Genomic DNA, 57314 nt, shown 5'->3' on the forward strand with positions numbered 1-57314 from the left:
ACGGGGTTCTGCGGCTCCGATCGCGGCATCTGGTTCCGCAGCGCGTTCAAGGACATGATCTTCAAGTCGCTCGATCGCGACAGGAAGGCGACGCGCACGATCGGCCACGAGCTGCTCGGCCGCGTCGTCGACCTCGGGACCGACGCGCGCCGGACCTTCGGGCTGGAGATCGGCGACATCGTCTCGACCGAGAGCCACATCGCCTGCGGCGCCTGCTACCAGTGCCGCGTCGGCGACACGCACGTGTGCGCCGACGACAAGATCATCGGGATCAGCGAGGACGGCTGCTTCGCCGAGCTGGTGAAGCTGCCCGCGAAGAACCTGTGGCGCACCGACATCGCCCGGATCCGGCCCGAGGTCGCCGCGGTGCAGGAGCCGTTCGGCAACGCCGTGCACGCGTGCACCAAGGTGAACCTCCGCGGCAAGCGCGTGGCCATCTTCGGCTGCGGCACGATCGGCCTGTTCGCTGTCGCGATCGCGCGCGCGATGGGGGCCATCTACATCATCGGCGTCGAGCCGGCGGAGCGGAACGCCGAGATGGCCCGCCGCCTGGGCGCCGACGTCGTCCTGCGCCCGCACCAGACGAGCCCCGACCGGCCCCACGCGAGCGATCCCGAGCTGATGGAGCGCGTGAGGAAGCTGACCGACGGGGTCGGCGTCGACGTGGTGCTCGAGATGAGCGGCGTGAACAGCAGCGTCAACAACGCGATCCACGCGGCGCGGCGCGGGGGCGACGTCATCCTCTTCGGCCTGAAGAGCGGCGACGCGGTGATCGAGGACTTCGATCGCCTCATCGTGGACGGCATCAGCCTGCACAGCGTGATCGGCCGCCGCATCTTCGAGACGTGGCACATCACGCGCCACCTGCTCGAGTCGCGCGACCCGAACATCCACGACCTCATCTGGGAGGTCATCCTGAACCGGGGCCAGGGGACGGTGTTCGACTTCGAGGACTACGATCCGGCGACCTTCCAGGAGGCGATCTCGAGCCACCCGAAGGTGATCATCCGGTACTGATCCGATCAGCCGACGACGCCGAGCTGCCGGCCGACCTTGCGGAAGGCGTCGATCGCCTGATCGACGTGCGCGGGCTCGTGCGCGGCGGAGAGCTGGACCCGGATGCGGGCCTCGCCCTTCGGCACGACGGGGTACGAGAAGCCGATCACGTAGATGCCCTCGGCGAGCAGCGCCTTCGCCATCTCGCCCGCGAGCCGCGCCTCGCCCAGCATGATCGGCACGATCGGGTGGACGCCCGGCTTGATGGTGAACCCGGCCTGCGTCATCCCCTGCCGGAACCGGCGCGCGTTCTCCATCACCCGCTCGCGCAGCGAGGGCTCCGCGTCGATGAGGTCGAACACGGCGATCGAGGCGCCGGCGATCGCGGGGGCGAGGGTGTTGGAGAACAGGTACGGCCTCGATCGCTGCCGGAGCAGATCGACGATCTCCTGCCGGCCGGTCGTGAAGCCGCCGCTCGCCCCGCCGAGGGCCTTGCCGAGGGTGGAGGTGATCACGTCGACGCGGTGCATGACGCCGCAGAGCTCCGCGGTCCCGCGCCCCGTCGGGCCGATGAACCCGGTCGCGTGCGAGTCGTCGACCATCACCATCGCGCGGTACTTGTCGGCGAGATCGCAGATGGTGTCGAGCTTCGCCAGGTATCCATCCATCGAGAACACGCCGTCGGTGGCGATGAGCCGGAGCCGCTTGCCTGACGTCTTGCGGAGGAGGTTCTCGAGCGCGGCCATGTCCCCGTTCGGGTATCGGTGCCGCTCGGCCTTGCACAGGCGGATGCCGTCGATGATCGAGGCGTGGTTGAGCGCGTCCGAGATGACAGCGTCCTCCTCGCCGAGGAGCGTCTCGAACAGACCGCCGTTCGCGTCGAAGCAGGACGAGTAGAGGATCGCGTCCTCGGTGCCGAAGAAGCGGGCGATCCTGGACTCCAGCCGCCGGTGCAGGTCCTGCGTGCCGCAGATGAACCGGACGCTCGAGAGGCCGAACCCGTGCGAGTCGATCGCCTCCTTCGCGGCGGCGATGACGGCCAGGTTGGACGAGAGGCCGAGGTAGTTGTTCGCGCAGAAGTTGAGGACCTCGGCGCCACCCTCGGTCCGGATCGCGGGCCCCTGCGGCGTCGCGAGGATCCGCTCTTCCTTGTAGAGACCCGCCGCGCGGATGTCCTCCAGCGCCCGTGCGTACAGTGACCGAGCGACATCGAACATGGATGTCTTTATAAAGCGGGGCTGTCGGCGGGTCGACGGGGGAAGGCCTTCCGGCCCCGCCGTGCGGCGCTGGTCCAGGGCCCGAGCGCCGGCGGGCTCCGCCGGACACGGGAGGCAGGGTGCGCGCGGCTTTCTTCGCGTGAGGCGCGGCCGCGACCTACTCGATCCGGGAGGGCCATGGCACAACGGGTCGCGTCCGGCGCAGCGCGCGCGCTCGGCTCAGCCGGCGCGGTCGGCGGGCGAGCCGCGCGGGCCGCGCGAGCCGCGCGAGCCGCGCGAGCGCCGCCGGGGAGGAGCAGGCATGACGGATGCCAGGGGGGACTTCCGGCGAAGCGCCGGTGTGCTGTGCGCTGTCGCGTCGCTCGCGGCCGTCGCGGGCAACCCGGGTTGCAGCCGCGCGAAGGAAGCGCCTGGACAGACAGTGACAGCGACCTCTGCCAGCGGCACGGGCGGCGCCACCGCGGCGAGCGGGACGGGCGGCGGGGGCGGCGCGGGGGGCGACGCTTCCTATGCGATCACGCCCCTCGCCCCGGCGATCGCGCTCGACGCGACGCCGGACGCCGGCGCGGCGTACGTGTACTTCACCGGCGTCGACGCGGGCGGCAGGGCCGGGGTCTTCCGGGTCAGCGCGCGCGGCGGGGCGAGCGCGGCCGAGATCGCTGTCGGCCCGCCGCTTGTCGCGCCGCTCGGGATCGCGGCGAGCGCGGACGGCGGCCGCGTCTTCGTGGCCGATCCGGGCGCGGGCAGCTCGGCGTTCGACGACGCCGGCGCCCTCTTCGCGATCGACCTGCCCGGCGGCGCCCTCGCGCCCGTCCGCGGCGGCGAGGGGCTGCGCGCGCGGGGCCTCGAGGTGGTCCGCGGCGCGGACGGCGAGGAGCAGCTCGTGTTCTCCGGGCGCGATCGCGAGGACGGCCAGCCCGGCGTGTTCGCCATGCCCGCGCGCGGCGGCGAGGCCGCCGCGATCGCGAAGGGGAGCCCGCTCGTCGACCCGAGCGGCGTCGCTGTCGCCGGCGGGGGCGACGTCTTCGTGTGCGACCCGCTCGCGAGCCCCGACGGCGCGGCGACCATCTTCAGGATCGAGGACGGCTTCGTGAGCCCGTTCGCGACCGGGCTCCGCGCCGGCTATCCGTGCGGCCTGGCGCTCACGCGCGACGACGCGGCGCTGCTCGTGCTCACGCGCGACCCGGCCCGCGGCGCGGCGGAGGTCGTGCGGATCGAGGTGGCGACCGGGGCGCGCTCGACGGTGGCGACCGGCGCGGCGGGCGACGGCGAGCCGGGCGGGCTGCACAGGGCGAAGGCCGCCGACGTCTTCGCGTTCGTCGATGCGTTCGTCGATCACGGAGCCGAGGAGCAGGGCTCGGTGTTCCTGCTCAGCCAGTGAGCCGCAGAGGAGCGATGGGAGGACCCGCACGCATGATCCACCGACCGTCGCGCGCCGCCGCCGCCTTCGCGGCGTGCGTCGCGCTCAGCGCATCCGGCCTTGCTGCTGCGTCGAGCCACCGCGAGGCGCCGGCCATCGCGAGGGACCCGACCGCCGACAACACCGACCTGTACGCGTGGGTGCAAGGCGGCAACCTCGTCATCCTCGCGAGCTACAACCCGCTCGAGGAGCCCGCCGGCGGGCCGAACTTCCACGGCTTCTCGGACGACGTGCTCTACGAGGTGCACATAGCGCGCGGGCCGTCGAGCCTCGAGGACGCGCTGACGTACCAGTTCCGGTTCTCGACGACGCCGTACCGGGCGGAGGATCCGGCGGGGCTCACGCCGGCGCCGAGCGGCGGCAACGAGTTCTTCTCGCAGCTCGCGGGCGCGGAGCAGACGTACACGATCACGAAGGTCGAGGGCGGCGCGTCGACCGTCATCCTGACCGACGCGCCTGTCGCGCCGCCGAACATCGGGAGGAGGACGAACCAGCTCGCGTACCAGATCTCCGGCGGCGGCTACCCGGCCTTCGCGACGTCCTCCAAGTTCCTCAAGCAGATGGCCGGCGGCGAGGGGCGCGCCTGGGCCGGGCCGCGCGACGACGGCTTCTACGCGGACCTCGGCCACGGGTTCGATCTCGCGGGGCTGTGCCCGCTGCTGGCCGCGCCGAACCCGTCGTGCGTCGCACGCGACAACCTCGCCGGCTACAACGTCCACACGCTCGCGCTCGAGATCCCGCTCGCCGTCGCCAACGGCGGGTCGGAGCCGACGCCGGGGCCGAACGACCAGCAGACGCTCGGCATCTGGGCCTCGGCGAGCCGCCGCAAGGTGCGGATCCTGCGCGCGAACGGCGAGGAGGACGGCCTCGGTCCCTGGGTCCAGGTGTCGCGGGTCGGCCTGCCGCTCATCAACACATGGATCATCGGCCTGCAGGACAAGGACAAGTACAACCGCGCGCACCCGCGCGACGATCTCGCCAACTTCGGGGCCTACTTCCTGAACCCGATCCTGGTGCGCGACGCCGAGTTCGCGGGCCTCTACCGGGCCGGCCAGCCGCTCGCCGCCTTCGATCCGGAGGCGCTGAAGCAGAACCGGACCGACCTCATCGACACGTTCAACCTGAAGCCATCGCGCCTCGGGGGGCACAACCTGGAGACCGTCGGCGACGTGCTCCGGATCGATCTGGGCATGCCGTCGGGCTTTCCGAACGGGCGCGCGCTCGTCGCCGGCGCGGATCACGAGCAGACCGACGTCACGGATGCCGTGCTGACGCTGATCCTGACCGGCGCGGTCGGCGCGACGGCGGGCGACGGGGTCGCCGCGAACGACGCGCGGTTCCTCCCGGCCTTTCCCTACCTGGCGACGGCCTGGGAGGGCGCGACCCAGGGCCATTTCAAGCCCTGAGGCGCTGGATGGGCGCGGCGCGGCGGGGGCGCGGCGCGCCCTTCGCCGGTCACGGCGCCGCGCACCGCCTCCCGCACACGCCGGCCGCGCCGCCGGAGGCCACCGCGCGCCCCTCGGGGCGGACGCACGCGGCGCGGCACTCGCCGTCGCGCGCGCAGGCCTCGCCCTCGGCCTTCGGGGCCGCGCAGCGCCCGTCCACGCAGCGCGCGCCGGGCGCGCAGAGCCCGCCGAGGCAGGCGGCGCCGGCCGGAGGGGGCGGCGCATCGCTGCACCGCCCGTCGACGCAGCGGCGGCCGCGCCCGCAGGCGGCGTGGGCGTCGCAGCGGCCGCCGAGCGGGACGTCGTCCGCGCACGCGCGCCCGGCGCAGTGGCCGCGGCACTCGGGGTGCGCGTCGGCGTGGCGCGTCTGGCGGGTGACCGCCGCCAGCGCGTCGACGGAGTGGCCGCAGGGGCCCGCGGCGCGCGGCGCGCGGCAGAGGCCCGCGTCGGTGGGGCCGGCGCCGTCGCAGCGCAGCCCGTCGACGCACTCGAGCGACGACCGGCACCGCGCCCCCTCGCCGAGCGCGCCCCGCACGATCCCCTCGCACGCGGGCGGAACCGGGGCGGCGAGCGGAGCGACCCAGTCGCACCCCTCGAGCGATCGCTCCATGGCCTCGACGCAGCGGCCGACGTCGTCGGGCGAGAGCGTCACCGCCTTCGCGCGCGCCGCGGAGCTCAGCGCGCGCGCGCACTCCGCCGCGGCATGGAAGCCCGCGCGACCGCCGCAGCACGCCGCCTTGCGCCGCGCGGGCAGGGCGTGCAGCGCCTCGCACAGCCGCGCCGCGAGCGGCTCCGGGGCGCCGTCGGCCTTCGGGTAGGCGGGGGCGATCGCGTCGCCGGCCGGGCCGTCGCCGCCGGGCGACGAGGAGGACGCCGCGATCGCGCCGGCGTCCGCGTCGGACGTCGCGGTCGCGCCGGCGTCCGGCGAGCTTCGCTGCGCGGGCGCGCACGCCGCGCCGAGGTGCAGCGTCAGCGCCGCGGCGCAGAGCCGCCGCAGGCGGTCGCCATCCGTCGAGACAGGCAATGCGATCCCCTCCGCGCTGCGCGCTGCTGTTCTTCGAGCGATGCGCTGCAGCGGCGAGCTTGCCGGCGCAGACCGACGCGGCAAGCTCTTTCGCGATCGGATCGCGCACGCGACGCCTCGGCGAGGAGCGCGGCGCGCCCCGGGCGGAGATCCAGCGCGCCACGAGGTCATCGCTCCGATGCTGCGACGAGCGGGTCGCCTCTTCGCCTGCGCTGTCCTGAGCGGAGGCCCCGGCTGCACGGAGCGCCCGCGCGCCGAGCCCGGCCAGGCGGCCGAGCAGCTCCTGACGCGGCGCAAGCGCCCTCTCGGCTCGGCTCGCTGACCCGCGTCGCGGGGAGCGGCGCGCGACACGGCCCATTGCTGAGCTCGCGAGTCGGCTCGATACGGGCTAGGTGTCGTATTTCACCGTCGATGGGACCACCAGAGGTGGAGGGACGATCGCCGGTTGCGAGGGCGCGGGAGGGGGCTCGTCGGTGAGGTCCGCGCCCGGCTGGCTCCTGGGCACTTGGAGCTCCCGGAGGCGGGCGGGAGCGGGCTCGACCGCTGTGGGGGCCTCTTCCACGGCCTCTGCGGTCGCGACGGGCGGGACGCTCACCGCGGGCGGGGGTGGGACGAACATCCGTGGTACGCGGATGGAGCGGGCGATCGAGGCGACCTCCGGGAAGCTCGTGGCCATCCGCTCGACAAACGCTGCACGGGCCGCATCATCCGGGGCGCTCGCCGAGGCCTTCGCGACGCGCAGCGCCGACCAGAGCTCGTAGTACCAGGCGGAGAGGGAGGCATGCGCTTCCAGCAGGTCACGAATGGTATCCTCGGAAACGATGATGTTCTTGCCCATGGGCGAGAGGATACATGACCGAGCGGCGCCTCCCACCTGGTTCGAGCGGCCCAACACCCGGGGATTCGACGTCCGGACGCGCCTCCACGAGCGCGGCGCCGGGCGCTCTCCAGAGCGCGGAGCCGCCGGACGGCGGCGCCACGCCGCTCCGGATCATCACCTATAACGTCCGCTACTTCGGACACGGCACGCGGGGCATCGCGTCGACCAGCGCCGCGATCACGCGGATCGCGGAGACGCTGGCGCGGCTGTCGCCGCTGCCCGATCTCGTGTGCCTCCAGGAGGTGGAGACGCAGTCGCTGCGCTCCTCGACGATGAACCGGCGGTGGCACCCCGAGGAGACGCAGCTCGATCGCCTGATGACCGAGCTGCACGCGGCGCTGGTGCAGCGAGAGCGGCGCGAGCGCTACGTCGCCTACTACTTCCCCGCGCACACGTACCGGCTCACATCGCGGACGAACATCTACACGACCGGGCTCGCTGTGATCGCGCGCGACACGTTCCGCATCGGGCACCACAACGCGGAGCACCCGCACGACATCACCCACCGGCGGAGGGTCAAGAGCCTGAAGCAGACGCGCATCTGCGCGCACGTGTCGTTCGAGCACGAGAGCGGGCAGAGCTTCGATGTGTTCAACACGCACCTCAGCCTGCCGAGCGTGTTCTCGCGCGAGTTCTGGACCGGCGAGGCGCGGATGGGGTTCGGGCCGAACCAGATCGAGGAGGCCAGGGTGCTCGCCGACTTCGTCCGCCGCGAGCGGCGGAGCGACAACTTCGTCGTGGTCGGCGATTTCAACTCGCTGCCGGGCTCTCCGGTCGACCGCTTCCTGCGCGAGGAGATCGGCTTCGTGGACGCGTTCGCCAGGGTGCGCTGCCTCTCCGAGAGCGAGGCGCGCGCGTTCCCGACGGCCGGCTTCATGAACCTCCGCATGCACCTCGACCACGTGTACTCGTCCGAGCGGCTCCGGTGGCTCGACTTCACGGGCACGCACCCGTTCGGGCACAAGGGCGATTTCGCCGGGCTGTCCGATCACGTCCCCTTGATCGCGCGCTGCCGCCTGCCAGGCAGCTCGGGCTGAGCGCCGCGATCGGGTCGGCCGCCGCGCTCGGCTGGGCGCCGCGCGCGGGTCGATCGCCGCGCCGCGCGGCGCGGGTCGCTCACCCCGGCAGCCAGAGCAGGTCGTCCATGATGGGCTCGAGGCACGCGGAGATCTGAGGCCCGAGGTCGCCGCCGCACGCGAGCTTGCCGAAGCAGGCGCGGACCTCTTGCCGGCCACGGCTGTTCATCGCGCCGATCGCCCGCTCGAGCTGCGGGCCGAGCCCGTCCTCGAGGCTCTGCCGGCACGTGGCGTAGTCGAGGTCTCCGCAGCCCGCGAGGCGGCCGCAGAGGACGGCCATGTAGGGGGCGAGATCGGAGCGGGGGAGCGAGGTGGCCGTCATCGCCTCGGCGCCGCAGCGGCTCACCTCCTCCGCGTAGGCCGGGGTGAAGGGATCGCCCTCGAACCGCCGCAGCGCTGCCAGCGAGCACTCCGAGGTGGCGCGGAGCATCCTCGGCGAGGCCATCGTCGTCCGCTGGGTGCACTCCTCGAACTTCGGCCAGCCGTTCGCCTGCTCGGAGGCCCGCTCGTAGAGCTCCTCGAGGTACACGCACCACGCGCGCTGCGCCTCGCGCTGCGCGCGTTGCTCGACGGCCGCCGTCCGCGCCCCCTGCCCGTCGCGCGCCGCCGGGGCGGGCCGCGCGGTCGCCTTCGCGGAAGCCGCAGGCGGCGGCGAGCCGCCGCATCCTGAGGCGAGGGCTGCGGCGATCAGCGAGGCCACGCCGAGCCTGAAGGCGGCGGCGCGGAAGCTGGGACCACGGATCGTGCGTTTCACGAGAGCCTCCCTTCGTCGAACAGGCTGCGAAGCAGGTGTTCCGGGCCCGTCGAGGCCATGCGCGTGCAGAGCCGGCCCAGCGACGGTGCACGTGCACAGCCCAGGCCACGCGCGCGTCGGGTGGGGCAGCCTCGAGCGAGCGACGGCGCTCGGCGAGCGCGGCGCCCGGCGCTGCGCTGTCGCTGCTCGGTCATGGGGCGGCCCGGGAGCCGGGCCGCTGGCCGATGAGCAGCTTCAGCTTGAAGAGCGCGCCGATCTGCCCGCGATCCATGGCGACGCGCGGGAAATTCAGGGGGTCGAAGGACGAGAGCACGCAAAGGCCGGAGTTGTTGGTGAAGCCGAGCTCGAAGCCCGCCTCCCTCACGGCGCGGTGGAACGCGCCGCACAGGCTGTATCCGACGGGGTACGCGACCGCGTGCACCGCCTCGCTCAGGACCTCGGAGAGCACGCGACGGGAGCGCGAGAGATCGCGCGTGGCCTCCTCGGGCGACAGCGTCTGGAGGACACGGTGCCTGTGCGAGTGCGACTGCACGTCCATGCCGGCCCGCCGCAGCGCCGCGATCTGCTTCCAGTCCATGATCGTCCTGGCCGCGAGCGCGCGCTCCTCGCAGAGGTCGATCGACACCCCGGTGGCGCGCTCGAGCTCATCCCACAGGCGCTCGATGTCGAGGCCGGAGGTGCGCTTGATGGCCCGGCAGACCCGCGTCGCCGCGGCGATGGGGTCGCGCAGGGGCTCGAGCATGAGCGTCGCGGGGTAAGCGATGTCGACGCGCGGGCGCCGGCACCGGTGCATGAGGAGGGCGACGCGATCCCACCAGTAGAGGCGGCCGCTGTCGGGGTAGTCGGTGGCGATGAAGAAGGTGGCCGTGACGCCTGCGCGTTTCAGGAGGGGCAGCGCGACGTCGTGGTTGTCCCGGTAGCCGTCGTCGAACGCGACCATGACGGGGTTCGGCGGGGGCTTGCGGCCCTTGGCGAGGAGACGCACGTCCCGGAGCGAAACCACGGTGCAGTGCGTCTTGATGACCGCGAGTTGCTCCTCGAACTCGCGGGCGCTCACCTCGGCGACCCCGGGATCGAGCTCGGCGACGTCCGAGGGCTCCGCGATGCGGTGGTAGGTGAACACGGAGAGCACGGGCAGCCGGAGCTTTGCGCGAAGCCATAGGAACCGGTCCAGCAGCCCGAGGGTGTCGAGCACGGCTGCGGCCAACACGCGACGGCCGAGCGGCGATCTCTTGCGAATCCACGTCAGTGGATGTGCGTCGACGTACACGAATGTATTCCAGCACACAGATGGCGTTTGCGCTTGCTTCGGCGTGGATCCGACGGGAACGCTCCGATGGCCCGCCGAGCGGGAGAGCTCGCTTCGGTGAGGGACGATGCCGCTAGACTGACGGCCGATGTTCTCGACGGACGCGGACGCGCCTCCGGACGCGCCTCAACCTGGGTTCGCGGCGCCGCCGCCCCAACCTGGGTCGGTGCCGCCCGAGCCCCAACCTGGGTCGGTGCCGCCCGAGCCCCAACCTGGGTCGGTGCCGCCCGAGCCCCAACCTGGGTCGGTGCCGCCCGAGCCCCAACCTGGGTCGGTGCCGCCCGAGCCCCAACCTGGGTCGGTGCCGCCCGAGCCCCAACCTGGGTCGGTGCCGCCCGAGCCCCAACCTGGGTCGGCGGACGCGCCTCAACCTGGGTCGGCGGACGCGCCTCAACCTGGGTCGGCGCAGGGCTCTCCGTCGAAACCACTCTCGCCGCTGAGCACCATCGGGATTGCGCTCACGACGGCCACCGTCGTGTTTGCGCTGGGGATCCGCACGGTCGAGACAGCCCTGCCCGGACTGGCGTCACCGGGCCGACAGGCTCCGCCGGAGGCTTCAGCGACCGGTGGACCTACGAGCACCGCCGCGGCGATGTCGAGGCAAGAGGCCGTTCCTGTACAGACAGCAACCCCGCTCCCAGCACGTGCAGTCCAGGACGGAACTAAGCCGGCGCAAACCGCCCCCCAGCTGCCAGGCCCTGAGGCTTCTCCCCCTCCCGCTCAGCCCCCCGCCGAGGCTCCCCCTCCACCGCAACCCGCCGCCCAAGCTGCGGCCCCCGCTCCCCCGCCCCCGCGGAGTGGACACGGCCTTCTCAAGCTCAACTTCTCTCGGAATGCGACCGTCTACGTCATGGGCGTGGCGGTAGGCCCCAGCAACCAGCCCATCGAGGTGCGCTGCGGACGTTTTTTCGTGCGCGTCGGCGAGCCGACGCCCAACGGCACGCGGTGGCTCGCCGAAGGCAGGAGCGTGCGCGTCAAGTGCGGCGCGCTGACGGAGGAGAGCTTCTGAGCTCGTCCGCACCGCTCTCGGCCGCAGCCAGCACGAGGTAGGTCACCGAAGCAGCTCCCGCGCCGAGAAGCGCATCACGGCACGCAGCGAGCGTGGCGCCCGTCGTGGCCACGTCGTCGATGAGCGCGATGCTCTGCCGCTGGACGCGCTCCGGCGCGCGGACACGGAACGCCCCCGCCACGTTCTCCAGGCGACGGTCGCGCGGGAGCTGCGCCTGCTGCGCCGTGGATCGGACACGACAGAGCGCCCGCGGAGCAAACGAAGCCTCGAGTCCGTCAGCGACATGCGCGGCCAGCAATGCAGCCTGATTGTAGCCGCGCTCGGCCAGGCGGCGCGGATGAAGAGGGACCGGAACCACGAGGTCCGCGCGCAGCCCTGCATCGCGCGCCGCGCAGAGCAGCAGCCGGCCGAACGGACGCGCGAGATCCGGGCGATCCCCGTACTTGAAACGTCGGATTCCGTCCGCCAGCGCCCCGGCGAACGGGGCGAACGCGAGGAGAGGGCCGTCGGCGGCGCCGGAGCCCGCCGTCCCCTGCGGCGGGCGCTCCGCGTAAGGGACGGCGGTACGCGCGCAGTCGGAGCAAAACACCGCGGCGTCCGCGACAGGGGTGTCGCAGCCGGCGCAGGACGACGGGCTGAGCGCGCGCGCAGCGACAGCGGCCAAGGCGCGGACGGCGGCGACGACGGCGCGGGCGGGGCTCATGGGCTACGAGCGCGATCTTCGTCGGACGCGGGGGCACAGTTGCGTGAGCGGACGAAAGAATGTCTCTTTGCAAACGACGCGCGGTACGATCGCCGCGTCGTGGACCACGTCTTGGAATTCCGGCGCTCCCGCCGTTGGAGGAGGGGCCCCCGTTGAGCGCGTGGAGGTGGACGGATGAGCGCGGCGTCCAGCGGCTCGTGAGCACCGCTGAGCTGCGCAGCGCCCTGGCTGCCGGGGTCATCCCGGGTTCCACGCTGGTGTGGCGCCAAGGCATGGAAGCGTGGGCGCCTGCGTCCAGGCAGCCGGAGCTCGCCGACGCCGCGCAGCTCCGGCGCAAACCCGAGGCGGGCACCGCTGCCCCCGAGAAGCCGGCCGCCCTGAAGGAGACCGCTCGCGAGAGCAGCGTGGAGCTGGATCTCGAGCTCGTCGAGGACCTGGATCCGGCGCCCGCCCGCGGCGCTCAGCGCGTCGGCCCAGCCCCCGCGGACAGGCCCGCCAACGAGCGGAAGCCGCCGACGCAGGCGCCCAGGGCGACGTCGCGACCTCACCCGCCGCCCCCACCGCCGCGCAAGCGCGAGTCCATGAGGACGCTCACGGGGGTCGATGCGCCGGCAGACGCGCCGGCCAGCGGACCGAGCGCGCCGATCGTCGTGCCGTCGGCCGGCGGGACGTTCGACGCGGGGGTCGCCCGGGCGATCACGCAGCTCCCCCGCTACGACAGCACCTCCGCGGGCGACCAGGGAGCCCCCGTGATTCCCCGCGCGCCGAGGCTCCCCTCGGAATCAGAAGAACGCGAGGAGACATCGGCCGTCGATCGTCCGGCCGCGGACGCCGGCGTCGCCGGGGGCGGCGCCACCGCGACGGCAGAAGAGGGGCATGCGCCGATGCGGGCACCTGGCGCAGCCGCGCCCAGCAGGCCGGGCGCGCCGCCGAAGGCCGCGGGCAGCCCGGCGTCGCGCTCCGCGGCGAGACCCCCCCAGCCGCCGCCCCTCCCCCCCGGGCGCGATGCGGCGCCCGCCGGCGTTGCACCGAGCAACCTCGGGCGCGATGGCGCAGCGGGCGGCGCGGAGCAGGGCGCCGGCAAGCCCCTCCCGACGCCGCCGTCCAGCTCCAGCGGGGCCACGAGACGACCCGCGCTCGCGGGGGGGCGCTCGGTGCCGCCGCCTCCAGTGCCGGTCCGGTTCCCCGCGATGGCAGCGAAGAAGGCGGCCCGCGCGCGCGCGCCCGAAACGTCGGCGCAGACAGCGGCCGGCGCAAAGGCCCTCGCCCGCCTCGGGACGCTGCCCGCGCCGCCGCCGCGCCCCCCTGCAGAGGCTCCCCGCGCGACGCCGCAGCCCGTCCCAGCGCCTCCCCTGGCCGCCTCGGCGCCCCCCTCCGATGCAGCACACGCCTCGAGCGCCGCCGCCACGGCGGTCGCGTCCCCTGGACCTCGACCCGCGAGCCCCGTGCCGCCCGCCGACGGTCCCCTGCCCCGCAGCGCCGAAGGCACGACGGCGAACGACGGTCGGGATCCGTCGGCGAGCCGTGCGCTCGGCGCGAGCCCGGCGTCGACCACGGTGCAGCACAGCGAGACCAAGGAGCGCCCCGCGGCGCCCGCGCCCGACGAGACGAAGCGCTCGCCGCTGCCCAGCGCCCCCGTGACCGCCGCGGAGAGCGCCCAGGGGCGCCGCGAGTACGCGACGATCCCGTCGGCCGGCACCGGCGCAGGCGCGCCGCAGCCGCGATCGTGGCCGGGCTTGCTGCCCGGGCTCCAGGGCCCGCAGCGCAGCTCGGCAGGCGCCGACGCGCCCCCGACGCCCGGCCAGCGAGACGATCGCAGCTCCGGCGCGGGATCGAGCCACGGCGCGCCAGCGCTCGACCCCCGCGCGCTCGCGGCGCGGCGCGCTCAGCCCGCGCGCGCCGGCGGTCTGAGCTCGCCCGCGCAGGGCAAAGGCAAGCCGTCTTCCGCGGCGGTGCCCGTGCCGGTCTCCTCGCTCATCGGCCTCGGCGGGGCCGCGGTGCTCATGAGCATCGTCGCCTTCTTCGCGGGCCGCCACTCCGTCGCCTCCCCCCGGACCGCGCCGGTCGGCACCGCGCGCGCCGCGCTCGGCGCCGCGCAGGACGCCGCGCGCGCCGCGATCCCCGCCCCGCCGAAGCCCTGCTGGGTGGCGCGCCAGCCGCAGCAATGGGCGCCGCTCGTGGCGAAGAGCATCCCCTTCGAGGTCACGGCGACGAAGGGCGGCAAGCTCGTGGTGGGCTACGCCAAGAGCTCCATGGAGGCCGTCGGCCTCGAGATCGATCCCGCGACCGGGGAGCGGAACGAGCGCTTCTCGAACCGAGAGGCCGCCGACATCGTGAGCATCTCGCCCGTCGAGGACAGCTTCACCGTGCTCACGGCAGCGCAGCAGGCCATCCGCTCTCCGGTCAATGTCCCGGGGCCACGTCCGTTCGTCGTCGGCCTGGCGGACGGCGCCGTCGTGGCGGCCGACAACCCGGGCGCCGCGCCCCTCACGCTGTGGCCGGTGCAGGGCGACGAGCCGCTCGAGGCGCCGCGCGCGATCGCGGCCGGGTCGCGCGGTCACGCGGTCGCGTTCCGCCGCGAGAAGGCCGTGTGGGCGGGCTGGCTCGACGCCGAGCGCAAGCCCCTCGGTGAGCTCACCCGGGTGGCGGGCTCCGGAGGCTCGGTCGGCAAGCCGTCGCTCGGCTGGAACGAGCGCGATCTCGCCGTCGTGTTCGCGGACCGACCGGCCGATGGGCGCTGGGAGATCCGCGCCGGTCAGGCCCCCGCGGGCACCCTCCCCACGTCGACCCAGGTGATCCCGCTGCCTTCCGGGGGCCCCGGGGGCGACGCGTTCGCGCCGGACATCGCGGGGCTCAGCGACGGGCGCTGGCTCCTCGTGTGGACCGAAGGCCCGCCGGGGAGCCGCGCCATGCGCGCGCAGACGCTCTCCTCCAGCCTCGCCCCGATCGGGGATCCGATCGCGCTCTCGCCCCCGGCAGGGAACTTCGGGCAGGGCGTGCTCGGCGTCGCGCCGCGATCGGGCTACGTGGGCGTGGTGTTCCTCTCGAAGCCCGCCGCGAGCTACGAGCTCTGGGGGGTCATCCTTCAATGTGGATGACGAGGACCCCGGATCGTGCGGGCCGGCTCCGCGCGGCCGCGCTCGCGCTGCTGCTCGTCGCGGCGCACGCGCCCCTGCTCGCCGCGTGCGCCGCGCAACCCTCGCAGATCGAGCAGGGGCGAGCCCTCCGCACGGGCAAGCAGCCCTACGACGAGCTCTTCGAGGCCACGCGGGAGGTCCGCGAGGAATCGATGAAGGCCGAGGAGCTCGCGCGCGCGGCGCACGCCGACCTCGCGCGCGCGGTGGGGCTCGATCCGAGGTCGACCGACGACGCGGTGCTCGAAGCGGCGCGCGCGCGCACCGCCGAGCTCCGCGCGTCGGGCGTGCTGTTCCGGGTCGAGCTCGTGCCAGAAGCGCGGCTCGTGAGCGCCCGCGGCGGACGCTCGCTCGACGCGGACGACAGGAAGCTCGTCGAGGCCATCGAGGCGTCCTTGAAGAGCTCCGTCGCGACGTCGAGGCAGCTCGGCGAGCTGTCGAGGCGCGCCGCGGAGCTCGAGAAGAGGCGGGCATCGCTCGCGACCGGGTCGGCCGAGGCCCTCGCGGGCGACCCGCGGCGCCGCGAGGTGAAGCGCGAGCTCGAGGCGGCCGAGCGCGTGCTCGCCGAGGCGAGCGCCGTCGCAGAGCGGCACGCCGGCAGGGCGTCGAAGCTCGCGCTCGACCTGGTGCTCGCGATCGACGCGGGCGCTGCGCCCGCGCGGCGCGGCGCGACCCGCCGACAGCCGCCGAGGCAGCCCGCCGGCAGCGCGAAGGCGCCGCCGCGACGCGGGAGCAGCGCAGGGGACACACCCAAGCCGCCGAAGCCGCCGCCCCCGCCGGCGCACGGCGGGGACGATTTCGATCCCTGACGCCGGCGCGGCGCAAGGGGTCGCCCTGTCAGGATCAGGCGCCGTCGGACAGGACCAGCGCCGCTTCCCCACTTGTCCGACGAGCGCCCGGACGCCTATCCTCCGCCAGCGCTCCCAGGAGCGCGGCCCGCCTGAACACCGCGCGCCAGACCGCACACCTGCCGTTCGACGACCCGCGCTCCGGCCCTCCCTGCTGATGATCCGATCCCTGCCGTTCGCCTCCATCGCTCTGGGATCGGCGCTCCTCGCGCTCGCGCCCCGGAGCGCGGCGGCGCAGGCGTCGCCGCAGTCGGAGGGCGTGCCCCTCGGCGCGTTCACGCTCCGCCCGTCGGTGGAGCTCCGGATGCGCAGCGAGTTCCGCCGCTACCCGGTGGACACGGGCGGCGACATCTACAGCTCGAACGCGGTGCTCGCCGAGGGCTTCGGGGGCGCGATGCCGCCGCTCCTCGACACCGGCAACGTCGTCAAGACCCAGTGGTTCGTCGCCCAGCGCGCGCGCCTCGGGCTGGCCGTCGATCACGGGCCCATCACGGGCGTCCTCACGCTGCAGGACGCGCGGCTCTGGGGGAGCGACGACGCGATCTTCGTCGGGGCGGGCGAGCCGGCCCTCCCGGAGACGGCGCCCTACGAGGCGTACATCGATCTGCACACGCGCTCCGGCCGCCGCGCCTTCGTGCGGCTGGGCCGGCAGCGGATCGCGTGGGGCGATGGTCGGCTGATCGGGGCGAACGACGAGACGCTCGCCGCGCGCTCGCTCGACGGGGTGCGCGCGGGGGTGCAGCTCGGCAACGTCGACCTCGAGGCGATCGCCGTGCTCCTGGCCGCGCCGGGCGGCGCCTCGCCCGAGGTGGCCGGGACGCGCAAGCCCATCTCCGCCGGGACGGGGACCCAGCTCTACGGCCTGAACGCGATCTGGCACGTCGCTCCGCTGCTCCACCTCGAGGCCACGGCCCTCGCGCGCATCGCGCGGGAGCCGCGCCCGAGCTGGCTCACGCCCGGAGATACCGTCGTCCTCGACGCGCGCGTCTCCGGCGACCACCGGGGCTTTCGCTATGCGGTCGAAGGGGCCTACGAGCTCGGCCGCATCTCCACGTTCTCGGCCGACCGCCCGCTCGGCGGGTTCGCGGCCGCTGCGCGCGCCGAGCTCGAGACGGCCCTCCCCGCCCATCTCACCTTCAGCGCCCGCGGCGCCTACGCCACGGGCGACGATGGCGCGCTCGAGGTGGGCGAGACGCAGCGCCGCTTCGATCCGATCCTGCCCGACGCGCAGGACAACCACGGCCCCATGGGGCTCTACGCGTGGTCGAACGTGATCGAGGCGGGCGGAGGCGTCCGCGCCTCCCCGTTCGAACCGATGACCATCGCCGCCGGGTATGCGTTCGTCGGCCTCGCCTCCCCCAGGGGCAGGTGGGTGACCTCGCGCCTCCTCCCCGTCGGCGCCGCCGAGGACAACGAGAGCCAGACGCTGGGCCACGAGATCGACGTCTCGCTCTCGCTCCAGCCGTGGGAGCCGGTGCGCTTCGCGCTCGGCTACGGCCTGTTCCTCTTCGGCGACGGCGCCCAGGCGATCTTCAGGAACGCGAACCGCGCCCACGAGGACGGCCGCCCGGCCGATCTGCAGCACTGGGCGTTCCTGCAGGCGACGTTGCGCGCCCCCTGAGACGAACCGGGGGCGCGCCGGCCGCGCGTGTGTCGCTGCCGCGTGTGTCGCTGCGCTGATGGGATGGGGGTTCGAGGCGTGTCGTGCGCCGCGCCGTGCGCGCGGCGCCGGCGGCGCGGGGGCTGCCCGAGGGTCGGGCGCTGCCCCCGCGCTTCGTGCGCTCAGGTGCTCGGGGCGGGCTTCGGGGTGCCGAAGATGCTGGCCGCGCGGCGCTTCTCCTTGGCGGCCCGATCGCGATCGCTGTAGCTCGGGATCACGACGCGCTGGCGCTGCGGCAGCTCGCGGCCGGAGACGATGGCGTCGACCTCCTCGGCGTCCAGCGTCTCGCGCTCCAGGAGCGCCGTGGCGAGCCGCTCGAGGATCTCGCGGTTGTCCGTGAGGAGCTGCCGCGCCTCGGCGTGGGCGTCGAGGATGAACCGCCGCACCTCGTCGTCGATCTGGTTGGCGATCGTCTCCGAGTAGTCGCGGCGCCGGCTCGTGAAGTCGCGCCCGAGGAAGACGCTCTCCTCGTCCGCGCCGTACGAGATCGGCCCGATGACGTCGCTCATGCCGAACTCGGTCACCATGCGCCGCGCCAGGTTCGACGCCTGCTTGATGTCGTTGCCCGCGCCCGTCGTGAACTGGCCGAACACGATCTCCTCCGCCACGCGGCCGCCCATCAGGACCGACAGGCGCGCCTTGGCGAAGTCGCGCGACATGCTGAGCCGGTCCTCCTTCGGGAGCTGCTGCGTGAGGCCCAGCGCCGGCCCGCGCGGGATGATCGTCACCTTGTGGACCGGATCCGAGAACTTCTCGAGCAGCTTCGCGACCAGCGCGTGCCCGGCCTCGTGGTAGGCCGTGGTCCGCTTCTCCTCGTCGCTGATGACCATGCTGCGGCGCTCGGCGCCCATCAGCACCTTGTCCTTGGCCATCTCGAAGTCGACCATCGTGACGACGTCCTTGTCCTGACGCGCCGCGAGCAAGGCCGCCTCGTTGACCAGGTTCTCGATGTCGGCGCCCACGAAGCCGGGCGTGCCGCGCGCCAGGATCTCCATGTCGACGTCGGTGCCGAGCGGGACCTTCTTCGTGTGCACACGGAGGATGCCCTCGCGGCCGCGCACGTCGGGGCGGTTCACGACGATGCGGCGGTCGAAGCGGCCAGGCCGCAGGATCGCGGGGTCGAGGACGTCGGGGCGGTTCGTCGCGGCGACGATGATCACGCCCTCGTTCGACTCGAAGCCGTCCATCTCGACGAGGAGCTGGTTCAGCGTCTGCTCGCGCTCGTCGTGACCACCGCCGAGGCCCGCGCCGCGGTGGCGGCCGACCGCGTCGATCTCATCGATGAAGATGATGCACGGCGCGTGCTTCTTGCCCTGCTCGAACAGGTCGCGCACCCGGCTCGCGCCGACGCCGACGAACATCTCGACGAAATCCGAGCCGGAGATCGAGAAGAACGGCACGCCCGCCTCGCCGGCGATCGCGCGCGCGAGGAGCGTCTTGCCCGTCCCGGGGGGGCCCATCATGAGCACGCCCTTCGGGATCCGGCCGCCGAGCTTCTGGAACTTCTTCGGGTCCTTGAGGAACGCGATGATCTCCTCGAGCTCGTCCTTCGCCTCGTCGATGCCCGCGACGTCGGCGAACGTCACCTTGTTCTGCGCCTCGCTGAGCAGCCGGGCGCGCGACTTGCCGAAGCTCATCGCCTTGCCGCCGCCGGCCTGGAGCTGGCGCATGAACAGGTAGAACATCACGAGCAGGAAGATCGTCGGCAGGAGGTACATGATCGCCCCCGGCCAGAAGGGCGACGCCTCCTCCTTCTCGAAGTACACGGCGACCTTGTTGTCGACGATCGTCTTCGTGATCTCGTCGGCGTTGTCAGGCCCGATCGTGACCTTCTTGGTCTTGGCTCCGCTCTTCGGGTCCTTGACCCAGAAGGTGTACTCGCGGTCCTTGATCGTGACCGACTCGACGTGCGGATCCTTGTCCTTGGCCTCGACCTGGACCAGGCCCATGAACTCGCTGAACGCGACAGGCGTGGCGGGCGGGCGATCCGGGCTCAAGAACTGCCAGATCGCCAAGAACATCATGATCAGCAGAACCCAGAGCAGCAGCGTCTTGTGCGATTGCTTCACGAGGACCCTCTAGACTCGCGCGGCGAGCCGGCGTGTACCGAAATTGTACGCGTGTTCCAGTCAGCATGCCACCCGTCAGCTCGGTCGTCGACCGCGGGTACTCCCCGCGGTGACACAGCGAAAAAAGGGGATCTCGACAGGGGCCGCGGGTGGGGGTGCATGCGGTCAGGCCCCGCGACGTGTGGACCTGTCCTCGATAAGCACGCTGGACTCCTCTGGAAAGCCCAGGGAGATCTCCCCGCCGCCGCGGACGCGGACGCGCAACGGACGCCCGAGCTTGCGAGCCCGCTCGATCGCGAAGCGCTGCGCCCGACCGAGCGGGATCGACAGCGGCTCGCCGCCGTCGAGGACGGCCGGATCGTCGTCCGACGGGCGCTCTCGGCCGGCGACGAGCATGTCCGAGAGCGCGCAGAGGTGCTCGACGATCGCCGGCGATAGGTCCTCGAGCAGCGGGAGCAGCTCGCGGCGGACGCGAACGCGGGTGAAGCGTGGGTCGGTGTTGCTGGGGTCCTCCGCGAACGCCAGCCGGTGTCGGTCGAGGTGGGCCAGGACGTCGACGCGGCGGGCCAGGAGCAGCGGGCGGATGAGCTCGATCTGCGCTGCCAGGCCCGGCGCGTCGACGCTGCGCGCCGCGGCGGCCGCGCGCGGGAGCGGCGCGCGCGGCGGCAGGACGGCCAGGCCCCGCGGCCCGGCGCCCCGCAGCAAGCGCAGGAGCAGCGTCTCGGCCCTGTCGTCCGCTGTGTGGCCGGTGGCGATCGCGCGGGCGCCGTGGGCCGCCGAGGCCGCCGCCAGCGCGGCGAACCGGGCGGCGCGCGCCCTCGCCTGGAGGTTCGCGCCGGGCGCGACGTCCACGCGGGTTGTCGAGAACGGGACGCCGAGCCGCTCGGCCAGGTCGCGCGCCAGCGAGAGCTCGGCCGCTGCCGCGGCGCGGAGCCCGTGATCGACGCCGTGCGCGACGACCTCGTGGCCGATCCGGCGCCGGAGCATCGCGAGGACGTGCAGCAGCGCGCTCGAGTCGGGGCCTCCAGAGCAGGCGCACAGGACCACGTCGCCGCGAGAGAGCAGCCGCTCGTCACGGATCAGCCGCTCGGCCAGGCGGATCAGCGACGGGGGGTGCGACCGGCCCCGCCGGGGCGGCGGGAGGGGCCCGGGGGGAGGGCTCATCGGAGCTCGAACGCCTTGCAAAAGATGACCTCGTCGCGATCGTCGAGGGACCGGCTCACGTGCGGCGCGACCGGGTAGCCGAGTGAGCAGCGCGGCGCGCGGCCGGGAGGCGCGGCGCCGCGGCTGTCGCGCCCGTCGCGATCGCAGCCCTCGTCGGAGTCTGCCGGATCGAACGACGCGCAGTCGGGGCAGGCGAACAGGAGACGATAACGCCGCGCCTCTTCGCGGAGACGATCGTCGAGGAGGTGAATCATCCCCGGCAGCGTAGCGCAAGCCGCCGGGCGGAGATCCCGCGCGGCCACGCGCGGTCCTCCGGCCGCGCCCGGGGCCGCTCAGCGCGCCGACCGCCGGGCGCGCGAGAGGCGGACGATCGACTCGATATGGCTCGTCTGAGGGAAGAGCTCGACCGCCTCGATGTCCGTGATCTCGAAGCCGCCGCGGAGGATGACGCCGAGGTCGCGCGCCAGCGTGGCCGGGTCGCACGAGACGTAGACGACCACGCGCGCGCCCGAGGCCGCGATCGCGCGCGCCGCGCCGGGCGCCCCGCCGCGGGGAGGGTCCAGCACGACGACGTCGGCGCGCGCCGGGAGCGGGTGCTGATCGGCGTCCGCCTCGATGACCTTGCCGGCGAGGCCGCGCGCGGCGAGGTTCTGGCGCAGGCAGGCGACCGCCTCGGGCGAGAGCTCGACGGCCGTGAACGACGCGAGCCCCGGGGCGGCCGCCTCGGCGGGGCTGGCGGCCGCGGCAGGGCGCGGCGCGCCGCGCGCGAGGAGCACCGAGAGCGTCCCGCTCCCGGCGAACAGCTCGACGAGGTGCGGCGGCCGGGTGGAGTCGAGGTGCGCGAGCTCGGCAGCGCGGCGGGCGAGGACGGCGGCGCCCTCCTCGGACGGCTGACCGAAGCCGCCCGGCGGAAGCAGCAGGGGCACGCCGTCCGCGCCCAGGATCGTCGTCCGCGGATCCCCGAACGACGCGGCCTCGCGGGCGCCGTCGAGCGTGACCCGGGCGCCGGCCCACTCGCCGCGCGCCGTGCGCTCGTCGAGCAGCTTCCATGCGGCCGGCGGGAGCTGGCCGCGCCACTGGATCTCGACGACCGGGCGGCCCGAGGCGCCGTGCGAGATCAGGACATCGCCCTCGCCCACGGCTCCGCGGAGCACGCCGGGCAGCTCGCCGGAGAGCGGCGCGATCGCGTCGCCCAGCACGAGGCAGCGATCGACAGCCACGACGGCGTGCGTCCTCGGCGCGCGGTAGCCCACGCGTACCTCGGCGCGCTCGGCGCGCGCGAACAGCCGCGCCCGCGACCGGTAGCCGAGCGGCAGGGGCGCCGGATGGACGCGGATCGGCGGCAGATCGGCCTCGGCGAGCGAGGTCGCCCGCGCGATCGCCTGCCGGAGGATCTGCTCGTGCGCGGCCTGCTGGGCCTCGAGGCGGACGTGCATCCAGTCGCAGCCGCCGCAGGTGTCCGCGAAGCGACAGGGCGGAGCCACGCGGTCGGCGCTCGGCTCGACGACCCGGAGGAGCCTGCCCCTCGCCGGGCGCGCGCTCCGGTCGAGCTCGACCTCGACGAGGTCTCCCGGCGCCGTCGCGGGCACGAAGACGACCTCGCCCGCGATCCTGCCGACCCCCGCGCCGCCCGCGGCGAGCGCATCGATACGTAGCTGAGCTCGCTCGCCTGTCCGGGGCCGCGACCCGGCGCCGCTCGAGCGGCGGTGAACAGCCTTCATCCCCTCATCGTAACGCGCGCAGGCTCGTCTGGCCGGGGCGGCCCCGCGGTCCACGGGCGCGCGCCGGAATGCAGCTCGCCCGTTGTCGCCGCGCCGGTCGCCGGGGCCGGCGCGGGGAGCACGTCGCCCCCGTGCGCCGGGAAGGGCTGCACGGTCCTCGTCTTCATGTAGATCAGCGCGCCGATGCCGATGACGCACAGCGCGGTGAGGGCGATGACGGCGAGCAGCACGAGCGTGTTCCTGCCGTTCCCCTTGGACACCGCGTCCTGCGTGGCGGCCCAGATGGCCGCCGGGTCGGGGCGCGGCAGCGAGAGCGCTGTCTCGATCTGCGACTGAGGCGGCTGCGCCGGCGCGGCGGGCGCGAACTGCTGAGCCTGCCCCAGGGTCGTCGAGGGCGGCGGCGGGAACGCCGGCGCCGGCGAGGCGCCAGGCAGCGGGGGCGCCGGCGCGTAGCCCTGGCCGTTCCGCGGGAGCGCGTACGACGGCGCGGCGCCATGCCCATGCGGCGAGGCGCCGTAGGCCAGCGCCCGGTTCGCGTGCGCGTGGCGCGAAGCCTCGCTCACCGCCTTGGGGACCGGAGCGACAGGGGGCGAGGCGGCCTGCGGCGGCAACGCGAGCGTGGAAGCGAGCGGGCTTTCCATCCCCCTGTCGAGGAGCCCCCGCGGGGGGGGCGGCGCGTGCCCGCCCGCGTCGAGATCGAGCGGAGGAGGGAACGGGGTCGGCGGCTGCGGCAGCGAGGGCGGGCTGTGACCGCCCTGCGCGCGCGCTGGGACCTGCTGATAAGGCGGCGGAGCGTCGCGCCTCCCCGCCGGGGCGGGCTGGACGGCGAGCGGAGGGGGCGTCACGGCCGCCGCCGGCCCGGTCGTCCTGCCGGCCGCCGGACGCACCGTCGGGCGTTCGTGCAGGGGAGGCCGCACCGGCTCGGCGTGCTCGCGCGTCGCGACCGTCGTCGGGACGTCCTCGTCGTCGTCCATCAGCGACGTGGCCACCATCTGCTTGTCGGCGGCGTCCCTCGGCAGGGCGCGCCCGACCGGCGCGATCCCGCTCGCCGGCGCGGCGTGGTGCCGCAGGAGCTGCGGCGGCGTGAGCCGCTGCGGCTCTGTGTCCCGGCCGCGGCTGCGGAGCCCGACGCTGTCCGTGGCCGTGGTCGACATGCGCCCGCGCACCTGCTCGACGTTGATGGTCGACGTCACCTCCGCCGCCCACGCGAGGTGGGCCTCGCGCTTCTGGATGCGGTCGGCAAACACCTGCTGCACGAACTGAGCGACCTCCTCGGAGCCGACGAATACCCCGCTCCTCATCAGGAAGCTCTGCAGCGCCCGGGAGAACTCGCGCGCTGTCTGGAAGCGATCGTGCCTGTGCTTGGCGAGCGCCTTCATGACGACGCTCTCCAGCTCGATCGGATAGTCGGGCACGATCGTGGACGGCGGCGGGACCACGCAGGCCTGCACCTTCTCGAGGGTGTCGAGATCCGTATCCATCCGGAAGAGACGCTGGTTCGTCGTGAGCTCCCAGAGGACGACCCCGAGCGCGAACACGTCGGTCGTGCGATCGACGTCGTTGCCGCGCACCTGCTCGGGAGACATGTAGGCCAACTTGCCTTTTAGCGTTCCCGCGCGGGTCGACGACAGCCGGTCGGCCACCTTGGCGATGCCGAAATCGACGACCTTCGTGTAGCCGTCGTAGGTCAGGAACAGGTTGTGCGGGGTCACGTCGCGGTGCACCAGACCCAGCAGCTGGCCGTTCTTCCCACGCAGCTCGTGGGCAGCGTGGAGGCCCTCTGCGGCATCGGAGCAGATGCGCGAGGCGAGCTCGGGCGAGATGCGCAGCCGGCGCTCCTCTGCGCGGCGCATCACCTCCCGGAGCGGCTCGCCGTGGAGGTACTCCATGGCGATCCAGTAAGTGTTGTCGTCCTTCCCGAGATCGAACACCTGCGCGACGTTGGCGTGGTTGATGCCAGCCGCGATACGCGCCTCGTCGAGGAACATGTCGACGAACTGATCGTCCTCGACCAGATGCGGGTGGATCCGCTTGATCGCGACCCACTTTTGGAAGCCGCCGGGGCCATCCATGCGAGCGAGGTGAACGCTCGCCATTCCGCCCACCCCGATCTCGTCGACCACGCGGTAACGGCCCAGGAAGTAGGTCCCCTGCTGCTTCTCGGGCTCCTTCGCGCGTGCGTCAGGCGATGAATTGGTCGACCCGGGGCTTGGAGGTCCGCCCATTCGTGATGCGGGTCGAGGCGGGGGTTGGGGCATGAGCGGTCACTACTTTACCGCGAGTTCGCGGCGCTTTGCCATGTCGTCTCGGTCGAGAGACCGGGCAGATGGTCAGCTTCAATCCACAGGGGCGCTGAAGGTTGTTGTCCTGACAGGTGGGACACCGCCGGAGACCCAGGACGGCGTCGCGGCGAGCTCAAGGGAACGGTTGACCGGGTTGACCCCGCTCGAAGTAGAAGCGGAAAGCCCCGGTCACCCGCGAGAGGAGCTCCTGTGGGATGGCGTCCGCTGGATTGCCGAGCCCGGCGTCGCGTGGGTCGCCGACCCAGACGTCGAACGTCGCGTCCGTGTACTTGTCGGCCGCGTCCGTCTCGTTCGGATCGCCGCTGAACAGCGCCTGGAACTTGATGGTCCCGTCCACGGCATAGAGCACGATATTCTGGTTGTGGCAGGATCGCTGGAGGTAAAGCGCCATGTGCACGAGCGGCGCGAGCCCCGCGGGCTTCGGCGTCGGGGGCGGCGAGCCGGGCAGCTCGACGCCGGGCGGGAGCCCGACGCTCAGATCGACGTCGAGCTTGTTCGCGCTCCCGTCCCCGCGGATGGCGTTGACGTCGTCGATGAGGACCGTGAGGCCGTCGGAGACCTCCTGCAGATCGCTGCCCCGCTGCACCCGGATCTGGAGCGTGGAGCGGTAGGGGACCGCGGCGAAGAAGTCGGGGCGCATGTCGTAGCTGTCGTCCCAGCAGCTCGCCGCGCGCAGCCGCGAGCTGTAGACCTCGCCCTCGCCCTGCCCGAGCGAGCAGCCCAGCGTGACGGCGCACGCGAGCGGAGCGAGCGCGCGAGCCCTCACGACAGCGCCTCCGGGCGAAGAGCGGCCGTGATGCGGCCGCCGCCGAGCACGCGATCGCCCCGGTAGACAACCGCCATCTGGCCGGGGGAGACGGCGCGCACGGGGCTGGCGAACCGCGCCACGAAGCGCTCCGCGTCCGTCGCAGGGTCGCGCCGCCGCTCGATGACGCCGGGCGCCGCCTCGTGCCGCGCGCGCACCCGGACCTCGGCCTCCAGCGGGAAGACCGCGTCGTCGCACCACACAGCGTCGGTGATCTCGGCGCCCGCGGCGTAGAGATCGCCCTCGTCGCCGAGGCGCACCGCGCCCGACGCCGCGTCGAGGCCCACGACGAACGCGGGGCGGCCGAGCGAGACGCCGATGCCCTTGCGCTGGCCCACCGTGAAGCCGTGCACGCCGCCGTGCGAGCCGACGACGCGGCCGTCCCGATCGACGATGGGGCCGGGCCGGAGCCGGTCCGCGGCGCGCTCGGCCACGAAGGGCGCGTAGCGGCCGGAGGGGATGAAGCAGAGCTCCTGGCTCTCCCCCTTCTCGGCGCCCGGGAGCCCGCGGGCGATCGCCTCGGCGCGCACCTCGTCCTTGGTCGAGTCGCCCAGCGGGAAGAGGAGCCGCGACAGCTCATCCGACCGGAGCATGTGGAGGAAGTAGCTCTGATCCTTGTGCCGGTCGCGGCCGCGGTAGAGGCGCGCGCTGCCCTCCTCCACGACGACCCGCGCGTAGTGGCCCGTCGCGACCCACGCGACGCCCAGCCGCTCGGCCAGCGGGAACAGCTCCCGGAGCTTGACCGAGCGGTTGCAGGCCACGCACGGGCTCGGGGTCTCGCCCGCGAGGTAGGCGTCGACGAACGGATCGACGACGTGCTCGCGGAAGAGGGCGCGGCGGTCGAACGTGTAGTGCGGGATCCCGAGGTGGTCGGCGACCCTGCGCGCGTCGTGCTGATCCTCGGGCGCGCAGCAGCGGCTCTTGACGCTGCCGTCGTCGGGGTAGTCCCAGAGGTGGAGCGTCACGCCGACGACCTCGTAGCCAGCGTCGCAGAGGCGCGCCGCGGCGACGGAGGAGTCGACTCCGCCGCTCATCGCGATGAAGACGCGAGCCCCCGGGGAGGCCCGCTCGCCGGGCCGCACCATGCCGTCGGCCTCTCGGACAGGACTTGCCATTTCCGTTCTTATAGCGTGAATCCCCCGCCGCGGTCGGGCGCCGCGGGCGAAAGCGCGGGCGGGGTCGCGCGGAGGCAAAGCAGGCTCTGACGATCAGACCGGCTCTCCGCCATTCACCCTTGGCCACCCCCGCGGCGCGCGTGTACCGTCTGCCAGATGCCGAGCGGGGTCGTGCTCGTGATCGAGGACGAAGAGTATGTCGCGGACCTGCTCGCCACCGCGATCCGCGAGGTGGGTTACGAGGTCATCTTCTGCTCCACCGCGGAGGCCGGGCTCTCGACCGCCTGCACCCTGGAGCCCGAGTGCATCGTCTGCGACGTCGGCCTGCCCGACCACGACGGCTACTGGGTCGCGCGCAACGTGCGCACCCAGCCGTCGCGGGTGTCGGTGACCCCGTTCCTGTTCCTCTCCGCGCTCGACGACCAGCAGTCCCGCCTCGAAGGCTTCCACGTGGGCGCCGACGTCTACATGACCAAGCCGTTCCGGGTCAGCGAGGTCGTCGCCCAGATCGGCGCGCTCGTGCAGATGGCGTCGCGCCTGCGCCAGCGGCGGGACAGCCTCATGTCCATCCCGGCCTCGGTCGACCAGACCGCGATCGAGGGCGACCTCAGCCAGATGTCGATCGCGACCGTCCTCACCGTCCTGGAGATGGAGCGGCGGTCGGGCGCGTTCGAGGTGACCAGCAAGAAGCGACGCGCGCTGCTCGACATCGCCGAGGGGTGCATCGTCCAGGGGACCGTGGGGGGCACGCACGTCTCGGCGCTCGCCGCGCTCCGCACCATGCTGAGCTGGAAGGTCGGGCGGTTCGCGTTCATCCCGGGCAGCCGCCCGGTGCCGTCGGATCGAAAATCGATCGCCGCCTACCTGCTCGAGGCGACCCGGCTGGAAGACGAGAGCACCCGCGTCGAGCTGGAGCTCCCGCCGTCGCGGCGCCGCACCGAGCCCCGGATCGGGACGACGGCGCTCGGCGGGCCGTCGTCCATCCTGGACGACGTGGCGCCGCCGTCATCGCGCGCGCCGCTCGAGGAGCGCCTGCGCTTCGGGCCGGGCGTCGCGCCGCGACGGGCGTCCGACGGCGCTGTGGCGATCGCTGACGTGGCGAACGGGCCGCCGTCGCTCGAGTTGAGCTTCGAGCTCGAGGTGGCGCCGCCGGTGACGCCGCCCACGCTGCGCTCGCTGGCCCGCACGGCCAAGCCGCCGTCGAGCCGGCGCGGCCCGGAGAGCGAGCCGCCCACGGTGCCGCGCGGCCAGGGCCAGACCTCCGCCTCCTCCTCACGACCTCCGTCCGGCCGGGCGACAGCACCGCCAACCTCGCCCGGGCGCGGGGGACAGCCGGAGACGGCCGAGATGGAGGCGCCCTCCCGCGGGACCCTCGCCCCCCCGGCGACCCGGCCGGCGAGCCTGGACGCCGGGCAGCGGACGAGCGCCGCCCCGCAGCCGCCACGGCCGGTGCCGCCCAGGCCGCCACGGCCGGAGACGAAGAAGCGCTGAGCGGGGGCGGGCAGCCGCGCGAGCCGCCGACAGCCGCGCGAGCCGCCGACAGCCGCGCGAGCCGCCGACAGCCGCGCGGGCCGCCGGCGGTCCGCGCGGACCGCCGGCGCCCGGGGCGCGATCAGGCTTCCACGTGCTCCGGGTCGTGGTCGCGCAGGTAGCTCAGGTTCACGGCGTTCACGAGGGCGTGCGAGAGGAGCGGTCCGACGAGCGAGCCCGTCGCGGCAAAGATGGCACCGAGGCCCGCGCCGACGGCGACGGCCCAGCCCACCCACACCCAGCGGCTCGGGCCGCGCATCTGGTGCACCAGGCCGAAGACGAGCGCGCTCAGCGAGACGCCGAGGAGCGGCGTCAGGAGCCCGCGGAAGAGCAGCTCCTCGCCGAAGCTCGAGAGGCCCGCGAGGAGCAGGATCTGGCCGAGCGAGAGCTCCCGCGCGACCGGGCGGAGATCGGCGTGCAGGCGGCGCGCCCAGACGAACCGGGCCACGGCGACGCGCGTCATCACGACGACGCCGGCCGCCAGCGTCAGGCCGAGCGCGGCGCTCACGAGCAGCGCGGCCGGCGGGCGCAGGGAGAGCCACGGGCGCGGGTGGATCCAGGGCCATCCATCCTGCAGGCCCACGGCCAGCGCGGTCGCCAGCGCCGCGAGGACGAGGTAGCCGGACGCGACCCGCAACGTCGCGTCGGTTCGGCCGGTCCGCGCCCATCGCGACGCCATGTCCCATGATGGCACGCCGCCGGAAGCCGGTGAAGCGGCGCGCAGCCTCAGGACCCCTGGCCGAGCGCCGGCAACCGGACTACGTGGACGGCCATGCACGCGACCGTGGTCATCTTCCCGGGCTCCAACGCCGATGCCGAAATGATCCATACCCTCCGCAACGTGCTGCAGGTGCGCACGTCGACCGCCTGGCACCGCGACGCCGAGCTCCCCGCTGGCACCGACCTCGTCGCGATCCCCGGCGGGTTCTCCTACGGCGACTACCTGCGCTGCGGCGCGATCGCGCGCACGAGCCAGATCGTCCCCGCCATCCGGCGGCACGTGGAGCGCGGCGGGCTGGTGCTCGGCGTCTGCAACGGGTTCCAGATCCTCACCGAGGCGGGGCTCCTGCCCGGCGCCCTCACCCGCAACGCGCACCTCCGGTTCGAGTGCCGCGACATCTTCGTGACGCCGCGCGCGGACGGGCCGTTCACGAGCGGCCTGCCCCGGGTGCTCCGCCTGCCGATCGCCCACGCCGAGGGGCGGTATCAGGCCGATCCGGAGACGCTCGAGAAGCTCGTCGAGGAGCGCGCCATCGCCCTGCAGTACTGCGACCGGGAGGGGCTGGTCGGCGGGGACGCGAACCCCAACGGTTCGGCCATGGACATCGCCGGCATCTACGGCGGGCCCCGGCGCAACGTGCTCGGGCTGATGCCGCACCCCGAGCGGATGAGCGAGGCCTTCCAGGGCTGCGCGGACGGGCGCGCCCTGTTCGACGCCGTGCTGCGCAGCGTGAGCGGCTCCCGCGCGGCGTCCGCCGCCGCGAGCGCGCCGTGAGCCAGATGTCGTCCGGCGCCGCCCGCTGCCGCGTGTGCGCCGCGGCGCTCGCGCCGGAGAGCGATCGCTGCCCGCAGTGCGGCGCGGACCAGCGCGCCGAGGCCTGCCCGCACTGCGGCGGCGTGGCCGGCGTCTCCGCGCACCCGGAGCTGCGCTTCCGGTGCGACGTCTGCGGCGGCCCGCGCGTCCCCGTCGCCGACGCGCGCGTGAAGCGGTCGGGCCGCGAGGTGCCGCTGCTCCAGAAGGCGCGGGCGGCGGCCTCCGCGCGCTCGGTCTGGCGCGCGGCCGGGATCGCGGCCAGCGCGCTCTTCGGCTTCGAGCTGTTCCTGTTCGCCGTGCTGCTGCTCATCCTCAGCGCGAGCGTGGGGCTGTTCACCGCGGGCCTGCTCACCATGGCGCCCGTCGCCCTCTTCGCGCTCTGGGCGTTCCGGCGGGCGAAGTCGCGGGGCCAGGACGTCGCGCCCGCGCTCGACGCCGCCTGGGTCTCCGTCGCGTCCGACGTCGCCCGGCAGACCGAGCGCCCGCTCACCGCCGGCGGGCTCGCCTCGACGCTCCGCATCGGCGAGTCGCAGGCCGAGGAGCTGCTCGCGCTGCTCGAGGTCAACGACGTCGTGCGCGGCGCGGTGAGCCCCGCGGGCGAGTTCGGCTACGCGCCGAAGCTGCGCGTCGGCGCGGCGCCGGCCGGCGAGACCGAGGCCGCGGCGCACGCGCTCGCCGAGGAGGAAGCCTTCGCCGCCGGGCAGGCCGCCGAGCCGCTGGCGCAACGGACCGCCCATGTCGACCCCGCGAAGCGCTGATCCCAAGCGGAAGCCGGGCCCCTCGCGGCAGGGTCCACCGCGGCAGGATCCGCCGCGGCAGAGTCCGCCGCAGCAGGGTCCGCGGCACAAGGCGGACGCGGTCCGGCCTGCGCCGCCGGAGCGCCGCGCCGTGGCCGCTCCACCGGAGCGCCGCGCCCTGACCAACGTCGGGGGCGCGACGGTGCTCGAGGGCGATCCGGCCGACGCCGCGATGCTCTCCCACGCGCTCGACGTGGCCAGCTCGAGCACGGCGGAAGAAGCGGCCCGCGCCCACGTGCACGGGTTCCACAGCTACCCGGCCCGGATGCACCCGGACACGGCCCGCCGGCTCATCGAGGGGCTCTCGCGCCCGGGCGAGCGCGTGCTCGACCCGTTCTGCGGCAGCGGCACCGTCCTCGTCGAGGCCCGCCTCGCGGGCAGGGCCGCGGTCGGCGTCGACGCGAACCCGCTCGCCGTGCGCCTGGCCCGGCTCAAGGTGCAGGGCAGCACCCCCGGCGAGCGCGAGCGGCTCGTCGCCGCCGCCCGCGAGGTCGCGGCCGCGGCCGACGAGCGCCGCAAGGCGCGCGCCGGTCCGAGCCGCCGGTACGGGCCCGAGGACGTCGCCCTGTTCGAGCCGCACGTGTTGCTCGAGCTCGACGGGCTCCGCGTCGGCCTCGATCGCCTCACCGGCCACGGCGCCGAGGCGCTGCGCGAGGATCTCGAGCTCGTCCTCTCGGCCATCCTCACGAAGCTCAGCCGCCGCGCGTCCGACACGTCGGAGCACGAGCTGCCGCGGCGCATCGCCGCCGGCTACCCGGCGCGGCTCTTCATCCGCAAGGCCGAGGAGCTCGCCCAGCGCCTCGCCGACGTCGCGGCGCCGCTCGCCGCGAGCCCGCCGGCGATCGTCGAGGAGGGCGACGCGCGCGTGCTCCGCGGCGTCGAGCCCGGCTCGGTCCACCTCGCTGTCACGTCGCCGCCCTACCCGGGCGTCTACGACTACCTCGCCCACCACGAGGCGAGGCTGCGCTGGCTCCGGCTCCGCAGCGCGCGCTTCGAGCAGGACGAGATCGGCGCCCGCCGGCACCTCGATCCGCTCGGCCCCGAGGCCGGCCGCGCGCGCTGGCGCGAGGAGCTCGGCGGCGTGCTCGTCTCGCTCGGGCGCGTGCTCCGCAGCGGCGCGCCGCTCGTGCTGCTCATCGCCGACAGCGTGGTGTCCGGCGCGCCGGTCTACGCGGTCGACGTGGTCCGGGCCGCGGCGTCCGGCGCGCGCTTCACGGTCCGCGCTGTCGCATCGCAGCCGCGCCCCCACTTCCACCGCCCCACCGCGCGCGCCTTCCAGCGCCGCCCGCGCCACGAGCACGCCATCCTGCTGATCCGCGGCTGACCCGCCGAAAATTGCCCCGCGACGCCGGCCTGTGGCAGGGTCGACGGCGTTGTTCAGGGCGCGCGCGGCGACCGGCGGTGGCCGCCGGCGACGCCCCGGGTACACGACGATGGCGAGAGCTCTCCTTCCTCATCTCCTGCTGTGCGGGCTGCTGTGCGGCTCGCCCGTGCTCGGCTGCGGCAAGGCCGGCGGAAGCGCGGGGAGAGCAGGCCTCGACAGCACGGGGGTCGACGCGTGCGACGGCTACCTGGCCGCGATGGCCGCCTGCGCCGGCAAGCTGCCGGCCGGGACCCGGGAGAGCCAGGATGCCGCCATCTCGATCGCGCGCGACGCGCTCGCCGCCAGGGCGGAGGCCGACGACGACGCGCTCGAGGGCGACGCGCGGGCGGAGGCGCGCGGCGCCCTCGAGGCCGCCTGCAAGCAGATGCGCGACGCGGTCCTGGACCGCGCCCCGTGCGGCGGCTGAGGATCGGCGGATCGACAAGGGCGCGCCCGGCGCGCGTCACGCGAAGTCGGGCAGCTCCGGCGGGTACTGCTGCCGCAGGAACGACGCCCACTGCGGCCGCCGCTCGGCGTGGAACACGTCGCCCGCGAGCATGCTCGTGATGAGCTTGCGCATCGTGGGGCGCTGGTTCTGCTCGAAGAGGATCTCGCGGAAGTGGCCCTTGTAGAAGCCCTGCACGACGCCGAGGAACAGGTCGACCGCGTAGCGGACCTCCGCCTCGTAGCCCGCGAACGCGGCGCGCGAGGTGTCCCCGGACTCGAGCGCGCGGTGGATCGCCGTGGCCGCGAGATCGGCGCCCTTCACGGCGAGGTGCGCGCCCGTCGAGAAGAGCGGATCGAGGAAGCCGCCGGCGTCCCCCACGAAGAGCCAGCCGTCGCCGGCGAGCTGATCGATCCGGTACGAGAAGTCGGCGAGCGCCGCCACGGGCCTTGTGCGCCGCGCGTTCGCGAGGAACTCCCGCGCCCAGCCGCTCTGCGCGACCGTGCGATCGAAGAGCTCGTCCAGGCTCTCCCCCTTCCTGCGGCCCCGGATCCAGCTCGAGGAGACGACCGCCCCGACGCTCGTCAGCCCGCCGCGGAACGGGATGAACCAGAACCAGCCGTGCTCGAAGATCACCAGCTGGATGTTGCCCTCGAGGATCCCCTCCTCGCGCACCACGCCCTCGTAGTGGGCGAACAGCGCTGTCTTGTCGAGCTCGGCGAGCTGCGCCTTGCGCCGCAGCCTCGACGCGAGCAGCGTGTCCCGCCCCGTCGCGTCCACGATCACCGGCGCCCGGAGCTCGACGACGGCGCCCGCGTCGGCGCGCGCGGCCGCGGCCTCCCCCGGCGCCGCGTCGCCGGACCGCGCGCACGGCCGCGCGCGCACCCCGACCGCGCGGGAGCCCTCGAACACCACCTCGACGGCCTCCCACGACTCGCGCACCTCCGCGCCGAGCTCCGCCGCGTGCCGGAGCAGCAGCTCGTCGAAGGCGTCGCGCTGCACCTGGTAGGCGAACTCGAACCTCGGGTCGAACGCGTCGGCGAAGCTGTACGTCCGCGTCCGCCCCGTCGACGAGCACAGGAACCGGGCGCCGTATTTGCGAAGGAAGCGCGCGTCCAGCTTCTCCTCGAGCCCGAGCCGCTCGAACACCTCGCGGGAGAGCGGCAGCAGCGACTCTCCGATGTGAAAACGAGGGAACCTCTCGCGCTCGAGCACGAGCGCCCTGCGGCCGAGCCTCGCCAGCGAGGCGGCGAGCGTCGATCCCCCCGGCCCTCCGCCGAGGATGATTGCGTCCCAGCGATCCGTCATGAGCCCGTCGTATAGTGCGTGAGGACGCCCGAGAAAATGCGCTCCAGGAGGAAGCGGCGATGCCCACGGTCGTGTTCGAGGCCAGCGCGCTCGGCCCCGCCGTCACCGCGGAGGCCGGAGCTGGCAGGCTCATCGATATCTGCGACGACGCGCGCGCGCCTGTCGCGTTCTCGTGCCGCGACGCGCGCTGCGCCACCTGCCGCGTCGAGGTCGTCGAGGGCGAGCAGCTCCTCGAGCCGCCCACGCGCGGCGAGCGCGATCTGCTCGATCGCCTCGGCGCCCCGCCGCGGCTCCGCCTCGCGTGCAAGGCCGTGCTCCGCGCCGGCCCCGGGCTGATCCGGCTGCGCGGCGTCATTGGCGGCCCTGGAGAACGGTGTTAAGGCTCGCCACGCCCTCAGCCCCGGCTCCTCGGATGTGAGCGAGATCCGGCGCCCCCGGAGCTGCCCGCGCGCGGTGACGGCGGGGACCTGCTCCAGGAGCTCATCGATCGCGGCGCGGACGCGCGGGCGATCGACGTCTACAAGGGGTGGCTCGAGATCGACACGTTCGAGGACTACCGTCGCGCCTGGGCGCTGATCAAGGAGTGAGCCGATGTCCCACGGTTCAGGCAAATCGTACGCGCCCGAGCTCGTCGCCGCGCTCAAGGACGCTGGGTTCGACTTCTTCGCCGGCGTGCCCTGCTCTCTCTTGAAGGGCCTCGTCGCGCAGCTCGAGAGCGACAAGGGCGCCCGCTACATCTCGGCGACGCGCGAGGACAGCGCGATCGGGATGGCCGTCGGCGCCTGGCTCGGCGGCAAGCTGCCGACGGTCCTGATGCAGAGCTCCGGGCTCGGCGTCTCCGTGAACGCGCTGGCCTCGCTGAGCACGATGTACGAGGTGCCGACGCTGCTCGTCATCTCCTGGCGCGGCGAGGGCGGCAACGACGCCCCGGAGCACATCATGATGGGCGAGATCATGATCCCCCTCCTCGACCTCATGAAGATCCCCCACCGCGTCCTCCGCGCCGGCGAGCCGATGGAGCCGCAGGTGGGCTGGGCGAAGGACGTCATGCTCTCCACCAGGAAGCCGGCGGCGCTCATCGTGCCCGCGGGGGTGCTCGAATGAACAAGCTCGACGCGCTCAAGGTGTTCACGGCGGCGGTCGGGAAGAGCGACCTCGTGGTCTGCTGCAACGGCGTGATCGGCCGCGAGCTCTACACGACGCAGGATCGGCCCTCGAACTTCTACATGATCGGCTCGATGGGGCTCGGCCTGTCGATCGGCCTCGGCGTCGCGCTCGCGCAGCCGCGCAAGCGGGTCTTCGTGCTCGACGGCGACGGCAACGTCCTCGTGGGCATGAACGCCCTCGCCAGCGTCGGGAGCGAGCGGCCGGTGAACCTCGTGCACGTCGTCCTCGACGACCGATCCCACGCCTCGACGGGCGGGCAGCGGACGATCTCGGGCGACGTGAAGCTCGAGTCGGTGGCGAGCGCGGTCGGCTACCGCGCCACGCACCGCGCCGACGCCGTCGACGCGTTCGACGCGTCGCTGCGCGCCGCGCTCGTGCAGCCCGGCCCGGTCATGGTCCTCGCCCTGGTCGACGGCGGCGCCGTGAAGGGCGTCGGCCGCGTCGCCGAGACCCCGCCGGAGCTCGCCGCCCGCTTCGCGGCGGAGGCGCGCCGGTGAGGGCGATCCTGCTCGCCGCGGGCCGCGGCCGGCGCATCGGCCGCGACGCGCCGAAGTGCCTCATCTCCATCGAGGGCAGGACGCTTCTCGAGCGGCACCTCGTGAACCTCGCCGAGGGCGGCGTCACCGACGTCACGATCGTTGTCGGCTTCCGGCGCGAGATGATCGAGGACGCCCTCGCGTCGCTCCGCCCCTCGCTGAGGGTCGAGCTCATCAACAACCCGCGGTTCGTGCACGGCAGCATCGTCTCGCTCCACGCCGCGGCCGATCGGCTGTCGGACGGCGGGCTGTGGATGGACGCCGACGTGCTGTACCCCGCCGCGCTGCTGCGACGCCTGGTGACCTCGCCCCACGAGAACTGCCTGCTCGTCGACGCGCGCTCCGAGGAGACCGGCGAGGAGATGATGGTCGGCGTGCGCGCCGGCCGCGTCATCGAGATCGCGCGCCGCGTGGGCAAGGGCTGGGACGTCGCGGGCGAGACAGTCGGCTTCGCCAAGGTCGGCCCGCAGGGCGGCCGCGTGATGCAGCGCCTCCTCGAGGAAGAGGTCTCCGCCGGCCGCCTCGATCAGGAGTACGAGGCCGCGATGGACCACGCCTTCCAGGAGATCCCGTTCGGCATCGAGCGCGTAGACGACCTGCCCTGGACCGAGATCGACTTCGAGGAAGACGTGGAGAAGGCCCGCCGGCTGGCGAGCTCGCTCTGACACCCTCGCACCAGTCGTACAATTCCACACATCATCACACACTCGCTCAGGTCCGACCTTCGCGGTGCGGCCGGGCTCAGACAACGGCGAGCTTCGCGCGTCGGGACGCGCTGCGGATGAACCAGCCGTTCAGCAAGAGGACAGCGACGATCCAGACGACCCCGCCCGTCGCGAAGAAGACCTGACCCAGCCAGAGCTGATCGACGAGCAGCGTCAGCACCACCATCGACAGGAACGCGTCTCCGTTCGATATCGCCCAGAGCGCGCCGATGAGGCGCGTGAGCGGCGACGACTCCTCCTGGATCAACAGGTTTACCTGAGCCGCGCTTGTCGACGACCGGCTCCGCTCCGGGTCGAACCACGCGTGCGCGAAGGCGAGGTGGCCCATCCGCCCGATGAAGACGTCGACATGGGCGAAGAACGAGGACGAAGGGCCGAGCGCCTCGGTCTTGCAGCGCAGCGCGTCCACCGTCTCGTCGGTGCCCCGCTCGAAGATCGAGCAGTACTTGAGCCTGAAGTAGTCCGCGGCGAAGGAGCGCAGCGCCGCCTGGAGCATCGCGAGCAGCAGGATCCCGTTCGTGGACAGGACGGCGCTCCATGGGCCCCCCGGCGGCGGGTGGAGGTGAAAGTGCCAGAAGATGCCCGCGTAAAGGAAGCTCACACCGAGCCAGTCCGCCAGGGCGTCAATGGCGTGCCCGGCGGGGCTCGCCATGCTCTTCGTCCGCGCCAGCGCGCCGTCCACGCAGTCCAGGATGGAGCGGAGCTCGAACACGAGCGCTCCGGCGACGAGGGCGCGCGGATCATCGAACGTCACCATGTATCCGGCGAGCGCCGCGAAGAGCGGTTGAACCAGGGTCACCTGGTTGGGGGTGACCGGCGTCCTCATCAGCGCCCGCACGATCCAGCGCGCGATCGGGTACCGGTAATAGCGATTGAGCGGATCCTCCATGCGCATCTTCCAGCCTCCGGGCACGCCGTCGGACTGAGCGGCAGGCGTCGGGCTCTCGGTGGCAGCGCACGGTGCAGGCATCGGCGGTTCCGGCCCGGAATCTAGAGCAGCCTCCCCCGGGAGACCAACGCGTTCGTGAGCGCGCGGGCGGGCTCCCCAGGCGCGCCGTCGTCGTGCAAGCTCGAGCCCCCGGCGCAACGCCGTGCGGGGCGCAGGCGTCCGCCGCGGGCCGCGGAGGAACCGCGTAGTCGAATGCGCTCCGGAGGCCATGCCGAGAATGACGCTTCGCACCCTGTGAGGCTCCCGGGGCGCTATGGTGTCGCCGTGGCAAGCACGTCCTGGAGCGCGGCGCTCCTGCTCATGGCCGCCGGTTGCAGCGCGAGCGTGGGCTCCATCGGGGCCGTCCTGGGGAGAGACAACGAGTCGGAGGCGCTCTACGTGCGCGACGCGCCGCCGGGCCTCGCCGCCGAGCGCGCCGGGCTGATCCCGGGCGACGAGATCCTCATGATCGATGGCGTCTACGTCCGGGATCTCTCCTCGGCCGAGGTGCGCGATCGGCTCCGCGGCGACGTCGGCAGCGCCGTCGAGCTCACGGTCGTCCGCGGGCGCGACGTGCGGCGCGTCCGGGTCGTGCGCGGGGCGCTGAAGGCGCAGGAGGGCATCAAGCCGAGAGAAGAGCGGATCCTGCCTTGATGGCCCGCCGGGGAGGCGCGCCTCACGGCGCGGCGAGCTCCTGCAGCTCGGCATAGTGCTTGTTCGCATAGAACGAGAGCACGTCGACGGCGTCGCGCACCTCGCTGGGGTCGAGGTCCTCAAGGCGGTACTCGACACTCAGGATGACGTCGCCCTCCTCGTCGGCCGAGAGCTTGGCCATGTTGATCTCGCGGTTCAGCCGGAGGAGGCGCCGCACGATCGCCTCGCCCTCCTCGGGCTCCATCGGGAGCCGCACGAACGGGATCACCGCGAACACGACGAACGGGGGCGAGAGCCGCACGAACAGGGGGAAGAGGCGCTCGGCTCCCTGAAAGTCGCTCCGCATCGTGTCGGTGGACACGACCTCCACAGCCCAGCCCTCGCGCTCGAGGCAGGTCCTGATCTCGTCAAACGTCATGGCGCGGCATCATAGCCGCTGGAGATGCGCCTCCGGGAGTGCGCCGGATCGGAACCGCGCGCCGCGCTCGTCCGGTCTGGCGGGCGCCCCGCGGCGAGGAGCGAAGGCCGCGCGGGAAGGCAGCGCGGGGGCCTGACGGCAGCTCGTCCGGCCGGCGCTTTTGTCCGCGCGAGGCCACGGCTCGCGTTGACGGTGCCCCGCGCTCGAACTATGCGTACGGGTCCGTATTTCGAGTCCGCCGAAGGAGCGATTCATGCGCCGTTATCAGTTCACTTCCGAGTCCGTCACCGAAGGACACCCCGACAAGGTGTGCGACCAGATCTCCGACGCCATCCTCGATGGGATCATCGAGAAGGACCCGACGGCCCGCGTCGCCTGCGAGACCCTGGTGAAGACGGGCATGGCCGTCGTGGCCGGCGAGATCACGACCTCGGCGTGGGTGGACATGCCGGTCGTGGTGCGCAACACGATCAAGGACATCGGCTACACCGACGCCTCGATGGGCTTCGATTACGAGACGTGCGCGGTGCTCACGGCGATCGAGAAGCAGTCGCCCGATATCTCCCGCGGCGTCACCGAGGGCGAGGGCCTCTTCAAGGAGCAGGGCGCCGGCGATCAGGGGCTCATGTTCGGCTTCGCGACGGACGAGACGCCCGAGCTGATGCCCGCCCCGATCAGCTTCGCCCACCGCCTCGCGCGCAAGCTCGCCGATCTCCGCAAGTCGAAGAAGCTCGATTGGCTGCGCCCCGACGGCAAGACCCAGGTCACGATCGAGTACGAGGAGCACACGCCCGTGCGCGTGAGCGCGGTCGTCGTGTCGACGCAGCACGGCCCCGAGGTCAAGCACAAGACGATCGTCGACGCGGTGCGGAGCATGATCATCGAGAAGTGCGTCCCGGCCAAGCTGATGGACCGGAACACGAAGATCTATGTGAACCCCACCGGCCGCTTCGTTGTCGGCGGCCCCTTCGGCGACGCCGGCCTCACCGGCCGCAAGATCATCGTCGACACCTACGGCGGCATGGGCCGGCACGGCGGCGGCGCCTTCAGCGGCAAGGACCCGACGAAGGTCGATCGCTCCGCCTGCTACTACGCGCGCTACGTCGCGAAGAACGTCGTCGCGTCGAAGCTCGCCGCGCGCTGCGAGGTGCAGATCGCGTACGCCATCGGCGTCGCGCAGCCCGTCGGCGTACACGTCAACACGTTCGGCACGGGCCGCGTGGGCGACGAGGTGCTCGAGAAGTACATCATGCAGAACTTCGACATGCGGCCGAAGGCGATCATCGAGCAGCTCGATCTGCTGAAGCCCATCTACCGCAAGACGGCCGCGTACGGCCACTTCGGGCGCGACGAGTTCAGCTGGGAGAAGACGAACCGCGCGGCCAAGATGGCCGAGGACCTGCTGCGCCCGACGCTCTCCGCGGTGCCCCAGAAGGTGAACGGCTCCGCCAAGAAGGAGCCGAAGCGCAAGGGCAAGAAGGAAGTGGGCGCCGAGGCCTGATCGTCCAGAACGCCCCGACGCGATCGGGGCGGAGCCAGGCATCCCGCGAGGGGTCGAGAGCGCCGGCGCTGTGAAAGCGCCGGCGCTCTGCGCTTTGTCGACGCGGCGCTCCCCGCCTCGAGCGCCGCGGACGCCGGCCTGGACCGGGAGGCCAGTGCCACGATGTGGGCCCCTGACTCACAAAAAAGCACCGCCCTTCGCCGGGATGGGCTGACTGTTGCCGCCGCTTCTGCTGATAAAATCATCGCCGACTCCCGTATCGCGGATCGATCCGAACCTCCCTGGTTCCATGCGACCTCGAGGAGCACCGATGAGAGCTTGGTTGAATTTCTTGAGCTTCATGGCAGCGGCCGGGTGTCTGGGCGTGGCCTGCACCGGGAACATCGGACCGGTGCTCGACCTCGGCGGCGGGGATGCCGGAAGCGGCGGCACCGGCGGCGGCTCCGGCGTCGGCAGCAGCGGCGGCGCGCCGCCCACGACGACCGACGCGACCACCACCTCGTCCACGGGGACGGGGAGCGTCGACTGCAGCGGCTTGCCGGACGACGACGCGGATGGCGACGGCTTCTCGGAGCTCCAGGGCGACTGCGACGACTGCAACGCGCAGGTCAACCCGAATGCCATCGACCTCCCGGCCGCCAGCGGGGATGGGGGCGCCGCGCCGGAGCCCGTGGATGACGACTGCAACGGCATGCCCGACGACTACGTGCCCGAGATTTGCGACGACGGGCTCTCGCTCGACGACGACAATCCGTACAACGCCGCGAAGGCGGTCGAGCTGTGCAAGATGTCGTCCGGGCCCGGCGACTGGGGCGTGGTCTCCGCGAAGTGGGTCATGGTCGACGGCTCGCCGCCCCCGGAAGGCGAGGAGCTGCGCGCCAACTTCCACCGCGGGCACGGCCTCCTGCCCGGGTTCGGGCCCAAGGTGACGCCGAGGGGAGGCGCGCGCCTGCTCGCCCTCTCGAGCGGCGCGGCGCGGCAGCAGCAAGACGAGGGGTACGAGAGCCCGCAAGGCTTCGACAAGAAGTACGAGAGCGATTTTCCCGAAGGCTTCCCGAAGCACCCTCGCGAGTGCGACGATCTCGTGCCCGCGAAGCCGTCCGACCCGACGGCCATCGAGATCACGATCCGGGTCCCGTCGAACGTCCACGGCTTCTCGTTCCACGTCAATTACGCCACGTTCGATTGGCCGTTTGCGTGCACCGATTTCAACGATTACTTCATCGCCCTGCTCTCGCCGCGGCCGCCTGATCTCATCGACGGCCACATCCTGTTCGACGCCCAGAACAACGCGATGAGCGTCAACAATGCGTTCATCGACGTCTGTACCTGCGAGGGCGAGCGGCCCTGCAACATCAACGGCGTGCAGTACGACTGCGACCGCGGGACGCTGGAGCTGCTCGGGACGGGGTTCGAGAACCGCGCCGGGACGAGCTGGCTCCTCACCTCGGCGCCCGTGGAGCCGAACCAGGAGATCAAGATCCGGTGGGGAGCGTACGACGCCGGAGATCACGAGCTCGACTCGACAGGGCTCGTCGACAACTGGCGGTGGCTCACCGAGGAGGACGTGCGCGTCCTGACGGTGGCGGACCGGCCCGCGCTCTGACGAGGCGCTGGCGCGCGCCGCGCCGGCAGCGCGCTCGGGGCGGGCGGCGGCGGGCGCGCAGCGGCATCCCGCGCCGACGCGCCGGGCGGCTCAGGGGACGATCGGCGCGTCCGAGGTCGCCGCGCCGACGTCGGCGAGCAGCTCCCTGTACCAGCCGGCCGCCTCGGCGGCGCGGCCCGGCAGCGCGCGGCTGCCCCAGAGGACCGAGAGCGTGCGCGTCGTCCCGGCGTGCGTCTTGGTCCGCTGCGAGTCCTTCACGGCGTTCGCGCACGGGCCCTCCGCGTCGAAGACGCAGAGGAGCCCCTCGAGGTCGATCTCCTGCCCCGAGGCGTTGAACACGTAGCGGGCGCCCGCGGGCGCCACGCCGATGCGGAGCGGCGGGCTCGCGCGGTCGAGGTCGATGACGCTGATGGGCAGCCCGGAGTGCAGCGACACGGCGTTGCACGCGTCCACCGCCGCGTTGATGGGGCCGAGCGAGCCGTCCGCGGCTGCGCGGATGAGGTACTCGGAGGCCGGCTTGCCCCGGCCTGTCGGCTTGTAGCCGCCGTGCCGGAGGAGGTCGCGGACGGCCGCGCGCACGGCGTCGTCCGAGCGGAGCGGGGCCGCGGCCTTGTCGGACAGGAAGCCGCGGAGCGCCTCGCTCGCCGACAGCTCGCCGAGCGGCGCGGGGAAGGCGGTGACGAAGGCGGCGGCGTCGAGCAGAGGATGTGCCGAGATCGTGAGCACGCGGCGCACTCTACACCACCGGCGGGGCCGCGCGACGGCGTCCTCGGCGGCGCCCGGCGAACGAGGCGCGGCGCCGGCGCGGGCGAGCCTGGAGGGCGCGGGCGGCGGGCGGCCCCGGCGCAACGCGCGGCGCGCGGCGTCGGGAGCCGCGCCGCGCGGCCTCAGTGGACCTCGTAGAACTCGACGCGGCGTAGATCCGCGCACTCCTGGCTGCCGCCCGGGTCTCCCAGGATGTGGATGCGACCCGACTCGGGGACCTGTATGGCGCCCACCGCCGCCGGCGCGTCGACCGAGATCTCCTGCTCTCCATCGAGGGTGACCTGCAGCGACAGCCCCGCGGGCGAGCTCGATATCTCGACGAGGAGGGCCTGCTCGCGCTCCCACGAGAGGCCCTCTGTGGCCAGGGTCTCTGCGCCGCGGGCGCCCGTCGCGGTCATCACGAGCGCGCCGTCCGAGGCCCGCAGAAACACCCTGTTTCCTGGATCGATGTAGAGGAGATCGTGATCGGCGAGCTGCTCGCCAGAGGCGTAGTTGGGCGCGAGCTCGACGAGCGCCTTGAACCACCCCTTCCAGATCAGCCATTCGGCGTTGTTCGCGTACAGCACGTCCGCCTCGCGCCGGCGCGCGCTGCCTGTGGTCGGGATGGCCGACGACGGGTATCGCGCCGACTCGAGGTTCAGGAACGCGAAGCTCGCCGCGCCCAGCCGCGCTGCCTCGCCCGCCGCGGGATAGAGCCATATTTGCCCGGCGCGATCGGTCTCGACGCCGGTGAAGTCCATGCGCCGCCACGCGCGCGCCGGCGCGAGCACCTTCGTGCGCGCGTCGGACTGGGCGGCATCATCGAAAGCAAAGGCCCGTATCCACGCGAAATCGCCCTCCTCTCCGTCGATATCGCCCAGCCACCCGGAGATGGTCGAGGTCGATCCGTCGCTGCGGTCGACCGGGACATAGGCCGCCGACGCCTGCTCCGCGTCCTCATCGGAGACGCGCCCGGCGGACATCTCGCCATCCGGCCCGTGTGCCTCTGCGATGCTCGCGTCGTAGATCACGCGCCAGGGCCGCTGCCCCGGCGTCGAGAGCGGAATCCGGTTCTCGCGCGCGCCCTCGAGGTTGAGCCCCCAGGGCCTGTCGTCGCCTGTCCGGCGCGCCCGGGGAACGTCCGCCGGTATCCCGCTCACGACGGCGCCCTCGCCGATCTGCACGGTCCTGTCCGGCGTGGGGCTCTCCAGCGTCAGCCAGCGCGGAAGCTCGTAGATCCCCGGCTGCGCCGGGGCGCCCGCGGCCCACCTGGTGAGCATCCCGTTCGGCAGGCCGTCGATGCTCCCTTCGCCGCCAGAACCGCCATCGCCCTCCGCTCGAGTCCCGCCCTCGCCGCTCCGCTCGACCGTTCCCCGCAGATCGAGCGTGCATGTCGACGCCGCGCTCGCCGCGAGGATCACCGACGGAAGGCCCGTTGATGCGAAGCGGCGAGCAGCGGCTTTCATCGACGGATGTTTGTCCTCCCACACTCCCCCTGTCAACGCCGGGAGTGCGCAGGTCGATTCGCGGGTGCCGTGAGCTATCCCGTCCCCACGCGACGAAGATCGACTACGCTGGCTGGCTGTGGAGCGGGAATACACACGCGTGAAGCCGAGGTCGCCGGGCGAGCGCCGTCGCTCGATGGGCGCCGCGGCGCGGAGCCGCCCAGCGAGGGCCGCGCCGCTCGCCGAGCGCGCGATCCCGTGGCTGCTCGCGGCGGCGATCGCCGGGTCCGTGCTCGCGATCGGCGCGGTCCATACGCCCACGCTGGCGCTCGTGTCGTCGATCACGGCGGTCGCCGCCGCGCTCTCGCTCCGCGCGAGCGCGCTCGCGGATCGGGAGTCTCACCTGAGATCGCTGCCGATGCTCACGCTGCTCGGCTTGACGGCGTATACGCTGCTGCAGGCCGCGCCGCTCCCGCTCTCCTGGCTCGAGCTCCTCTCGCCGGCGAGCGCCGACGTCTGGTCGCGCGCCCTGATGCCGCTCGGCGAGGCGCCGCCGCGCTACGCCAGCATCTCGCTCGATCCGGGGGCCACGCTGGTCGAGGCCACGAAATGGCTCACGTATGCGGGCGTGTTCGTCACAGCCGCCTTCGTCGGAGCGCGGCGCGGCGCGAGGCTCGTCATCACCCTCGTCTTCAGCAGCGCGTTCCTCGCCGCCCTCACGACGATCATCCACGGGCTGCTCGGCGCGAAGCAGGTCTACGGCCTGTATCAGCCGCGGTTCTCGGTCGCGCCGTGGCACGTCGGGCCGCTGCTCAACCCGAACAACCTCGCCGGCTACCTGAACCTCGGGGTCCTCTCCGGCGTCGGCCTGCTGCTCACGAGCAGGCCGCTCCTGCCGTCCTGGGTCACCGGCGTCGGGCTCGCCACGATCGTGGGCGTCAGCATCATCTCGTCGTCCCGCGGAGGGCTGCTCGTGCTGCCGCTCGGCCTCGCCCTCTTCGTGCTGCTCTCGCGGTGGCGGCGCGGCAAGCACCGCCCGGGCGGCCGCAGCCAGGGCCCGGCGGCCTGGCTGCTCACCGTCGCGATCGGCGGCGGCGCGCTCCTGGCCGCGCTCGCCACCACGAACCGCACGCTCACGGAGATCGCGGACGATAACCTCGACAAGCTGTCGCTGTTCCGCTCGACGCTCCCGATGCTCGCGGACCACTGGCTGCTCGGCGTCGGGCGCGGCGCGTTCGAGACGGTGTTCCCTGCTTACCGCCAGTCGCCGGGGAACATCGTGTTCACGCACGCGGAGAACTTCGTGATCCAGTGGGCGGCCGAGTGGGGCATCCCGGCGGCCGCAGCGGCGCTCGTCGCGCTCGGCGTCGCGTTCCGGCCCGGCAAGATCGCCCTGAAGGGGAGCACGGCGGCGGTCGGCGCCTGGGTCGGCTGCGTGGCGCTCCTCGCCCAGAACCTGCTCGATCTCGGGCTCGAGGTGCCCGGCGTCGCGATCGCGCTCACGGCGACGCTCGGCGCGCTCTGGGGCGAGGCCTACCACGCGCGGCCGCTGCACGAGGCCCCGGCGGACGGCGCGAGCGCCGAGGGGCGCCGGGCGTGGCGGCTCGCCGCGTACGCCGCGGCGTCCGGGCTCGCGCTCGTCGCCCTGATGCTGCGCTTCGGCTGGCGCGACGTCGATCACGACCGCCGGTCGCTGCGCGCGCTGAGCGAGGCCGGCGCGGCGACAGGCGCCGGCTGGCCGAGCTTCCGCGCAGAGCTCCGCGCCGCGATGCTCCGCCACCCGGGAGAGCCCTATTTCCCGCTGCTCGGCGCGGTCGTGGCGCTGCAGGGCCGGAGCGAGAGCCCGATCCCGTGGCTGCAGCGGACGCTGGAGCGCTCGCGCCGCCACGGCCGCGCCCACCTGCTGCTCGCGGAGGTGCTGGCGTCGCGCGGCGCCAGGGAGCAGGCGTTCCTGAGCCTCCGGCTCGCGGTGGAGGACGACCGCGCCGTGACCGGCGCCGCGGCCATCCTCGCGCGGCAGTGGACCGACAGCTTCGACGAGATCGCGCGCGCCGTGCCGGACGGCGAGGCCGGGGCCGAGATGCTCGAGCGGATGGCCACCGCTGGCAACCGCCGGGACGCGCTGGAGCTGCGGCTGCGTTGCGCGGAGGAGGCGATCGAGCGCGCCCCCGAGCGCGTCGCCGCCCGGTGGGCCGCGGGCGACGTGCTGCTCACGCTGCTGGAGGATCCGAGCTCGCCCCGCTGCGGCGGCCCGGAGGGCGGCGAGGAGAAGCGCGCCGACTGCGAGCGGCAGATCCAGGCGCACGCCGCGGCGATCGAGCAGCGGCAGGAGAGCTCGTTCTTCGCGGTCCAGCTTCGGGCGCGGCTCCTCCTGCTGCACAGGAAGTTCGCCGAGGCGGAGCGGCTCCTCGCGGAGCGCTGCGAGCGGCTGGACAACCGGGTGGGCTGCCTCCGCCTGCGGGTCCAGGCCGCGGCGCAGATGGCCTCGCACGAGCGGTTCCCCCCTGCGGCGCGCGACCTGCTCTCCGCGTCGTGCAGCTCGCTCGCGGCGTGCGCGTCGACGGCGACGTGGGCCGGCGACCTGCTCGTGGCGCGGAAGGACTACCCGTCGGCCGTGACCTACTACGCCCGCGCGGCGCAGGACGAGCCCACCGACGAGCGCCTCCTCAAGCTGGCCAACACGGCGAGCCAGGCGGGCGCGCATGTCGAGGCGGCGAACGCGCTGCAGCGCCTCCTGCAGCGGCGCGGCGGCGACGATCCCGAGCTGCGCAAGCGGGTCCTCGAGGAGAAGGCGAAGGCGCTGGCGTCGCCGCTGGTCCCCTAGGTAGACTGCGCCCCTCGTGCCCGTGCGCGCGCCCAGTTCGGTCGAGCGAAGCGATCTGTGAAGCTGTCCTCGTTGCTGCGCGCCTTGACGCACGGGGGCACGGGGGTCGCGGCCGCCGTCATGCTGCCGCGCGCCGCCTCGTTCGCCGCCCAGTGGGCGCTCGTGCTCGTGGCCGGGCCGGCGGCGCTCGCGTCCCTCGCCAACTACACGTCCCGGGGGGCAGTCGTCGTGGCGCTGGTCGCCGCCGGCCTCGCGCCGACGCTGACGCGCAGGACGCGCGCGATGGCGACCAGGGCCGGGCGCGCGCTCGCCGGCGGCGCGATCGCGCTCATCGCCTCGCTCGCCTTCAGCGTCACGCTCACCCACGAGCTCTGGTCCGGGCTAGGCGTCATGACGGCCGTTGTCACCGCGCTCTTCAGCGCGTGCACGCTCTTCGGCGCCGCGTCGAGGAGCGTACTGCCCATCTGGCAGTTCCAGGGGCGCTTCCTGCACACGCTCGCGGTGATCTTCTTCTTCTCGCCCTGCGTCTCCATGGCGGCCGCGCTGGCGGGCATGCCCGCTGCGGTGGCCGTGGCGCTCGGGCTCGCCGGCGCCACGCCTGCGCTGCTCCTCGTGCGCCCCACCCGGATCCGGCGCGCTGCGCGCTACGCGATGCTCGTCGTCCGGCAATCGTTCCCTTATTCGATCGCGAACTTCTCGACGGTCGTCGTCTACCCGCTCGCGCTCAGCGTCAGCCAGCCGATCATCGGCGATCATCGCGCCGGGCAGCAGGTGCTCTACTGGTCGTTCGTCGTGGCGCTCTCGCACGCGTCGCAGGCGTTCGCCGCGCGCGCTGTCGCGGGCGCCGTCGGTCCGGGGGGCGAGGCGGACTGGCACGCGCGCGCCGTGCGCGCCTGGCTGCCCGGCGCGGCGGCGCTCTCGGCCACGGCCGCGATCCTCTTCGCGCTCTTCGCTGTCCCGATCCCCTGGCTGCCGTTCTCCGGCGCCGCGCGCGACGCCATGACGCTGACCATGCTGGTCTCCGGGATGTGCTCCCACGTCACCGACTCCCTGTGCGTTTACTTCTGCGGCCCGCGGTCCCGCCGCACGCTCCCTGTCGGCAGCGTGGTGAGCAGCGCGTGCGTGGCCGGCGTCCTGCTGCTGGCGCCCGAGCCCCTGATCCGGAATTTCGGGGTGTTCGGCCCGTCGGTGCTCGTCGGTGTGGCGCGGCTCGCCTTCCTGACCGACGCACCCATGCGGCGGTACGCGCTGGGAACGTTGTTCCTGCTGATCTCTGCCTTCGCGCTGACGCTGGCGCTGGGGCGGGGCGTGGGCCTCTAGCTCTGCCCGCCGCGCCCGCGCAGCGCGGCGCGGCGGCTCGACCGAGCGACCGCCGTGCCGCGGGCGCGCGCGAGGGCGAGGAGCGCGGCGGCGACGGCGCCGAGGCCTGCCGGCCAGGGCGCCCCGAGGAGTTGCCCCGGTGCCTCGGAGCAAGCGCAGCCACGGCCGTAGAGGAGCGTGTCCTCCAGCGCAGGTCCGCCGCCGGCGCCACCATCGCCAGCGCCGCCCGCCCCGGCCCCACCGCCGCTTCCGCCGGTCCCGCCGGTCCCGCCGCCGCTTCCGCCGGTCCCGCCGCCGCTTCCGCCGGTCCCGCCGCCGCTTCCGCCGGTCCCGCCGGCCCCGCCGCCCCCTTCGCCCTGCGGCATCCTCACGATCACGCCGTCCGACCCGCGATCCGGGGAGAGCCCGGCGGCCGAGACCGCGCGTACGCCGACATAATACTTCGCCCCGTCGAGCAGCGGCAGCCTGCCGATCGATGCCTCGGAGACGTCGCCGACGTCCCGCCATGCCGGCGAGCCGAGGTAATCCCCCTGGCCCACGACCGCCACCTGATACGAGGTGGCCGACGGCACCTTCGACCATCTCACGTGGAGCGTGTCTCTGGTGATGATCTCGTCGACGTCCTCGCCCGCGTCAGGGCTGCTCGGGTCGGCATCCCACACGAACTCGGGCGCCGGCAGGTTCTCGTTCCGCAGGTTGTAGAGGTAGCCATCCGCGACGCTCACCACGATGTCGTCGTTCCCGTCGCCGTCCGTGTCCGCGAGGATCGGCGCGCCGACGGGGCTGCCGAAATGATGGGACCAGAGGAGGCGTTGTGAGCACGTGTCGACGGCATAAAGGAAGCCGTTGGTGGAGCCGACCACCACGGAGCTCCCGTCGGACAGGACACCCGTGATGCTCCGCGAGACCGCCACGTCGCCGAGCTGGCCCATGACGGCGTCCGCCTGTCGCGCGGCCTGCTCGTCCGCGAACACGGCGTCGCCCGCGAGGACGATCGCGCTCGCCCGCCCGGCCCGGGGGGCGTCGAGCTCGGTGAACGTGAGGCGCGCCGGCATCATGAACGAGCCCTCGACGAGGATCGACCGGCCCTCGCAGGTGGCGATCGCGCCGTGCGGATACGGGCGGTTGTCCTCCGTCCCGCTCCAGAGCGCGGCGCGGAGGTCGTGCGACAACGTCCGCGCAGGGAAGAACCCGCCGTGCAGCGTCATTTCGAGCTGCGGATCGCCCGACACGTCGGCGAGGATCGGCATGAAGTAGGAGATCACCTCGGCGCTCTCGCCGAGGGAGCTGCCGTTCCGGCCCGAGAACACCCGGGCCTTGTTGATGGCCAGCGCCACGTCCTGCGCCCCGTCGCCGTTCCAGTCCGCGATCGCGGCGGCCTGGGTCCCGTCCCTGGCGGCGATGCGCTGGGTCCAGCGCACCCCGCCGCTCCGCTCGATGGCGAGGAGGTCGGTACGCATGTCGTGATCGACCGTCAGCGCCACGAGCTCGGGCGCGCCGTCGCCGTCGAGATCGCCGTGCAGCACGTCCCACTTCGGCGGCCTCTCCAGCGGGACCTCGAGCCTCTGCCTGCCGCCCTCGTCGAGCATCGCGACCGAGTACCGCGCCGGCTCGGTGATCGGGTGCTGCCGCCTGAAGCACGCGAGGGTCGCCGGCGCGCCGCCCTCGGCGGGCGCGATGGAGGCGCCGAACGCATCCATCACGCGCCATGCCGCCTTGGCGGGCGCGACGTTGCTCGCCCCCTCGGACGCGATCCGGACGAGGTCACCCCGGCTGTCGACCACGACGACGCTGTCGGCCGTGTCGCCGGGGGCGAGCCTCGCCGCGAGCGGAGCCCGGCCGAAGTCGACGTAAGCGCCCGGACCGGTGCTGTAGCCGCCGACGCGCAGCCCGGGCAGGACGTCGCGCCCCTCCTGCGCGAGGTTCGTGGGCGCGAGCGAGGCGTCGAGCAGCGTGACGAACCCGTCGTCGCGGGAGACGACGAGCCGCGGCGACCCCGGAAGCGTCTCTGGCAGGACGTCGAACGCCGCGATGTCGACGCCGCGCTCGATGGGGTGGATGGCGGCCGACAACGGCCCCCCCTCGAACAGCTCGTAGGCGGTGACCGCCACGGGCTCCGAGGTCGACTCGAGCACGAGATCGTCGCGCCCGTCCCCGGTGAGATCCGGGGTGACAAGCGAGAAGATGAGGCCCGTCCTGCGCGCCCGCCCCCAGTCCGTACGCGTGCGGATCCGCTCTCCGTCGAGCGACCAGAGCAGCTCGACCCCTCCGCCGCCCTGGCGGCTGAACCGGAAGGCCGACACGCGCTCCTCGCGCGACGTGAGGATCCACCGCTCGGCGCCGGAGCTCCCCTGGACCGCGCCCCGCGCGATCTCGTCGGGGATGACGGCGAGCTCGTCGCCCGTGGCCGCGTCGAGCACGAGGGACGTCCATCGGTCCCCCGCGCTGCCGCTCACCACCACCTCGAGCGCGCCGTCGCCGTCGAGATCCCACGCGAGCTGCGTCGGGGCGCGGGCGTCTCCGCCCTCGTTGGGGGCGAGCGTCTTGCGCCACACGACGGCGAGCGAGGGGCTCTCGCCCCGCCTGTACGCGAGCAGGGTGACCTCGCGCCCGCCCTGCTGGGAGATGACGCGGTTCTGGAAGCAGAGCGCGTGCTGGCCAGGTGTGGAAGGGTCGCCCAGACTCACCGCCTCGCACAGCGCGCCGCCGATGTACCCGGCGATGCTCGCCGACTCCGCGAACACTGTCCCCGTCCCCGAGACGAAGAACAGCCTATCGTGCGAGGAGACCATGAGGTCCGCGATGCCGTTGCCATCCCAGTCGCCCACCGTGTTGACCGTGGCGCCACAGTGGAAGCGCTGCGGGGGCGGGGGCAGCCTCTCCACCGCGTCGAACCCGCGCGCGAAGCTATAGATCACGCCTGGGCTGTCCGTGCGCACGCCGCAGCATCCGCACTCGTCGAGGAAGAGATCGAGGTGGCCGTCGCCGTCGAGATCGGCGAGGCGCGCGGAGCCGAGCGCCCCGAGCTCCGAGGCCTCCTCGCGCCAGAGGACGGCCCCGCTGTCGCCGGCCACGACGGCCGCTCCCGCGCCGCTGAGCACGACCGCCTCGAGCCGCCCGTCGCCGTCGAGATCATCGAGCGCGTGCAGCGCCTGGAACCCCAGGGAAGGGGTGCTCCAGTGGATGAACCCTTGCGGATCGGACAGCACCACGCGGCCGCCGGACACGAAGAGCATGTCGAGCTCGCCATCCTGGTTCACGTCGTCGGCGAGCATCCTGTTCGGCGAGAGCACGCCGCCGAGGTATGCCCGCCAGTAGGGCGCAGGCTTCACGATATTGCTCGTGGACTGCGTGGCGCCCGTGCGCTGCGGATCGTGGCGCGCAGAAGCCCAGTCGCCGGCGGCCATGGTTCCGTGGAGCAGGAACGCGGAGCAAACCGCGCTCGCTACCGCACAGCGCGTTACGGAGGACGATCGTTCCATGCTGCTCTTCTCGACGCGCACGCTGTCAGCCGCTCGGCGACAGCGTACCCGATCGCCACCGAGGTAGCATCGCGCACAGCCCGCTGCACCTGGCCGCGCCGAGGTCCGGGCGTGAGCGGCCACACCAACAGCGCACATCCCACCACATCGTCACCATCTTCCGCGGGCCAGCTTGAATTTTGGGGGCTCGGCGGGCACCTTAGCCCTCCGCCGCACCCCTATCCGCATGGTAGCGCCTCGAGCGCATGACTTATGGCTGACGAACTCAGAGCTCCTCCCACGACCGCCGCCCGCTCCGACGCCCCTGGCGAGCGCGCCATCGACCTCGTCGCCACCTGGCGAACGGTCAGCAAGCACTGGGCCATCGCGTTGACGACGATGCTCTTCGTCGCCCTCAGCGTCACGTTTTACACGCTCGGACAGAAGAAGATTTACCAGTCGACGGCGACATTGCAGTTCGACCCGAACCCGCCGCGGCCCCTCGGCCGCGGCGTCGAGACGGTCGTCGACATGGGCGCCGGCTCATACTGGAACAACCGCGAGTACTACGAGACCCAGTACAAGGTCATGCGGTCGATACGGGTGGCGCTGGCTGTCGTCGCCCAGCTCAACCTCCATAACGATGCGTATTTTCTGAAGGATCTGCCGAGGGACGCGGCGGCCCCCGCGCCGATGAGCGTGAGCCCGGAGGAGGCCGCCGAGGAGCTGCGCGAGCGGCTCGCGGTCGAGCCGGTGAAGGACAGCCGCCTCGCCATCATCCGCTTCAACGACGCCGATCGCGAGCGGGCGCAGCGCATCCTCTCCATGCTGATGGACGTCTACATCGAGCAGAACCTCGACGACGCGCTCACCTCGACGAACTCGGCCGTCGACTGGCTCCGGACGCAGCTCGACAAGCTGAAGACCGATCTCGAGAGCAGCGAGACGTCGCTGCACGAGTACAAGAAGAGCAACAACATCCTCGACATCGATTTCGAGGACAAGACGAACCTCCTCCGCGAGGAGATGAAGCAGATCAACGACGCCCTCACGGCCGTGCGCACGAAGCGCGAGGAGTTCTCCGCGCGCAGCCATGAGCTGGCGAAGGTCGATCCGAACAACCCGCTCGATCTCCCCGCCTCCGAGCTCATCCAGAGTCCGGTGCTCCAGACGCTGCGCGCTCGCCACGAGGAGTGCGTCCGTGAGCGCGACGCGCTCATCGGCTCCGGCAAGGGGGAGAACCACCCCGACGTCCGCGCCGCGATCGAGCGGGTCGCCGCCAACAGGAACTCGCTGATCGCCGAGATCAAGAATGTTCAGGGCGCCGTGAACCGCGATCTCGCGATCGTGAGACGCCAGGAGACGGGCCTCGCTGGGCTGCTCGAGGGCGCCAAGAAGCAGGCCTTCGAGCTGAACTCCCTCAAGATCGAGTACGACCGGCTCCGGAGGACGAAGGAGAACACGGAGAAGCTCTATCAGATCGTCCTGGAGCGCACGAAGGAGAGCGATCTCCAGCGGATGATGCGGGTGAACAACATCCGTGTCCTCGACAGGCCGAACCTCCCGCTCGAGGCGATCCGGCCCCGCGTCGCGCTCAACATCGCGATCGGCATCCTCGCCGGGCTGCTCCTCGGGATCGGCGCGGCGCTGGCGCGGGCGATGCTCGATCGCACGATGAGGACGCCGGACGAGGTCGAGCGGGAGCTCGGGCTGCCCTTCCTGGGCCTGCTCCCGGAGTTCGACCGGAAGGACAGGGCCGAGGCCCTCTCCGGCAAGGCGCGCCGCCGGGGCAAGCTCGCGGTCCCGCCGAGCCGGCCCGAGCTCATCGTCCACGAGCAGCCGAAGAGCGGGATCGCGGAGGCAGCCCGGGCGATCCGGACGAACCTGCTCTTCATGTCGCCCGACCAGCCCTACAAGACGCTCCTCATCGCGAGCGCCGGCCCCGCCGAGGGCAAGACGACGGTGGGCTGCTGCATCGCCGTCGCCATGGCGCAGGCGGGGCAGCGGGTTGTCCTCATGGATTGCGACCTCCGCAGGCCGCGCCTCCACGCCATCTTTGACAAGGGACCGGAGATCGGCGTGACGAGCGCGCTGCTCGATGACTCCGTGATCGACGACGAGAACGCGCTGAAGACCGAGGTGGACAACCTCTACGTCATCCCTGCCGGCCCCATTCCGCCGAACCCGGCGGAGCTCTTGCACAGCGATCGATTCAAGGCCTTGCTCCGCAAGCTCCAGGGCCGCTTCGACCGGGTGATCATCGACAGCCCGCCCATCGGCGCCGTCACCGACGGCGCCGTGCTGTCGACGCTGGTGGACGGCACCGTGCTCGTCGTACGCGCCTCGGCCACGACGCACGACTTCGCGCGCCACGGGATCCGGGCGTTGCTCGACGTCGGTGGCCAGACCGTGGGCGTCGTGCTGAACGCCGCCGACCTGAACCGCCGGGAGTACGGCGCTTATCATTATTACGGCGACAAGCGGGAAGGCTATTACCGGACGCCCGACGAGCCGACGCCCCCGGACCCGGCCGACGCTCCGCCGCCCCCCTTGCCGAACTGAGGAGCACCGTCCTTGCGTTCGTTGAACCTCTCCCGTACGCGCGGCGCGCGGCGCGCCGCCGGCGCGGGCCCCGCGCGGAGGAACGCGCCGCTCGGCCGGCTGGCCGCGACGCTCCTCGTCGCGGCGGTCGCGACGATCGGCCCCATCCTCGAAGGGACGATGGGCGACGGGCGCGGGTGGACGATCGGCCTGCTGCTCCTCCTGGCCACTCCGTCGCTCGCCCGCGCCGGCGGCCCCCGCTTCCATCCGCTCGATCCGGAGACCTACATACCGGCGACCTACTTCCTGAGCGTCGGCTACTCACCCATCCTGCGACTCCTGAGCTCCCGGGAGTTCGCCTTGCCGAGCCACGAGGCGCTCGCCATGCAGGTGGGCTATGCCGGCGCGGTCGGGTGCGCCATCGCGTGCACGGCGTTGAGCCGGCCGAGGGAGGAGCCGGACGCGGAGCGCCTGGTCCCGTCGCGCTCGCCGAGGGCGATGCACGAGCAGGACTGGGCCACGATCGGCGTGGGCCTGCTCGGGCTCGGGCTCGTGGTCGCGTGGATCGCCACCATCGGCGTGGGGCGGTTCTTCACGATGAACTACGCCTCCAACCACCTCGAGGAGGATGGCAAGGGTCTGCTCACCTCGGGCTGGTACCTGGTCGGGATCGCGATCGTCTACCTCGTGCTCCGGGTCGCGTCGCTCCGCAAGGCCGGGCTGGCCATGCCGAAGGGGATATCGTTCGCGGCGGCGTGCTTCTTCGTGAGCATCCTCCTCAACACGGTCATGGGGCGGCGCGGCCCGCTCGTCTGGACATTGCTCTCCGTCGCGCTCGCCCTGCATGCCTACGGCATCAAGATCCGGCGCCTGTGGATGGGCGTCGGGATCGTGGGCATCCTCTTCTATGGCATCGCGGTCGAGGGCGCCCGGGCCAAGCAGGGCAGCGGGTTCGAGGCGCAGATCTCCTCGGCCGCCGCGCACCTCGACCGCGTCGAGAACCCGCTGGAGATCGGGGAGCTCAAGCGAATCTACGCGAACCTCGTCATCGTCGTGAACGAGGAGCCGCCGATCATCACCTACCCCGGCGAGAGCTGGGTGAACGCGTTCCTCATCCTCGTGCCCAAGCCGCTCTGGAGCGACCGGCCGCTCGGCCTCGCGCAGCGGTACGCGCAGTGGGCGGCTCCCGACTTCGCGCGCCACGGCGGCGGCTTCGCGATGGGCGCCGCCGCCGAAGGGTACCTGAACATCGGGCTGGCTGGCACCGCCGTCGAGATCGGGGTCTTCAGCGCGCTCTTCTTCATGCTGCCGCTCCTCGCGGCCGGCTCGCGCGACGCGTCCCTGCTCGTCCGGGCCGCCGCGGCGAACCTCGCCTCGTTCGCCTACAACCAGTTCCGAGGCGAGCTGGCCGCGCTGCTCAAGATCACGCTCTCGCTGGCGATCGCTGCGCTCGCCGTGCACCTGCTCACGTCGCTCATCCAGCACATCCGGGGCGGGCTGCTGGGCCGCCACCCGATGCGCAAGAAGGCGGGACCGCGCCTGCGCGGCGCGGGCATCGGCCACCCGTCGGCGCCCAGGCGGTAGGCGCGCCGAGGCGCGATCGACCCGCGCGAGGACGCTCGAGACCGAGCGACGTCGAGGATGTACCGCGCGGCGCGGCGCCGCGATAAAAGCTCAACCACGGGAAGGCTAGACCCACTCACCATGAGAATCCCCCTTCGTCTGAACCGAGCAGGCTGGCCCTCGCTGGGGCTGCCGCGCAGGATCTGCTTCCCGGACCCGCGGGACCTGCTCCGGCCCGAGCAGATCGCCGCGCCCGAGGTCTTCTCGGAGCGGGTCTCCATCCTCTTGCTCAGCGGCACCCACAAGACGACGCGGCCCGGCAGGCACCGGCAGAGCGATGCTCTCCTCGTGAAAGCGCTCGGGCAGCAGCGCCCCGTCGTCCTCGACGTCGGGGCCTCCGACGGCAGCACGGCGCTCGATCTCCTGACCACGCTCGGCGACGCCTTCGCGTCCTACTTCGTCACCGACAGGGCGCTCTCGCTCCGCGTGCGCACCGACGACCGCGGGCGCGCTTTCTTCTACGACGCCGACGGCGCCTGCGTCCTCGCGGCCACCCCGCGACTGCTGTTCTATCCGGCAGCGGAAGGTCTGCGATGGCTGCCGCGCTGGGCGTCCCCCTGGCTGCAGGACGGCATCCCGCCGTACGACCCCGCGTACCCGGAGGTGTCCCTCGTCCAGCCGCGCCTCCAGGAGCTCGCGCGCCGCGACGCGCGCGTGGTGCTGAGGACCCACGACATCTTCCAGCCATGGGACGGCCCTGCTCCGACGGTCATCAAGGCGGCGAACCTGCTGAACCGCGCCTACTTCTCCGACGAGCAGCTCCGCCAGGCCATGCGCAACTTCTGGCGCGCCCTCGCGCCCGACGGGCTGCTCCTCGTGATCGACAACCGCGACATCGAGAAAGCCTCGCTGTTCGCGCGCACCGAGGGCGGCTTCCGGCACATCGACAGCATCCATGGTGGAACGGAGATCCGACCGCTCGCCCTGAGCTGCTGAATCCGCCGTTTTCCTCGAGAGCGCCCCCCACACGCGCGAAGGCCTCCCTCGATCCCCATGAACCTCCGCTCCCTCTCCCCTGCCCTTCCTCCCTGTCCGGGGGCGCGCGCGTGAGCGACAGCGCAGGATCCGACCGATGACCCTCCCGCGGATCGCCCGCACCCTCGCCCATCTCCACCCGATCCAGGCGCTCGCCCGGCCGATCGCCCTCGGCCAGCGCGCGCTGGGCAGGGGACCGACCGCCGCGCTGGCCCCGCGCCTCCGGTCCGGCTTCGCTCCCCCGAGCCCGCTGTTCGTCGCCTTCGCCGAGGCCGAGAAGGAGCGCGGGCGCGCGCGCCTGGCGGCTATCCCCGAGGGCTCGCTCCTGCACGCGTACGAGCGCGCCTACGGCTGCGAGGTCGGGGCCGAGCCGACCCTCCCCGCCCCGAGCACCTGGGACGATCCCATCGCATTTCACCCCTACCCCGCCTCGGTGCGCGCCCGCAGGCTGGCGGTGGCGGCGCGCCTCGGGCGCCCCGGGCTCGCGGCCGAGCTGGCGCGCGCGTGTCGGGCCATCGCGCGCGGCCTGGAGCTGCACCTGCTCGCCAATCATCTCCTGGAGAACGGCATCGGGCTCGCGTGCGGGGGCGCGGTCGCCCAGGGGGTCGAGGCGGAGGTGTGGTGGAGGCTCGGCTCGGCGCTGCTCGCGTGGCAGCTCCCGGAGCAGTTCCTCGAGGACGGCGGGCACTTCGAGCGCTCCGCCTCGTACCACCTCGCCCTGACGGCCGGGCTGCTCGAGGCCATCGAGCTCGGGCGCGCGGCGGGGCGCGAGGTGCCCGATCTCTGGTGGGCCACGGCGAAGAGAGCCCTGGCGTGGGCCACCGCCGTCCGCGCGCCGGACGGCACCTATCCGCTGTTCAACGACGCCTCGTTCGACTCCGCGCCGGAGCTCGATCGCGTCCTCGCCCTCGGCGCTGCGCTCGGCCTGTTCGCGCCGGGCGGGTCCCCCGGCGCGCCGCCGAACGCCGGGCCGTCGCTCCAGCACCTCGAGGCGACCGGGTGGGTGATCCTGCGGTTCGGCCAGCAGGCCTGGCTCGCGTTCGACGCGGGGATGGATGGAGCTCCCTATCAACCCGGGCACGTGCACGCGGACGCGCTCACGTTCGAGCTGTGGATCCGGGGCGAGCGCGCCGTCGTCGACTTCGGCGTCTCCAGCTACAAAAACGACCCCGATCGCGAGGCGACCCGCGCCACGCGCACGCACAACACCGTCGAGA

At 73.1% G+C, this 57314-nt stretch carries 47 protein-coding genes (2 of these 47 running past the window's edge); 26 read left to right on the plus strand and 21 right to left on the minus strand.

The genetic code is table 11. The features are described from left to right. A protein-coding gene (locus tag WMF42_RS35885; RefSeq protein WP_437687553.1) for a zinc-binding dehydrogenase crosses the window boundary here: on the plus strand, positions 1-1017 show its 3' portion. The gene continues 153 nt to the left of window position 1, outside the view; only the last 1017 of its 1170 coding nucleotides appear in the window; its start codon lies beyond the left edge, outside the window; the stop codon is at positions 1015-1017. Positions 1018-1022: 5 nt separating this feature from the next. Here WMF42_RS35885 and kbl read toward each other — a convergent pair whose 3' ends face one another. Next, positions 1023-2213, minus strand: coding sequence for a glycine C-acetyltransferase (gene kbl, locus WMF42_RS35890; protein WP_437687555.1), 1191 nt, complete (start codon positions 2211-2213; stop codon positions 1023-1025). Between the two features lie 301 nt (positions 2214-2514). On the opposite strand from kbl, the gene WMF42_RS35895 reads away from it, so the two are divergent. Together WMF42_RS35895 and WMF42_RS35900 are read left to right on the plus strand one after the other, a co-directional pair. Next, a complete protein-coding gene (locus tag WMF42_RS35895) occupies positions 2515-3594 on the plus strand; it encodes a hypothetical protein (RefSeq protein ID WP_437687557.1) in 1080 nt (359 codons plus the stop codon). A gap of 32 nt (positions 3595-3626) precedes the next feature. After that, entirely contained in the window at positions 3627-5039 is a 1413-nt protein-coding gene (locus tag WMF42_RS35900; RefSeq protein ID WP_437687559.1) for a DUF4331 domain-containing protein, read from the plus strand. 49 nt (positions 5040-5088) lie between these two features. Here the strand turns inward: WMF42_RS35900 and WMF42_RS35905 are convergent, their stop codons facing one another. Then, positions 5089-6102: a hypothetical protein gene (locus tag WMF42_RS35905; protein ID WP_437687561.1), complete on the minus strand. Its 1014-nt coding sequence runs from the start codon at positions 6100-6102 to the stop codon at positions 5089-5091. Between the two features lie 388 nt (positions 6103-6490). Continuing rightward, on the minus strand, positions 6491-6940 hold the full coding sequence (locus WMF42_RS35910) for a hypothetical protein (RefSeq protein ID WP_437687563.1): 450 nt from the start codon (positions 6938-6940) through the stop codon (positions 6491-6493). Between the two features lie 14 nt (positions 6941-6954). On the opposite strand from WMF42_RS35910, the gene WMF42_RS35915 reads away from it, so the two are divergent. Next, a complete protein-coding gene (locus tag WMF42_RS35915) occupies positions 6955-8019 on the plus strand; it encodes an endonuclease/exonuclease/phosphatase family protein (protein WP_061612259.1) in 1065 nt (354 codons plus the stop codon). 79 nt (positions 8020-8098) lie between these two features. Here the strand turns inward: WMF42_RS35915 and WMF42_RS35920 are convergent, their stop codons facing one another. Continuing rightward, entirely contained in the window at positions 8099-8812 is a 714-nt protein-coding gene (locus tag WMF42_RS35920) for a hypothetical protein (protein WP_061612258.1), read from the minus strand. Between the two features lie 190 nt (positions 8813-9002). Next, positions 9003-10007, minus strand: coding sequence for a polysaccharide deacetylase family protein (locus WMF42_RS35925; protein ID WP_233562494.1), 1005 nt, complete (start codon positions 10005-10007; stop codon positions 9003-9005). 970 nt (positions 10008-10977) lie between these two features. Here WMF42_RS35925 and WMF42_RS35930 point away from each other — a divergent pair. Beyond that, on the plus strand, positions 10978-11130 hold the full coding sequence (locus WMF42_RS35930; protein WP_155798976.1) for a hypothetical protein: 153 nt from the start codon (positions 10978-10980) through the stop codon (positions 11128-11130). Here WMF42_RS35930 and WMF42_RS35935 read toward each other — a convergent pair. Then, on the minus strand, positions 11096-11833 hold the full coding sequence (locus WMF42_RS35935; RefSeq protein WP_061612256.1) for a ComF family protein: 738 nt from the start codon (positions 11831-11833) through the stop codon (positions 11096-11098). The genes WMF42_RS35930 and WMF42_RS35935 overlap by 35 nt on opposite strands. 152 nt (positions 11834-11985) lie before the next feature. Between WMF42_RS35935 and WMF42_RS35940 the strand changes: the two genes are divergently transcribed. The 3 genes from WMF42_RS35940 to WMF42_RS35950 all read left to right on the plus strand — a co-directional run bounded on the left by WMF42_RS35940 (position 11986) and on the right by WMF42_RS35950 (position 17436). Continuing rightward, entirely contained in the window at positions 11986-14931 is a 2946-nt protein-coding gene (locus tag WMF42_RS35940) for a GYF domain-containing protein (protein WP_437687566.1), read from the plus strand. Then, positions 14928-15776, plus strand: coding sequence for a hypothetical protein (locus WMF42_RS35945; protein WP_437687568.1), 849 nt, complete (start codon positions 14928-14930; stop codon positions 15774-15776). Before WMF42_RS35940 ends, WMF42_RS35945 begins: the two co-directional genes overlap by 4 nt. 196 nt (positions 15777-15972) lie before the next feature. Continuing rightward, positions 15973-17436: an alginate export family protein gene (locus tag WMF42_RS35950; RefSeq protein ID WP_437687569.1), complete on the plus strand. Its 1464-nt coding sequence runs from the start codon at positions 15973-15975 to the stop codon at positions 17434-17436. Between the two features lie 161 nt (positions 17437-17597). Here the strand turns inward: WMF42_RS35950 and ftsH are convergent, their stop codons facing one another. The 7 genes from ftsH to mnmA all read right to left on the minus strand — a co-directional run bounded on the left by ftsH (position 17598) and on the right by mnmA (position 26622). Continuing rightward, positions 17598-19544, minus strand: coding sequence for an ATP-dependent zinc metalloprotease FtsH (gene ftsH / locus WMF42_RS35955; protein ID WP_061612252.1), 1947 nt, complete (start codon positions 19542-19544; stop codon positions 17598-17600). 165 nt (positions 19545-19709) lie between these two features. Next, positions 19710-20708, minus strand: a complete 999-nt coding sequence (gene tilS / locus WMF42_RS35960; protein WP_437687572.1) for a tRNA lysidine(34) synthetase TilS — start codon at positions 20706-20708, stop codon at positions 19710-19712. After that, positions 20705-20962: a hypothetical protein gene (locus WMF42_RS35965; RefSeq protein WP_061610654.1), complete on the minus strand. Its 258-nt coding sequence runs from the start codon at positions 20960-20962 to the stop codon at positions 20705-20707. Before WMF42_RS35965 ends, tilS begins: the two co-directional genes overlap by 4 nt. A 78-nt stretch (positions 20963-21040) precedes the next feature. Next, entirely contained in the window at positions 21041-22429 is a 1389-nt protein-coding gene (locus tag WMF42_RS35970; RefSeq protein ID WP_437687574.1) for a class I SAM-dependent RNA methyltransferase, read from the minus strand. Beyond that, positions 22426-24654: a protein kinase domain-containing protein gene (locus tag WMF42_RS35975; protein ID WP_437687576.1), complete on the minus strand. Its 2229-nt coding sequence runs from the start codon at positions 24652-24654 to the stop codon at positions 22426-22428. The genes WMF42_RS35970 and WMF42_RS35975 overlap by 4 nt, the downstream gene beginning before the upstream one ends. 190 nt (positions 24655-24844) lie before the next feature. Then, entirely contained in the window at positions 24845-25498 is a 654-nt protein-coding gene (locus WMF42_RS35980; RefSeq protein WP_437687578.1) for a hypothetical protein, read from the minus strand. Continuing rightward, positions 25495-26622 carry a tRNA 2-thiouridine(34) synthase MnmA gene (mnmA, locus tag WMF42_RS35985; protein ID WP_437694387.1) on the minus strand — a complete coding sequence of 376 codons (1128 nt, stop codon included), beginning with the start codon at positions 26620-26622 and terminating at the stop codon, positions 25495-25497. Before mnmA ends, WMF42_RS35980 begins: the two co-directional genes overlap by 4 nt. 186 nt (positions 26623-26808) lie before the next feature. On the opposite strand from mnmA, the gene WMF42_RS35990 reads away from it, so the two are divergent. Beyond that, positions 26809-28143: a response regulator gene (locus WMF42_RS35990; RefSeq protein WP_437687580.1), complete on the plus strand. Its 1335-nt coding sequence runs from the start codon at positions 26809-26811 to the stop codon at positions 28141-28143. A 121-nt stretch (positions 28144-28264) separates the two neighbouring features. Here the strand turns inward: WMF42_RS35990 and WMF42_RS35995 are convergent, their stop codons facing one another. Continuing rightward, a complete protein-coding gene (locus WMF42_RS35995) occupies positions 28265-28861 on the minus strand; it encodes a CPBP family intramembrane glutamic endopeptidase (protein ID WP_061610647.1) in 597 nt (198 codons plus the stop codon). 93 nt (positions 28862-28954) lie between these two features. Here WMF42_RS35995 and purQ point away from each other — a divergent pair, with 93 nt between their 5' ends. From purQ to WMF42_RS36015, 4 genes are all read left to right on the plus strand, one after another. Further along, complete coding sequence (gene purQ / locus WMF42_RS36000) at positions 28955-29677, plus strand: phosphoribosylformylglycinamidine synthase subunit PurQ (protein WP_061610646.1); 723 nt, start codon at positions 28955-28957, stop codon at positions 29675-29677. 5 nt (positions 29678-29682) lie between these two features. Beyond that, positions 29683-30474 carry a zinc ribbon domain-containing protein gene (locus WMF42_RS36005; protein ID WP_233562065.1) on the plus strand — a complete coding sequence of 264 codons (792 nt, stop codon included), beginning with the start codon at positions 29683-29685 and terminating at the stop codon, positions 30472-30474. A gap of 130 nt (positions 30475-30604) precedes the next feature. Next, positions 30605-31837, plus strand: coding sequence for a DNA methyltransferase (locus WMF42_RS36010; RefSeq protein WP_437687583.1), 1233 nt, complete (start codon positions 30605-30607; stop codon positions 31835-31837). Positions 31838-31946: 109 nt separating this feature from the next. Next, positions 31947-32303 (plus strand): hypothetical protein, encoded by a 357-nt coding sequence (locus WMF42_RS36015; protein ID WP_061610642.1) that lies wholly within the window; start codon positions 31947-31949, stop codon positions 32301-32303. 36 nt (positions 32304-32339) lie between these two features. Here WMF42_RS36015 and WMF42_RS36020 read toward each other — a convergent pair whose 3' ends face one another. Next, the gene (locus WMF42_RS36020; protein WP_061610641.1) at positions 32340-33629 is read right to left on the minus strand and encodes an NAD(P)/FAD-dependent oxidoreductase; all 1290 of its coding nucleotides are present in this window, start codon (positions 33627-33629) and stop codon (positions 32340-32342) included. A 59-nt stretch (positions 33630-33688) separates the two neighbouring features. Here WMF42_RS36020 and WMF42_RS36025 point away from each other — a divergent pair, with 59 nt between their 5' ends. From WMF42_RS36025 to WMF42_RS36040, 4 genes are all read left to right on the plus strand, one after another. Then, a complete protein-coding gene (locus WMF42_RS36025; RefSeq protein ID WP_061610640.1) occupies positions 33689-34009 on the plus strand; it encodes a 2Fe-2S iron-sulfur cluster-binding protein in 321 nt (106 codons plus the stop codon). 211 nt (positions 34010-34220) lie between these two features. Next, on the plus strand, positions 34221-34733 hold the full coding sequence (locus WMF42_RS36030) for a thiamine pyrophosphate-binding protein (RefSeq protein WP_061610639.1): 513 nt from the start codon (positions 34221-34223) through the stop codon (positions 34731-34733). Continuing rightward, entirely contained in the window at positions 34730-35293 is a 564-nt protein-coding gene (locus tag WMF42_RS36035) for a thiamine pyrophosphate-dependent enzyme (RefSeq protein ID WP_061610638.1), read from the plus strand. The genes WMF42_RS36030 and WMF42_RS36035 overlap by 4 nt, the downstream gene beginning before the upstream one ends. Beyond that, complete coding sequence (locus WMF42_RS36040; RefSeq protein WP_061610637.1) at positions 35290-35997, plus strand: NTP transferase domain-containing protein; 708 nt, start codon at positions 35290-35292, stop codon at positions 35995-35997. The genes WMF42_RS36035 and WMF42_RS36040 overlap by 4 nt, the downstream gene beginning before the upstream one ends. Before the next feature lie 76 nt (positions 35998-36073). On the opposite strand, the gene WMF42_RS36045 is transcribed toward WMF42_RS36040, so the two are convergent. Further along, complete coding sequence (locus tag WMF42_RS36045; RefSeq protein ID WP_437687586.1) at positions 36074-36946, minus strand: CDP-alcohol phosphatidyltransferase family protein; 873 nt, start codon at positions 36944-36946, stop codon at positions 36074-36076. Between the two features lie 324 nt (positions 36947-37270). Between WMF42_RS36045 and WMF42_RS36050 the strand changes: the two genes are divergently transcribed. Beyond that, on the plus strand, positions 37271-37639 hold the full coding sequence (locus WMF42_RS36050; RefSeq protein ID WP_233562061.1) for a PDZ domain-containing protein: 369 nt from the start codon (positions 37271-37273) through the stop codon (positions 37637-37639). Between the two features lie 22 nt (positions 37640-37661). On the opposite strand, the gene WMF42_RS36055 is transcribed toward WMF42_RS36050, so the two are convergent. Further along, positions 37662-38057: a YbjN domain-containing protein gene (locus WMF42_RS36055; protein ID WP_061610636.1), complete on the minus strand. Its 396-nt coding sequence runs from the start codon at positions 38055-38057 to the stop codon at positions 37662-37664. Between the two features lie 253 nt (positions 38058-38310). On the opposite strand from WMF42_RS36055, the gene metK reads away from it, so the two are divergent. Further along, the gene (metK, locus tag WMF42_RS36060; protein ID WP_061610635.1) at positions 38311-39558 is read left to right on the plus strand and encodes a methionine adenosyltransferase; all 1248 of its coding nucleotides are present in this window, start codon (positions 38311-38313) and stop codon (positions 39556-39558) included. A gap of 177 nt (positions 39559-39735) precedes the next feature. Here metK and WMF42_RS36065 read toward each other — a convergent pair whose 3' ends face one another. Beyond that, positions 39736-39900: a hypothetical protein gene (locus WMF42_RS36065; protein ID WP_199693934.1), complete on the minus strand. Its 165-nt coding sequence runs from the start codon at positions 39898-39900 to the stop codon at positions 39736-39738. Here WMF42_RS36065 and WMF42_RS36070 point away from each other — a divergent pair. After that, complete coding sequence (locus WMF42_RS36070) at positions 39899-41164, plus strand: hypothetical protein (RefSeq protein ID WP_437694389.1); 1266 nt, start codon at positions 39899-39901, stop codon at positions 41162-41164. The two genes, WMF42_RS36065 and WMF42_RS36070, sit on opposite strands and share 2 nt — an antisense overlap. Before the next feature lie 90 nt (positions 41165-41254). On the opposite strand, the gene WMF42_RS36075 is transcribed toward WMF42_RS36070, so the two are convergent. Together WMF42_RS36075 and WMF42_RS36080 are read right to left on the minus strand one after the other, a co-directional pair. Next, entirely contained in the window at positions 41255-41890 is a 636-nt protein-coding gene (locus tag WMF42_RS36075; protein ID WP_437687589.1) for a phenylalanine--tRNA ligase beta subunit-related protein, read from the minus strand. Between the two features lie 161 nt (positions 41891-42051). Continuing rightward, a complete protein-coding gene (locus WMF42_RS36080) occupies positions 42052-43374 on the minus strand; it encodes a phage head spike fiber domain-containing protein (RefSeq protein ID WP_437687590.1) in 1323 nt (440 codons plus the stop codon). Between the two features lie 139 nt (positions 43375-43513). Here WMF42_RS36080 and WMF42_RS36085 point away from each other — a divergent pair, with 139 nt between their 5' ends. Beyond that, positions 43514-46177 carry an O-antigen ligase family protein gene (locus WMF42_RS36085; RefSeq protein ID WP_233562305.1) on the plus strand — a complete coding sequence of 888 codons (2664 nt, stop codon included), beginning with the start codon at positions 43514-43516 and terminating at the stop codon, positions 46175-46177. Between the two features lie 57 nt (positions 46178-46234). After that, complete coding sequence (locus tag WMF42_RS36090) at positions 46235-47497, plus strand: hypothetical protein (RefSeq protein ID WP_437687593.1); 1263 nt, start codon at positions 46235-46237, stop codon at positions 47495-47497. On the opposite strand, the gene WMF42_RS36095 is transcribed toward WMF42_RS36090, so the two are convergent. Further along, complete coding sequence (locus tag WMF42_RS36095) at positions 47494-50904, minus strand: FG-GAP-like repeat-containing protein (RefSeq protein ID WP_437687595.1); 3411 nt, start codon at positions 50902-50904, stop codon at positions 47494-47496. The two genes, WMF42_RS36090 and WMF42_RS36095, sit on opposite strands and share 4 nt — an antisense overlap. A 327-nt stretch (positions 50905-51231) precedes the next feature. On the opposite strand from WMF42_RS36095, the gene WMF42_RS36100 reads away from it, so the two are divergent. The 4 genes from WMF42_RS36100 to WMF42_RS36115 form a co-directional block, all read left to right on the plus strand. Then, entirely contained in the window at positions 51232-53520 is a 2289-nt protein-coding gene (locus tag WMF42_RS36100) for a GumC family protein (protein WP_437687597.1), read from the plus strand. Between the two features lie 12 nt (positions 53521-53532). After that, positions 53533-55083, plus strand: a complete 1551-nt coding sequence (locus tag WMF42_RS36105) for a hypothetical protein (RefSeq protein ID WP_437687599.1) — start codon at positions 53533-53535, stop codon at positions 55081-55083. Positions 55084-55203: 120 nt separating this feature from the next. Beyond that, positions 55204-56058: a hypothetical protein gene (locus WMF42_RS36110; RefSeq protein ID WP_437687601.1), complete on the plus strand. Its 855-nt coding sequence runs from the start codon at positions 55204-55206 to the stop codon at positions 56056-56058. Positions 56059-56194: 136 nt separating this feature from the next. Next, on the plus strand, positions 56195-57314 hold the 5' portion of the coding sequence (locus WMF42_RS36115) for a heparinase II/III domain-containing protein (protein ID WP_437687603.1). The gene runs 419 nt beyond the window's last position; only the first 1120 of its 1539 coding nucleotides appear in the window; the start codon lies at positions 56195-56197; the stop codon falls past the right edge of the window.

This window comes from Sorangium sp. So ce176, from assembly GCF_051519835.1.
Lineage (GTDB): Bacteria > Myxococcota_A > Polyangia > Polyangiales > Polyangiaceae > Sorangium > Sorangium cellulosum_G.

What these genes read in the sequence shown, in the direction of transcription:
- kbl (WP_437687555.1), bottom strand. Translation starts at nt 2,213, where the DNA reads ATGTTCGATGTCGCTCGGTCACTGTACGCACGGGCGCTGGAGGACATC.
- WMF42_RS35895 (WP_437687557.1), top strand. Translation starts at nt 2,515, where the DNA reads ATGACGGATGCCAGGGGGGACTTCCGGCGAAGCGCCGGTGTGCTGTGC.
- WMF42_RS35900 (WP_437687559.1), top strand. Translation starts at nt 3,627, where the DNA reads ATGATCCACCGACCGTCGCGCGCCGCCGCCGCCTTCGCGGCGTGCGTC.
- WMF42_RS35910 (WP_437687563.1), bottom strand. Translation starts at nt 6,940, where the DNA reads ATGGGCAAGAACATCATCGTTTCCGAGGATACCATTCGTGACCTGCTG.
- WMF42_RS35915 (WP_061612259.1), top strand. Translation starts at nt 6,955, where the DNA reads ATGACCGAGCGGCGCCTCCCACCTGGTTCGAGCGGCCCAACACCCGGG.
- WMF42_RS35935 (WP_061612256.1), bottom strand. Translation starts at nt 11,833, where the DNA reads ATGAGCCCCGCCCGCGCCGTCGTCGCCGCCGTCCGCGCCTTGGCCGCT.
- WMF42_RS35945 (WP_437687568.1), top strand. Translation starts at nt 14,928, where the DNA reads ATGACGAGGACCCCGGATCGTGCGGGCCGGCTCCGCGCGGCCGCGCTC.
- WMF42_RS35950 (WP_437687569.1), top strand. Translation starts at nt 15,973, where the DNA reads ATGATCCGATCCCTGCCGTTCGCCTCCATCGCTCTGGGATCGGCGCTC.
- tilS (WP_437687572.1), bottom strand. Translation starts at nt 20,708, where the DNA reads ATGAGCCCTCCCCCCGGGCCCCTCCCGCCGCCCCGGCGGGGCCGGTCG.
- WMF42_RS35965 (WP_061610654.1), bottom strand. Translation starts at nt 20,962, where the DNA reads ATGATTCACCTCCTCGACGATCGTCTCCGCGAAGAGGCGCGGCGTTAT.
- WMF42_RS35970 (WP_437687574.1), bottom strand. Translation starts at nt 22,429, where the DNA reads ATGAAGGCTGTTCACCGCCGCTCGAGCGGCGCCGGGTCGCGGCCCCGG.
- WMF42_RS35975 (WP_437687576.1), bottom strand. Translation starts at nt 24,654, where the DNA reads ATGGGCGGACCTCCAAGCCCCGGGTCGACCAATTCATCGCCTGACGCA.
- mnmA (WP_437694387.1), bottom strand. Translation starts at nt 26,622, where the DNA reads ATGGTGCGGCCCGGCGAGCGGGCCTCCCCGGGGGCTCGCGTCTTCATC.
- WMF42_RS35990 (WP_437687580.1), top strand. Translation starts at nt 26,809, where the DNA reads ATGCCGAGCGGGGTCGTGCTCGTGATCGAGGACGAAGAGTATGTCGCG.
- WMF42_RS35995 (WP_061610647.1), bottom strand. Translation starts at nt 28,861, where the DNA reads ATGGCGTCGCGATGGGCGCGGACCGGCCGAACCGACGCGACGTTGCGG.
- purQ (WP_061610646.1), top strand. Translation starts at nt 28,955, where the DNA reads ATGCACGCGACCGTGGTCATCTTCCCGGGCTCCAACGCCGATGCCGAA.
- WMF42_RS36005 (WP_233562065.1), top strand. Translation starts at nt 29,683, where the DNA reads ATGTCGTCCGGCGCCGCCCGCTGCCGCGTGTGCGCCGCGGCGCTCGCG.
- WMF42_RS36015 (WP_061610642.1), top strand. Translation starts at nt 31,947, where the DNA reads ATGGCGAGAGCTCTCCTTCCTCATCTCCTGCTGTGCGGGCTGCTGTGC.
- WMF42_RS36020 (WP_061610641.1), bottom strand. Translation starts at nt 33,629, where the DNA reads ATGACGGATCGCTGGGACGCAATCATCCTCGGCGGAGGGCCGGGGGGA.
- WMF42_RS36025 (WP_061610640.1), top strand. Translation starts at nt 33,689, where the DNA reads ATGCCCACGGTCGTGTTCGAGGCCAGCGCGCTCGGCCCCGCCGTCACC.
- WMF42_RS36030 (WP_061610639.1), top strand. Translation starts at nt 34,221, where the DNA reads ATGTCCCACGGTTCAGGCAAATCGTACGCGCCCGAGCTCGTCGCCGCG.
- WMF42_RS36035 (WP_061610638.1), top strand. Translation starts at nt 34,730, where the DNA reads ATGAACAAGCTCGACGCGCTCAAGGTGTTCACGGCGGCGGTCGGGAAG.
- WMF42_RS36045 (WP_437687586.1), bottom strand. Translation starts at nt 36,946, where the DNA reads ATGGAGGATCCGCTCAATCGCTATTACCGGTACCCGATCGCGCGCTGG.
- WMF42_RS36055 (WP_061610636.1), bottom strand. Translation starts at nt 38,057, where the DNA reads ATGACGTTTGACGAGATCAGGACCTGCCTCGAGCGCGAGGGCTGGGCT.
- metK (WP_061610635.1), top strand. Translation starts at nt 38,311, where the DNA reads ATGCGCCGTTATCAGTTCACTTCCGAGTCCGTCACCGAAGGACACCCC.
- WMF42_RS36070 (WP_437694389.1), top strand. Translation starts at nt 39,899, where the DNA reads ATGGCAGCGGCCGGGTGTCTGGGCGTGGCCTGCACCGGGAACATCGGA.
- WMF42_RS36065 (WP_199693934.1), bottom strand. Translation starts at nt 39,900, where the DNA reads ATGAAGCTCAAGAAATTCAACCAAGCTCTCATCGGTGCTCCTCGAGGT.
- WMF42_RS36080 (WP_437687590.1), bottom strand. Translation starts at nt 43,374, where the DNA reads ATGAAAGCCGCTGCTCGCCGCTTCGCATCAACGGGCCTTCCGTCGGTG.
- WMF42_RS36095 (WP_437687595.1), bottom strand. Translation starts at nt 50,904, where the DNA reads ATGGCCGCCGGCGACTGGGCTTCTGCGCGCCACGATCCGCAGCGCACG.
- WMF42_RS36100 (WP_437687597.1), top strand. Translation starts at nt 51,232, where the DNA reads ATGGCTGACGAACTCAGAGCTCCTCCCACGACCGCCGCCCGCTCCGAC.
- WMF42_RS36110 (WP_437687601.1), top strand. Translation starts at nt 55,204, where the DNA reads ATGAGAATCCCCCTTCGTCTGAACCGAGCAGGCTGGCCCTCGCTGGGG.